Consider the following 57,671-nt stretch of genomic DNA (forward strand, 5'->3'; position numbering starts at 1 on the left):
CCTTCAGTGAAGAAGAGGATGTTGTACTGGTGCCGATCGGTATTTCCGATGAGGGCACCGAAGGCATCGAGCCATCGAAGTCGGCGAGCGCCTTCATCGGCGAGACGCCCAGCACCTCTGAGTAACACGGCGGCCCGCGCCCATGCATCGGCTAGATCGTCGTGAATAGCCGCCAGACTCAAAACGGCAATACGCCCGCGGACCCCTACGCGATCAAATCGCTCGCTCTCTAGGCACCAGTGGGAAGGGGTCTCGACGATGTTCGTACGCGCGGCAGATATCCCGCGTGAACACACGACGAGGAGTGCGAGTGCTTCGAGGATGAGCAGATCACACCAGCGCCTCGCGACTCTATCGGCCGCCCCTCCTCGCGCAGCAAACTTGACGAGCATGTGCCGTCCGTCAACGAGCACGCCGAATTTTGGCCGCTCGCCACCGGCTGATGACCCGGGAGGGTGACCCGCGATCGTCGCTTCAGCGAGCGCTGGGTAATCATTGCGGGTTCTGGGAACACTCTCGAGTGCTTGCCATCGGGCAAACGATTCATCGCCAACGATAAGGTTGCCAGGCCAATCCTCTCCGCGCCGGGACATCGCGCTCAGAATGTGGTGATCAGACCAATCGGCCAATCGCGGCGGTAGCCGGAGGTCGGCGTGAATGGCAGCAAAGTGTCGGCCTAAGAATCCCGACGGGCGCTGGTCAACGAGCTCTATCGGAAGCCCGTTCGAAACCGTGCCGGCGGGCATCCAGACCGACTGACGTGCCACCAATGTAGTGACTTCGCCTGCTGAGACAGCAGTCCCGTTTTCGGTGACTCGAACAAGCGGAAAACGCGAACCGTCGAGGTTTGGCCACGCTTGCCGCAACGCATACTGCGTCGCACGGCCGCGCCCGATTCGCATAACGTCGGGCCCAGCGTCCCGTACCATGCGCATGAGCGTTGCCGGCGAGACACCGAGCCGCTCTCGGAGGTCGGATGCGTGGAGAACGCCGCGGCTCAGCTCGCGTGACACGTTGCTGGTCATGAAACGATTGTACAGCGGCCGTGTGGCGGTTTCGTGCGCCACATAGCGACATATCGCGTCCTGAGTGAAACGATACTTGAAACGATTTATGCAGCTAGTCAGCTGCCCTTGCTGGGAAACTGGGCGTGAAGCAGCTCGAACCCCTGAGCTGGCGAGCCGGACTTGAATCGGCCCGTCCGCTCCTTCGCTTACGAAAGGAGGCGGCGGCCGAGCACCGTCCAGACCGCGTACGCCAGCCGGCGACGCTCGTGGCGGGCAATGCCCCTCGTCCAGAAGGCGCCTTCCACCACTTCGCAGCCCGCAGGGACATCCCCAAGGAGCAGTGGTTCTTTGTGCTCGGCCGCATAGCGTGCGAGCACGTCTGGTGACGGACGAGCCGAGTTGAAGATGACCGCGTCGATTGGGCGACCCAAGACGTCGGCAAGACGCGCGACGGCCTCACCCGCGCTAAAGCCGCGCATCCCGCTGCCCTCGGTGAGCAGGTTCGCCACCAGGATGAGCGGCGTCCGACGCGCTGCCAGCGCTTCGCGCACGCCGCGCACGAGGAGTGTCGGCATCAGGCTCGTGTAGAAGCTCCCGGGCCCGATGATCGCGGCGTCGAGCTCGCCGATCGCCTTCTCCGTATCCCGATGAAGACGAACGGCCGGGTCGAGCCACACGCGCTTGACATAGCGACCGCGCGCCTGCCCCTCGTCTACCTCGACCTCCCCGGAGGTGATCGTTCCATCGGTGTATTCCGCACAAATGCTCGCGCGATCCGTGCTGACAGGCCACACCCGCCCCTTGCAGCCCAGCACCGTGCGTAGACCGTCGACTGCTGCGAGGAAGTCTCCACTGTACTGCTCCATCATCGACAGCAGCAGGTTGCCGCCGGTGTGCCCCCCGAGACGTTCGTGCTCGAGCGTCGGCAACCGAGACAGGAGGACGCGCCGTGCTTCCGGTTCGTTGCGTGCGAGCGCCAGGGCGCACCTCAGCACGTCGCCCGGCGGCAGCACGCCGAGCTCGTCTCTGAGGACACCCGAGCTGCCGCCGCTGTCGAACGTGGTGACGATAGCGCTGACGCGCAGCCAGGGATTGCGCTTGAGACCGCCAAGCAGGCTGGGCAGGCCAGTTCCGCCCCCGAAGCAGCCAACATGCAGCTCGCGCAGAAGCATGACCCGATTCTGGCCGAGTCGGGGCGAAAAAGGAACCACCACGAAGGTTTTCACCACGAAGGACACGAAGATCACGAAGGAAGGATTTCTTGTATTCTTCGTGTTCTTCGTGCTCTTCGTGGTGAAACGGGTGCCTATTCAGGCGGAAGGCGCCCGGTTCCTTTTTACTTCTCGGAAATGGCGAGGTAGACCGCGAGAGGAATTAGCAATGCGGCCGACACGCAGGCAATCAGCGCCAGCCGGATGCTCGCCGGGTCGAAGCGCGCAAACCAGCCGATGACAGCGGTGCGCACGTCCGCAAGCAGCGTCGCATGAGCGCCATCAGATCCTCGTGCGACGCGAAGCGATCGAGCAGCTTGTTGCGCAGCTCCGTCTGGCGGTCCACGACCTGGCGCCAGCGCCGGTGGTCGAGCGCCGTCTTGAGGATCCAGAGGATGCCACCGGCGACGACCAAGAAGATGCCGAACGGGATGAGAACCCCGAACATGCTCTCCCAGAATCGCTGCATCGCCGCCCGCGGATCCTGACTGCGCCAGATCGACTCGGCGTCCCCCACGAAGAAACGGAGGTCCCGCGACACTTCGGGATGCTGTTCCAGGAAGGAGCCGAGCTCGGGATACGGCGACAGGTACTCCGTATTGGCCAGCAGCGTGGGATCCGCATTGAGCACCTGCGAGACCGAGGGTGGCAATCGCCCCAGCAAGTCCTGGAGCTGCTCGCGGGTGCGTTGGGCATCCTGCGCCGCGCCCCGATCTCGCAGAATTTCAACCCGCTTGAGTGCTTGCGGCTTCCGCTCGGGGAGCTCCTGGCCAGACGCAACGCCCGGCGCGGCAAGGACGACGGCCAGGGCAGTAGCCGTGAGTCTGCTTACCGTCCCCCCGCCCCGCCTTTTACGGCCGTCTCGTTGCCGCCCAGCGCTCACTAGGCTCACAAAGTGGCCCATGCTCAGCTCTCCTCCTCCCTCCACACGCCCCACCTCGATGTCGGACTTCCATTCGAGAATACGGGCGGCGCCTGCCGTGGTTCACAGCGAGAAACGGCTGGGGTGAGCGGCGTCCAGTACAATGAGGTGATGTCTCTATCCTCGCTGCACCCAACGGTGCGCCGCGCTGTGGACGTCTTGGCCGCCGATCTCGCCAATATCTTTGGTCCGAGGCTCCAGGTCCTGCTCGTGCACGGTGCGCATGCTCACACCGGTGACCCTGCCTCCACGCCGCCGCCGCAGCCGGTCGAAACCCTCGCGCTCGTCGACAGCCTCGAGTACGGCGACCTTGCCGCGTGCGCCGACCGGGCACACACGTGGCGGGCACGGAACCTCGCCATGCCTTTCCTGCTGCCGGCGATCGAGTTCCACCGGGCGCTCGATGTCTTTCCCGTGGAGTACGGCGACATCATCGCCAATCACGTGGTGGTGTCCGGCCGCGATCCATTCGTCGGCCTCGCCGTCCTTCCAGACGACCTCCGGCGAGCGTCTGAAGTGGAGGTGAGGGGGCACGCAATCCACCTCCGCGAGGGCTTCCTCGAGACTGGCGGCGAGGCCGAACAGGTAGCCAGGCTGTTGGTGGCCTCTGCTTCGCCGTTTGCGAAGCTGTTGGGGACACTGGCACGGCTCGGCGGTCTGGAGACGTCGGAGCCGGAGGCGCTCGCCGGTCATCTCGAAGCGATGACCGGCCTGTCTGCATCGGTCGCGGGGCGTGTGCTCGCGCTCGAACGCGTTCCTCAGCTTGCGCCGGACGAGGCGGTTCGGTTGTTCCCGCCCTATCTCGATCTCATGCAAGCGCTGACCCGCTTTGTCGACTCATGGTCAATCGCACACAGTCGGTAACGCCCGGCGCGCCGGCGACCGCTTCCTCGACCCCGTCCTCGACCCGGTCCTCGACCCCGTCACGGGGGCGGAGCCGCGGGCTGTTGTTGGCGCTGGCCGTTCTGCTGCAGCTGACCAGCATGCTCGCGGCCAGGGGCGTGTCCGGCGCGCAGGCCGATGACACCGCTTCTCCCCTACCGCTGCTCACGGAGCCGGTCAACGACTTCGCGCATGTCATCGACGCCGCGAGCGCCGGCGAGCTCGACCGGCTCAGCCGCTCGGTACAGGAAGCCACCGGTGACGTCATCATCGTAGCCACCGTTCGCACGGCCACGCCGAGATTCGCCGATATCCGTGAGCTTGCGGTCGAGCTGTTCGAGAACCATGGCCGCGGCATTGGCGACAAAGAGCAAGACAACGGGCTGCTGCTGGTCCTCGCCGTAGAAGACAGGGAGGTCTGGACCGAGGTGGGCTACGGGCTCGAGGGCGCAATTACCGACGGCTTTGCCGGCGAGACCGCCCGCCAGTACATGCTGCCGCACTTCAAACACGGTGCGTACGGCGCCGGCCTCGTGGCTGGCGTGGAACGCTACATCGATCGCATCTCCGAAGAGCGCAAGGTCGACGTTGACCGCAAGCCGCGCGCGAAGCCACTGCCTACCGCTGGGGGAACGCGAATCCCATGGTTCCCTCTCGTCTTTTTCCTGCTGTTCTTGCTGAACGGCCTCACGCGAGGGCTCTCAGGGCGACGCCGCTATTACGGTGGCCACCGCTCTGGACCATGGAGCGGATGGCCCGGCGGCTTCGGCGGCGGGAGCTGGGGAGGAATGGGCGGCGGCTTTGGCGGCGGAGGCTTTGGCGGTGGCGGCGGCTTTGGGGGCTTTGGCGGCGGCGGCAGCGGCGGCGGCGGTGGTGGCGCCCGCTGGTGATCGTCCGTTCTTGTCTGGACGAGGGAGAATGATATGCACACGTTGAAACAGACGATGGCGGTCGTGCTCGTCAGCGTCGTGATGATGGGCCTCGCGGGCTGCTCGTACAACCGGTTCGTGTCGGAACAGGAAGCCATCAAGGGCGCCTGGGGGGAGGTGCAGAACCAACTTCAGCGCCGGAACGATCTCATCCCGAATCTCGTGGAGACGGTGAAGGGCTTCGCCGCACAGGAGAAGTCGGTGCTGCAAGCCATTGCCGACTCACGCGCGAAGCTGGCGGGTGCGCAGACGCCGAGCGAGACGATTGCCGCCGCCAACGAGCAGAGCTCCGCCTTGTCCCGCCTGCTCGTCATCGTCGAGAACTATCCGCAGCTCAAGTCCGATCAAACGTTCATGCGGCTGATGGACGAGCTCTCCGGCACAGAGAACCGCATTGCGGTGGCGCGGGGGCGTTACAACGAGCAGGTCACCGCCTACAACCAGCTGCGCCGCAGGTTCCCGGCGAATATGACCGCCCGCGTCTTTGGGTTCGAAGAGTATCCGTACTTCGAGGCTCCAAAAGAGGCACAGCAGGCGCCGAAGGTAACCTTTTGAGGTGAGGGGTGACAGGGTGAAAGGGTGACGGGGTGAAAGAGTGACGGGGGTGACTCGGTCATCGGGGTAAGCAGCCAAGGACCTTGCCAGCTCGTGCAACGCAAGGCTAAAACGCCGCCATCTGCGTTCGAACAACCCAGTCACCTTGTCACCCGGTCACCTTGTCACCTTGTCACCCGGTCGCCTTGTCACCTTGTCACACCCCCCACCCCTTTCTATGCGTCTCGTTGGTGTCTGGATCGCGGCGCTCCTTGGCTTCATCGTGCTCGCGACTGCCAACTCAGCCGGGTACCGCTACGGTTTGTCCGATCAGTTGTTCTACCTGCCTTCGGTGCTGCGCGCTCTGGATCCAACGCTCTTCCCACGCGACTCGATACTGCTCGACGCGCAGAGCACGCTGATCCTCTCCGATCAACTGCTCGCGTCCGTCGTGCGGATCACGCACGCATCCCTGCCCATCGTGATGCTGATTGGTTACGTGCTGACGCTAGCGCTGTTGCTCGCGGCAGCGATGGCTTTTGCCCGTCCGTTTCTGGTGTCTGGATGGAGCATCGCAGTCTTTGGCGCGGCGCTGACGCTGCGGCACCGTATCGCGGAGACGGGCGTCAATACGCTGGAAGGCTACTGGCACCCTCGGATTCTGGCGTTTGCCGTCGGGATTGCCGCCCTTGCCGTCGCGGCAAGGAAAAAGCGGACAGGCCCCTTTTCGGTTGGATCAAGTCCCGAAAAGGGGCCTGTCCCCTTTTTCCTTCTTTTTCCCCTCGTGCTGGTCGTGGCGGCGGGCCTGATCCATCCCACCACCGGCCTCTGGTTCGCAGTCTGGCTATTCGTGATGCTGTGGATCAACGAGCCACAGCTGCGGCGGCCACTTGCCGTGGTTGGCATCGTGTGCATCGCCGGTGCGATGTGGGCCCTGGCTGCTGGGCCGCTCGCTCGCAGGCTGACGCCGTTCGATGCAGCATGGGAAGCGGCTGTTGCCGGCAAGGACTACATCTTCCCCACCCGCTGGCCGCCCGAAGTCTGGGCCCTACACGCGGGTTGCGTCCTGTTGGTCGTGCTCATCTGGCGGATCCGTCTGCGGCGTGGGCTCACCCACGCCGCAGAGTCAGGCCTCGTGATGGGCTGCCTTGCGCTCGTCGTCATCTTTCTCTTGTCGCTGCCCTTCATTGCAGCGCGTCTCGCGTTCGCCGTGCAGCTCCAGGTGTCGCGCGTGCTCTGGATGGTGGATTTCCTCGCCACGCTTTACCTCGTGTGGTGGCTGGCGGAGGGTATGCGGCGTAGCCGTCCGCGGCTCCTGTTCACAGCCGTGCTCCTCGCCTCGATGGCACGCGGCCTGTACATCTTGAACATCGAGTTTCCGGATCGACGCTTCGCCCAGGTGGACCTGGAGCCTGGTCCGTGGCTCGACGCGGGTCTCTGGCTCCGCACACACACGGCGGGCAACGCGCATCTGCTGGCCGATCCCGACCATGCGTGGAAGTACGGCGCGAGCGTGCGGCTCACGGCAGAGCGTGATGTGCTACTGGAGGTGGTCAAGGACACCGCAGTGGCGCTGTACGCTCGCAACGTCGCGGTGCGTGTCGATGAGCGCATGATCGCGACCCGACGCTTTGCCTCGTTCGATGAGACGGCATTCTTGCGCCTTGCGCGCCGCTACGATCTCGACTACCTCATCGTCGATCGGAAGCTGGAGCTCCCTGCGGTGTACCGCAACGAGCGCTTTCACGTCTATGACCTCCGCCAGGTGCGGAATCTGACCCTGATACGATGATCGGTCGCCTATGAACGCGTCGCCCGATCGTCTGCCGCCGCGTCCCTCGTGCCAGCTTCCCGTCTACGTCCCCTCCGTGCGCTGGAGGGGCGGGCACTGGATGACGGTCTACGTCTGGGCGCGCCGGCGACGTCTCCCAAGCTTGCCACCAGCGGAGGTGCGGTACTTCGATGTTGCACCGGACGCTCGGGTCCTGGCGCACTGTCACTGGCAGATCGACCGTGCGGTACACCCCACCCTGGTTGCCCTGCACGGTCTCGAAGGCTCGAGCTCTGCACACTACATGTGCGGCATGGCTGACAAGGCATTCGCGCGCGGCTTCAACGTCGTGCGCTTGAACCAGCGCAACTGCGGTGGCACCGAGGCGCTCTCGCGCGGGCTCTATCACTCCGGTCTGACCGCTGATGCCAGCTTTGTCATCGACGAGTTGATGGCGCGTGACGGGATCTCGGCGTTCGTCGTTGCCGGCTACTCACTCGGCGGAAACCTCGCCCTCAAGCTGGCCGGCGACTACGGCGCTCGGCCGCCGACAGCGTTGCGCGCCGTCTGCGCCGTGTCACCGACGATGGATCTCGCGACATGCGTGGAGGCGCTCGAGCGCCGCGAGAACGCAGTGTACGAGTGGAATTTCATGCGGAAGTTGAAGACGCGGCTGCGTCGAAAGGCGCGGCTCTTTCCGGATCTGTACGACGCGCGCCCGCTCCAGCACATTCGGACGATTCGCGGGTTCGACGACCAGTACACCGCGCCACACCACGGCTTTCGAAACGCCGCGGACTACTATCATCGTGCGAGTGCTCTACGCGTCATCGCACGCGCTCGGGTGCCGACCTTGATCATCTCCGCTGCCGATGATCCGTTCGTGCCCGTCGATCAGTTTCGCGATCCGGCGATCTCGGGCAATCCGTGGATCACGTGCCTCCTCACGCCACACGGCGGGCACTGCGCGTTCCTCAGCGAGACCACGACGGATCACGACGGCTATTGGGCGGAACAAGCGATCGTCGAGTGGGCCGATTTCCACACGCGAAGCGCGCGTCCGTAGCGCAGGCCTTGAGGCCTACCCACCTCCGCGAGGAGAAAGCCCGCCGACCACACACATGTTGGCAGGCCTCAAGGCCTGCGCTACGCGCGCGCGCTGAGCTCGCTCAGGATGCGCATCAGCTCGCCGGCGAACTCCGGCCCCTTGCCGGCCTCTTCGTGCTTGAAGTAGACGTACGTTTCGCGCCACGTCGCCGCGGAACCCTCGACGACAGACGCCCAGCGCGCGAGGTCGGCCGGCGCGTAGCCTTCATCGCGGAGCCGGAGGTATCCATAGTCCGCCGTGGAGACGATGGGCGTGTGTCGTGTCTCGCTGTCCGCGATGCACAGCGCGAGGTTGCGTCCCCGCAATCGCGCGTACACGTTCTCATCGAGCCACGACTCGTGCCGAAACTCGAACGCCGCCCGCACACCCGGCGGCAGCGTGTCCAGGAACGCGTCGAAGAGATCCAGGTCACACCTGAGGCTTGGCGGCAGCTGGAACAGCAGAATCCCCAGCCTCGGGCCGAGGGTCGCGGCGGCTCCACAAAACGCCTCCACCAAGCTGGCGCAGTCCTTGAGCCGCTGGTCATGGGTGATGCGCCGCGGTGCCTTCAGCGTGAACCGGAAGCGCTCGGGCACCCGCTCTGCCCAGCCGGCGAGGATGCGGGCACTGGGCAAGCGATAGAAGCTGTAATTGATCTCGACGGTCGGGAGGCGCGCCGCGTAGTAGGCGAGCATCTTCGATGCCGGCAAGTCGCCAGGATAGAACGTTCCCTTCCACTCCGGGTAGTTGTAGCCGGACGTGCCAATCCAGCAGGAACCTGGTACCATGCGTCATTGTGGCACGGTTGCCACGACGCCGCGGGCCGCCCCACCCGCGGGTGAGCCGCCTTGCCACGCGGATGAATCGCGAGAGAGAGGATACATCTATGTTTGGCCGTTCACGCCCTGCTCCGGTCGACACCCTGTCGTCGGAGCAAACGCCGGGCGCGCTCATTACGCTCCAGCACATCGAGAAATACTTCCAGCATGGCCCTGGTCGTACCTACGTCCTGCGACGCATCACGGTCGATATCCGCGAGGGCGAGTTCGTCTCCGTCATGGGACCGTCGGGCGCAGGCAAGTCGACCCTGTTGCACATCCTCGGCATGCACGACAGCGATTGGAGCGGCGACTACTGGTTCGTTGGCCACCCGGTCCACGCCCTGAGCAAGAAGGAGCGCGCCGAGCTGCACAAGGCGTACATCGGCTTCGTGTTCCAGAGCTACCATCTGCTGGATCACCTGACGGTGTACGAGAACCTCGAGCTGCCGCTCTCCTATCGGAACGTCAAGAAAGGCGAGCGCGACTCCATCGTCTGCGATACGCTGGACCGGTTCCAGATTGTCGGGAAGAAGGACCTCTTTCCAAACCAACTGTCCGGTGGCCAGCAGCAGCTCGTCGCCGTGGCACGTGCGGTGATCGCGAATCCAAAGCTGATCCTCGCCGACGAGCCGACCGGGAATCTCCACTCCGATCAGGGCCGGGAGATCATGGAGCTCTTCAAGCGCCTCAACTCGGCGGGCACAACCATCGTGCAGGTCACGCACTCGGAGACGAACGCCTCGTACGGCGATCGCGTCGTCAATCTGAGGGACGGCTGGATCGTCTGATCGCTCCAGCGTCGACTCCGCCCGTGGCGTGCTCAAAGTGAGCAACCGCGGTGTCGTCGCCAGCCCGGCTGCAACGCCGTGTAGCGGCTCGCGTGTCCGAGGTCTACCAGCGAGGCTCCCGGCGGCCACCGCGCGACATCTCGCCGTCCCCCCAACCACCTCGCGGGCCGTTGTGCGCCGGCTTTGGCCGAGCTTCGTTGACGACCAGCGCACGCCCGTCGAGCTGATATTCGTGGAACTCGGAGATAGCGCGTTGCGCATCTTCGGCAGAGGCCATCTGCACGAACGCAAAGCCTCGCGCACGCCCTGTGGCAAGGTCGCGCATCACCTGGACGTTTTCGACCATGCCTGCACGACTGAACAGGGCGCTCAGCTCTTCGTCGGTTGTGCCGTACGGTAGGTTCCCCACATACAGTCTTTGAGCCATCGGATCCGATCCTGCTTCACGTGCGCGAGTTATCGTCTCGTGGCCACGGCCGCGCGCCCGACCGGGACCACATGCTGGGGATTGCAACCTGATGCGCAGTGCGGGCGAGAATAATGACAACTCCCACTGGGGCCAAGTCGAAGGTTCTTGGGGGGAGTATACCAGTATCGTGAGGAAACGTCGATCCTCCAGGGAGATTCCGCTCGCGCCGCCACCGCTGGCGCGATTCACGCGCGCCGAGCGCCATCTCATCCGGCTCCTGGGCACGCCCCGCCGCGTGCAGCAGTTCCTCAACGGCCTCAGCTATAACACAGAGCTCAACGGCGAGACACAGCAGAGCTTCCGAGGTGTTGTGCGCGCCAGGCGCGTCCATTGTCTCGAGGCTGCATTGTTTGCCGCCGTCGTTCTCGAACAGCGCGGCGTTCCACCGCTGCTGATGAGCCTCGAGTCAATTGACAAGCTCGACCATGTGTTGTTTGTTTATCGGGCGCGAACCGGCTGGGGCTCCATCGCCCGCTCGCGAGATCCTGGTCTGCACGGCCGGCGACCCGTCTTCCGCACGGCACGCCAGCTGGCCTTGAGCTACGTGGATCCGTACGTCGACAAGACAGGCCGGATCACCGGGTATGGCCTCCTCGATCTCCGCTCCTTGGGCCAATACGACTGGCGGTTTGCCACGACCAACGTCTGGAAGGTAGAGCGGGCGCTCATCAATCTCCCACACCGGGCGATTCGCTCGTCTGATAGGCGGATTGATCGCCTCCGGCGCGCCTACTTGGCCTTCATCGAGGCTTGTCCGGGCCAGAAGCCGGTGGACTACGCCGGTCGCGACGCCTGGACGCCCATTCCTCGGATCTTCACGTAACCTGTATGATCGAGGGAGGTACGGATGGGCCGTACCTGATGGGTAGAACGCGTATGGCTCCACTCGCGTCGGAATTCACCTCCGAGTGTCCGTGTTGCGGGGCGACGCTCACGATCGACGCCAATCTCAAGCGCGTCGTTGGTCACGTCGTGCCGGAGCGCGGCGACAGACCCGAGCTCGATCACGCTCAGCGGATCCTCAAGGAAGAGGCTGCGCGTCGCGAAGCAGCGTTTCAACGGTCGCTCGAAACAGAGCGGACGAAGGGGGATGCCCTCTCACGCCGGTTCGAAGAAGCCCTTCGCCAGGCGCAGAAGGAACCTGTGACGCGCCCCGAGCGGGACTTCGATTTCGAATAGGAACGGACGAAGGTGGCAAGGTGCGGAGGGGTGACAAGGTGACACGGTGAGGGGGTGACCAGGTGAAGGGGCCGTTCGCGGTGCGTAGAAAGGGCCTTCGGCTACGGTCGGATGCATGGGCGCCCCTAACGCACACCCCCGACAACCCAGTCACCGTGTCACCCCATCACCTTGTCACCCTGTCACGCCCCGCCGCTGGCGCCTCGCCCCTGATCACGCTGTGGCTCGCCTGCGCATCGCGACGTACAACATCCACCGCTGCTGCGGCCTCGATCGGCGCACGAGCCCTGAGCGCATTGCGGAGGTGCTCCAGAGCACGCGCGCCGACGTGATGGCCCTGCAAGAGGTCATCGGCGCGAGCGCGTCGCACGAGGGACACGCAGCCTGGCTCGGCGCGGCACTGGGCATGGGCTGGGTCATGGCCTCGACGCGAAGACGCCGGGGGCATCTCTTTGGGAATGCCGTCCTGAGCCGGTTCCCGATTCAGCATCACACACAGTACGACCTCTCCTGGCATCAACACCGCGAGCCTCGCTGCTGCCAGCGGGCAGACATTTCAGTCGATGGCCCGCTGCTCCACTTCTACAACGTTCACCTTGGCACGTCGGTCCTGGAGCGCCGATATCAAGCCAGACGACTCGCCACGTTCGTGAACGATCAGCGCGTCTCGGGCCCCAAGCTCGTGCTGGGTGATTTCAACGAGTGGCTTCGCGGCCTTGCCACGGCAACACTGTCTCGCTTGTTTCAGGGAGTCGACATCTACGCCTTTCTGCGCCGGAGGCGCACCTACCCCGGCCTGTTTCCGCTCGTACACCTGGATCACATCTACTACGATGGCGCCATCGAAGTGCTCGATGTGGAGCTGATACGCACACGGCTGGCGCTGGTGGCGTCGGATCACCTGCCGCTCGTCGCCGAGATCCGTGTGCGCAGCGATGCAACGGAACGACCCAGGTCAGGCGTATCTGGGTGACAAGATGCCATCTCGTCACCATGTCATGCAGTCCCTCCTCGTAGTGGTCGCGGCCGCGCTGCTCCTCGGTACAGGGCAGTCCCGGGCACGCCCGTCAACGACGTATCCCGGGCTCGAGCAAATCACTGCCGCGGATCTGCGCAGCTACCTGGCATTCATCGCGGCTGACGAGCTCCAAGGACGAAACACGCCCTCGCGCGGCCTCGATACGGCCGCCCTTTACATCGCCTCGCACCTCTCGCGTTGGGGTGCCAGGCCCGCTGGTGACGAAGGCAGTTACTTTCAGCGTATCGCCCTCGTCGAGCACCGTGTTGATCGCGATAGATCGCGTGTGGCGCTTGGAGACCGCGCCTTCACCTACGATGACGATTTCCTCGCGGGCGGCACGTCGGGCCAGGCGTCCGGCCCCCTCGTTTACGTCGGCCACGGCTACATGATCAAGGAGCGGGGGCTCGACCCGTACGCCGGCCGCGACATCAAGGGAAAGATCATCGTCGCACACGAGTCGATGCCGAGCGGCGTCAGGCGTGCCGACCTCAAAGGCAAGCAAGGCGTCGACTGGGACGATCCCATGAGCGCCGCCGAGCGCCTTGGCGGCGTTGGCGTGGTCTATCTCCCATCCTATCGGACGCTGACCTCCTGGCGCCGGAAGGCCGATGAATCGACGTATGTCGTCGAGAAGCTCCCGAGCGAACAACCGGACGATATCCCGTCGATTACGGCGTCGCCGGGCTTGTTGGGCGCGTTGTTCGATGGTGAAGAAGCGACAGCCGAAGAGGTGCTCGCTGGCGCCATCTCCCGAAAGCCCGAGAAGCCGTTCGCGCTCGACGCGCACAAGATCTTGAGCATCACCGTCGCGCTGACGAGCCGCCCCGCACGAACGCAGAACGTGGTGGCCGTGGTGGAAGGAAGCGACCCAGCGCTGAGACAGGAGTACGTCGCGCTCGGCGCCCACTACGATCACGTGGGCGTCGGCACCGGCTCGGGCGACATCATTTACAACGGTGCTGACGATGACGGCTCCGGCACGGTGGCGTTGCTATCGATGGCAGAGGTATTCGCGACTGCTCCGCGACCGAAGCGATCCATGCTCTTCACGTGGCATACGGGTGAAGAGCGCGGTCTCTGGGGCTCCGACTACTTCACCCGTTTCCCGACGGTGCCGCTCGAGCAGATCGTTGCGCAGCTGAACGTCGACATGATTGGCCGCAGTCGCAAGCCGGGCGACACGCACCCCGCCAACAAACACCTGACGGGGCCCGACTCCACCTACGTGATCGGCTCGACGCTGATGAGCAGTGAGCTCGAGCGGCTCAGCCGGCGCGTCAACGCAGGGCTCTTCAACCTGTCGTTCGACTACAAGTACGATGCACGTGGCGATCGCGAGCGTTTCTTCTACCGGAGCGATCACTACAACTACGCCAAGCACGACATCCCCGTGATCTTCTACTTCAGCGGTCTCCACGAGGACTATCACGACGTCGGCGACTCGGCCGACAAGATTGACTATACGAAGATGGAAAAGATCGTGCGAACGATCTACGCAACCGCGCGCGCCATCGCAGACCTGCCGCACCGGCCGGCCGTCGACAAGGCGCTCCCGGAGCACACAACCGACGAGCGGTAGGAAAAGGGGACAGGCCCTAACCCTCTTCTTCGTATTCTTCTTCGCCTGTGGGATTGATGCGCGTGGAGGGACGAAGCGACTCGCGAAAATCGTACAGCGGCAGGCCGGTGACGTGGAGCGTGGACGGACACTGCGGGGAACGTTCATCGACGACGACAACGACGGGACTGCCCTCGACGCCCTCGCGAAACGTAATACGGCACCCGCAGGCCAGACGCGCGTGAGTAAACCCCTTCAGCATCGCCTGTTCATCATAGCACCAACCAAGCCCAGGGGCTCTGCCCTCGGCTGGTTCCATCACAAGAGTGCCTCGATCACCTGCTGGAACGGCTTCTCACCCGGAAAGCCCATGAATCGCTTGCAGACCGTGCCATCCCGCGCGAGCAGCACCGTGACTGGAATACCGTAGAGCGGGCCATACGCGCGCTCCAACTCAGCATCGCCGGTGCCCTGGAGCACGGGGTAGTTCATCTCGTATTCCTTCGCGAAGGCCTTGATCGGCTCCATGCTATCGTCCTGAACCGAGATGCCGACAAAGGTGAAATCTTTGTCACGATAGCGTTCCTGGAGCTCGACGAAGATGGGGATCTCGTGTCGGCAGGGCCCGCACCACGTCGCCCAGAAGTTGATGGCCAGGACCTGACCGCGGTAGTCGGCCAACGTGACACGCTTGCCATCGATGTCCGGGAGCGTGAAGTCCAGCTGGGCCGGCTTTGGCTCCGCGTTGCACACCGCCGGCAACGCCGCGGTCGATCTGGCCGTCGTGTCACTGCTGCCGCCAAGCGGCAAGAAGGGTACCGCCGCCAACCCCAGTCCCAGGGCGCCGAGCGCCGCAATCATCCAACGCTTCTTCATGGTCAACCTCAGATGTGACAGACGCCTGGGCGAGGCGTCCCTCCATTCCACCATCGTAGGGCACGTTCGCCGAACGCGCCGTGTTCGTTCCCAGACCGACGCCTTCTCGACTCAGAAACGGACCGCTGCTTCATGGCGCGCCCGCACCAGCCTCGCCTCGAAGTATCGTTTGAGTCGAGCCACCGTATCCGGCGGCAGATCGGCAACGAGCGCGTACGTGCGGTGTCCGTCCGACCAGGTGCGCGCACGCTGTCCCAGGATGGAGAGATTCGCGGACGGCGAGTCGGCACCCGGCAGCACGAAGAGTGACACATCGCGATCGTCGATGTTGTATATCGCGTGCGCCAGCTGCCCGCGCATATACAGGCAGCGCCGTAAGCAAATAAATCGCGACTCTCCGCCCGGCGGCGCCGCCGGCACGGCAACATGCCAACCGTAGGTGCGCGCAAAGCGTGCGGACGCATCGGCGGGCGCCTCCGCATCTTCCGATGATTCGCCTGAGAACGTGCGGCACTTGACATGGTCGAGTGCGAGCTGCGCGGCGAGAACCCGGCCCGAGACACCGGTCAGTCCGTAGAGCGCCACGCCGCCCAGCGCGAACAGCAAGCTCGCGGCCAAGGTCGTCGGAATCCACAGCCGTCGACGCACGGCCGCCGATCCACACGTCAACGCCGAACAGCGGGTCACGAGCTCGTCGGGCGCCGCCGACCGGAGGCGCGCGGCGCGGGAGCGCAGCAACGCCCGGCAGCCGGCCTGCGCACGCGCGGCGTCTCGGCAAGGCGGGCACTCCTCCAGGTGGCCTTCGATCTCGGCCTGAGCGTCCGACGGCAACTCCCCATCGACAAACGGGGCCAGGCGCTCCTCAATCTCGCGACATTTCGACATCATTCCTTTCCAACTCGTTAAGACGCGCCCCGAGCCCTACAGGTCCCCTCACCCTGTCACCCCGTCACCCCCTCACCCTGTCACCGTTCACCCCCTGCCGTGCCTCCCGCTGGCGCATCAGGGTTTCGTACAGCAGCCGCCGCCCCCGGGCGATTCGGGACATCACGGTGCCCACAGGCACCGCCATCACGCCGGCAATCTCAGCGTAGGTCAGCTCCTCGACGTCGCGGAGCCAGACCGCCTGCCGAAAGACGTCCGGGAGCCGATCGAGTGCCTCCTGCAGGTCCGCGTCGAGCGTCTCCCGGAGCAGCCGGTGTTCCGGATCGTTGTCGGCCATACGGGTGGCTTCTGCATGCTCGACGACATCGCTCGCAGTCTCGACGGGGTTGCGGGCGGCGCTCCGGCGGAGGTTGCGATGTGCGTTGTGCAGGATCGTGAAGAGCCACGCCTTGAGGTTCGTGCCGGGCTCGAAGCGCGACACAGCCTGGAATGCTCTCAGATAGGTCTCTTGCACGAGGTCTTGGGCGGTCTCGCGATCGCCTGCGAGCCGCAACGCGGTGCCGTAGAGGCTGTCGAGGTGTGCGAGTGCATCGGCGCGAAACTGCTCGTCCCGTGAGACCTGCCGATCCTCGCGTCTTCCCAGCCGCAGCACCATAAGTCGGGTCGGACCGTGCGCGGCGGCGCCGGCACGCATGATCCCGGGCGAGCCCTCAGTATATTCGGAGTAACGCCACCAGGGGGCGTCGCAAGAGGCCTTTGAGCCCCTCATCGTGCGGCCGACTGTGTCCGCAGACGCCCGGAGGGCGGAGGGCGGAGCGCCGCGCGGAATGTGGGCGACCTGGCGCCTGCAAGGGACATTTCTGTGGCCCCCCAACCACACCACCCAGCCCGCCGGGCGCTCACATCGACGGCCGCCCCTGTCGGCACATCGGCACGGCTGTTGCAGCCATCCGGCCATCACAACCGTTGCTTCCGGGCCATCCAACCAAGTACGATGACCGTATCGTCATGCGGCACCTGCTGCGCAGGCGCCAGAGTGTTACGCGAGGTTGATGGCTCCGCGTTAGGATGCCTCCGAGGTGTCGCCATGCGGCAAGATCCACGGCGTCGATTGACATGGTTGGTCTCCTGTGCGGTGACCGGATGGCTCGCGGCCACCGGCGTGGCGCAGGCGCAGACGGTTTTCGCCCCCTATCAAGGCACCGGCGATCGCGTGTCCTGCGCACTGTCCGGTCCCGTGAGCGTCGGCCACGCCACGGTCCGCGGCCAAACGCCACTCGTCCCGTACTACGGAAAGAATGAGATCAAGTACGACAAGTTCAGGTGGCACACCTACACGACGGACCACTTCGAGATCTTCTACTATCCGGAGATCGAGCCTCACCTCGAGCGTGTTGCGAGCTACGCGGAAAGCGCGTACCAGCACATCAGCTCGGAGCTGAAACATGATCTCGCGATCAGGGCGCCGCTCGTCCTGTTCAAGACACACGCCGAGTTTCAACAGCAGAACATCATGCCCGGCGGCGTTCCAGAGGGTGTGGCCGCGTTTGCCGAGTCCCAGCGCAACCGCATGGTGCTGCCGCTCGACTATCCGCCCGATCAGCTCTACGGCCTCATCGTGCACGAGCTCACGCATCTCTTCGAGTACGACATCATCCCTCGCTCGCTCGTGCGTCGCGGCCACCCGCTGTGGGTAGACGAGGGGCTGTCCGATTACATGCGCGGCACCTGGGATGCGCTCGACATGATGACGGTTCGCGATGTCGCCGTGGCGGACATCGTCCCGAAGATGACCAAGATGGAGTCCTATGGAATGTTCGGTGGGCGGACTCCTTACAATCTCGGGCACGCGGTGTTCGAGTTCATCGAATCGAAGTGGGGGAAAGAGGGCATCCGCCAGTTTCTCTTCTCGCTCCGAAAGAGCGTCATCGGCGGCGGCGAGAACGCCTTCGAAGAGGCGCTCAGTGTCTCCGACGATGAGTTCGACGATCAGTTTTCGAACTACCTGAAGGATCGCTTCAAGCCGTTTCGCGACAAGGAGCGGCCCGAAGACTACGGTCGCGACTTGTCGCCGGACCCGGAGGACACGAGGTACACCGGCGCGATTTCAATCGAGCCTGCGCCCTCGGGCGAGCTCGTGGCCGCGGCGGTCGGCAATCGGAAGGATCAAGAGCTCGACATCATCCTGCTGTCGACGAAGGATCGGCAGGTCGTGCGCAACATCACACAAGGATTCGACAAGGACAGCGGGTACGAGTACATCGCGCTCCCGAACGCACGCGGGAACACCGTGCCCTGGATGGCATGGAGCCCGAAAGGGGATCTCATCGCCTACTTCGCCCGCACGGAAAAGCAGCGGTCGCTCATCCTGCGCAATGTCGTGACGGGAAAGGCAGAGAAGCGCTATTACATCGACTCCGTCGACGCGCCGGAGTCCCCGGCCTTCTCACCGGACGGGAAGACGCTTGCGTTTGCGGGCCTGCGCAATGCCGTGGGAGATCTGTTTCAAATCGACCTCGCGAGCGGTAAAGTCAGCCCTCTCACGACTGACGCCTTTGCCGACTTCGCGCCGGTCTTCGCACCCGACGGCAAATCCATCGTGTATCTCTCGCGCATCAGCGGAAACGACAAGCTCTTCAGGCTGGATCTGGCATCCAAGAAGCGTACGCAGCTCACCTTCGGCACGCACGACGAGGGCGGTGCGCGCTTCATCGACGATCGCACGCTCGTCTTTCCGTCGACGGCACTGGATCCACGCAAGCCCATCGATCCAGAGCTGGCGAAGGACGGCAACATCTACAACATCTGGACGCTGGATCTCTCGACGGACACCTTGCGGCAGTACACCGACGCGCTCACGGGTAATCTCTCGCCCATCGTGTTGCCCGCGACGAAGGAGGATGAGCCGCAGCGTATTTCGTTCATCACGTACTTCAAGGGTGAGTACGGGCTTCACGAGATTCCACTGCGCGATCCAGAGCTCGAGGTGGCGTCGAGCGACTTCGGCGCGCCGGGCCCGGTGATTGATTTCCAAGCGCCGTTGCCGCACACGCTCGTGCCCGCGAACCAGAAGCGCAAGGGGACCTTCGACCGGCTGTTTCTCGAGGGTCGACCTCCGGTGTCCGTGGGCGTCACGAGCGGAGGGGATCTCTTCGGGGGAACGCAGGTCACGTTCGCGGACGTGCTCGGCGACCAGCAGTTCAACTTCTATGCGGCGTCGATCTCGCAGTATCGAACGCTCGCCTTGGGCTATCACAACCTTTCGCGGCGGATACAGTGGGGCGCTCAGGCGTACCAGCAAACGCTGTTCTACTATGGCCTGCAACCCGGCCTCCTGTACGACTCACGGTTCTTGCTGGATCGCGATGCTGCGATCGCCACGCGGACGATGACCGGGGCTTCGCTCTTTGCCTGGTATCCGCTCAATCGTTACCGGCGTCTGGAGCTCTCCGGCGGTGTGTTCCGGTACAACGAAGAGTTCGATGACCCTGGCCTGCAGGACGCCTCCGACGATTTTCAGAGACAAACCTATGGGCGGACGCTCTTCCAGAGCGGGACGCTCGTCCCGCTCGGCCTCACGTTCGTCCAGGAGACCACGATCTTTCGCGAGTTCGGTCCGCTTTCGGGCTCGACCGTGCGACTGGGCTACGAGGTGTCGCCCGGGATCGGGGACACGCTGTCTCGCCAGGCCGTGGATGGCGACCTCCGCTACTACAAGCGTCTCGCCACCACCGGCGTGCTGGCGCTCCGATTCCGCGGCTTCCGGAGCTGGGGCGACGCTCCGGACTTCTTCTTCTACGGCGGTAATTCGGAGCTGCGTGGGTACGACTACCTGGAGTTCGTCGGCGACCGCGGCTTCTTCGCGAACGCGGAGCTGCGCTTCCCGCTCATCGAAGCCATGCTCACGCCGCTCGGCGTCCTCGGCGGCGTGCGTGGAGCCTTCTTTGCGGGCCTCGGTGGTGCGAGCTTCGAGGGCCGGCCCACGACGACGGACTTCGGCCAGCCGTTGAATCTGACCAATCCCGGCTCGGGGTTCCGCTTGTGGGACAACAACACGGAGCAGGTGCGCTCGATCGAGAATTTCGTGGCGGATGAGTTCGGCTTTCCGATCCCCGTCTATGGCCAGCCGCGCACGATTTCCGGCTTCCGGCTCGTCGATGGGCGCGCCTCATACGGAGTGGGCCTCGAGACGTTTCTCCTCGGCTTCCCTGTGCACTTCGACTGGTCTTGGCGTACCCTGTTCAATCGCGATTGGGAGGATGCGCTGTTCCAGTTCCAAGGCGCCCTGGAGGGCAAGAGTGGCAGCGACTGGTTCCGCGAGCCTCGCTTCAGCTTCTGGATTGGCTACGACTTCTAACGGCCACCTCGGCGAGGCGGCCTACCCTCGTGCGCGGTAGGGCGTATTCCCTCGGCATGGTAGGGCGCGTTCTCTCGGGCCACGGTAGGGCGCGTTCGCCGAACGCGCCGTGCTCGCGAGCCCCGATCGCAAAGGTACCCGGTTCCTTTTCCATTATGACTACGCTCACGCCGAAGCGCGTCGACGAGTCCGCCACCGAGATGATTCAGGCGGTGCTCCCCAACGACGCCAACCCCTTGGGATTCATGCTCGGCGGCGCCGTCATGCACCTCATCGACATCGCTGGCGCGATCACCTGCCTCAAACACACGCGGCAGCGCGTCGTCACAGCCGCAGTGGATGGCCTGCAGTTTCTCCATCCCATTCGCATTGGGGATCTCGTCATCCTGAAGGCGCAGGTGACCTGCACGTTCACCACATCGCTCGAGGTGCAAGTGCAGGTCTTTTCCGAAGAGGCACTGACGGGCGTGCGCAAGCTCACGTGCCACGCGTATCTCACATTCGTGGCGGTCGACGAGCACGGGAATGCGGTCCCGGTACATCCGCTGCTCTTGGAAACCGACGAGGCCCACCGCTCGGCGGCAGAAGCCCGAGCACGGCGGGAACAGCGGCTTCGCGCGAAGCAGGCGCTGTTGGCACGTGAGACCGAGATGCTGCGCGCCGCAGACGGACGCGCCTGACCTCGGGCTATTTCTGGAAGTACTGGGCGTTGGTTTCGATGTACTCCTTCCACTTGTCGGGCACCTCGTCGAGCGCGAAGATCGCTTCGACGGGACACGCCGGAACACAGGCGCCACAATCGATGCACTCGTCCGGATGGATGTAGAGCATCGGCGCGCTCTCGAAGTCCGCTTCATCCTTGCGTGGGTGAATGCAGTCCACCGGGCATACGTCGACGCACGAATGGTCCTTCGTGCCGATGCACGGTTCCGTGATGATGTAAGCCACGCTTCCTCCTCTCAGGAACGACGGAGACGGGCTTCGTCTCTCGTCACTCGTCCGCAATGCGGCTTGCCAAATGTCCCAGCCGCCACGAGATTGCCCGCGCCAGCTCCCACGCCGCCGGGACATGGTGCTCGTGCAGCAGATGCTCATCTTCACGGTGGGCAAACAGGCCCACACGCGCGACCTCACGGCCGCTGTAGTCGTAGACCGGCGCGCAGGTGCAATTGAGCGAGTGCACCCGGGAGACCAGCTCCCCCGAGCCGAGCCGGCGCGCGATCTCTGCACTTCGGCGCGCATCCGCGCTCCGATCCAGCTTGACGCAGACGAGCCGGCGCGCGCTCTGTTGATCGGGCGTGAAGTATATCGAGCAGTGCCCAGGCATTGCCTTTCCGTACGCCGTGTACATCGAGACCTCGTCTGCGCCGCCGCTCCACACATACGTGACCTCACCGTCCGGCGGCACGGCAATGAACGTGCGTGCCTGTGTGCGCAGCACGTACTCACGCATCACGGGATATGCGTGGAGCCGAATCTCTGAACGGCCGAGTGCACGAAAGCTGAGGTCGAGCCAGCGCAACGTCAGAAGGTAGCGACCGGTCTCTTCGTCCTGGCGCACAAAGCCGCGGCGCCTCAGCACGCGCAACAGCCGATGCGTCGTCGCCGGCGGCAGTCGAACCTGGCGCGCCAGTTCGGACAAGGTGGCGCCCCTGGGTACGGCGCTCAACGCCTCGCACAGATCCAGCGCCTTGTCGAGCGAGGTCGGCTTCTGCCTCGGCGTCTCCAGCTCGCTCGGGGCCAACCTGGGAACACCATGCATTTCACTATGCGGAATCATTTTCCAAATCCGCTCTCTACTTTATATCGCTTGTGGGCAAGCGCAATCAAGGTTCTTGGTCCCTAGGTCTGGTTCCTGGTTCTTGGTCCTTGGGTCTGCCTCGCTGCCGCCTCGGGAGCGTCGACGCTAGCCCAGGGCACAGCTCGGCGCACCAAGAACCAAGGACCAAGAACCAAGGACTCTAGAGCTCGGTGCGAACGTACTCGAAGTCGACCGGCCGGCGATTGATGCCCTTCGAGGGTGGTGCGATGTAGTTGGCGAAGTTGGAGGGCTCGTAGACGGGCGCCGCCATCAAGCTCCTAATGTACGCTTTGTCTTCAGAAGACGGTAGCCACTCGGTCCGGCGAGCCTCCCACTCGTCGGATTCGATCATGCGACCTTCCGGATCGAAGTGGAAGCCGGCGTAGATGCCAATGTGGCGATTGAACTTTCGGTCAGGTACCCGCAAGCGCTCGCCGATGCCGTGCTTTTCGAGGATGCGATTCCAACGCTCGACACCGGCACGACAGTCGCCGGTGTACCAATCGCGTTGAATCTCGTTCATGGCGTTCCTGAGCGGCACATTGCGGGTCTCGATCGTGCCGTCGACGACCACATCGACCGCGTAGGTTCCCTCCAGGCACTTGTGGTCGGGGTATTTCTCCTCGTACTGCCGCCCCTTGAGACCATTGGCGAAATAGATGGCAGCATTGCTCGAGATCTCGCCGCCGTGGAGATCGAGGCTCATGCTGAACCAGAAGTTCAAGAACTTCTGTAAGGTCGGCAGGTCGATGCCGCCCACGCGGCGAACATCCTCGGAGAAGCCAGCCTGGCCGCTGGTGAGAAGCTGACATGTGCGCTCGATGATGCGCGCAACGCCGCTCTCTCCGACGAACATGTGGTGCGCCTCCTCGGTCAGCATGAACCGCGTCGTGCGCGACAGCGGATCGAAGGCGCTCTCGGAGAGCGACAGCAGCTGTGACTTGCCGTCACGGTCCGTGAACATCGCAAACATGAAGAAGTCCAGCCAGGTGTCAATCGGCTCGTTGAAGGCGTCGAGGATGCGCGGTTTGTCGGCATCGCCACTCTGGCGGTCCAACATCTCCTCCGCCTCGTCTCGGCCATCACGGCCGAAATAAGAGTGGAGGATGTACACCATGGCCCACAAGTGGCGCCCTTCTTCGACGTTCACCTGAAACAAGTTGCGCAGGTCGTACATGCTGGGACAACTGTGGCCGAGCAGGCGCTGCTGCTCGACGCTGGCCGGCTCCGTGTCGCCTTGCGTGACGACGAGCCTTCGCAGCGGGCTGCGAAAGTCACCCGGGACTTCCTGCCAAACGGGGCTGCCGAGAAAATCACCGAATCCAATCGTCCGATCGCGGAGGGGCTCCGCGAGGAAGATGCCCCAGCGGTACTCCGGCAGCTTGACGTAGTCGTAGTGCACCCAGCCTCCGGGATCGACGCTCACGGCGGTTCGAAGGTAGACATAGTGGTGGTCCTGGAAGCCTTCCGGCCCCATGTCGCGCCACCATTCGAGGTACTGCGGCTGCCAGTGCTGAAGCGCGCGTTGCAGCCGCCTGTTCTCGGAGAGGGAGACGTTGTTGGGAATGCGCTCTGCGGAGATCATGTGGCACCTCGATCGATGAAGCCACCACGGAGGCTATGTCCTGCGCCAATCGAACTCCGGTCGGCCTCGGCCGCCGCCGTACGCCGCCAGGGCGCCGCGCTCGCCGACCGCGTTCGGACGCTGAAAGATCCAGTTCTGCCACGCGGATAACCGTCCGAAGATCTTCGTTTCGATGGTCTCCGGGCCGGCAAACCGCAAGCTCGCCTCCAGGCCCGTCAGCGCATCTGGCGACATCGCCGCTCGGTGCTCGATCGCAAGTCGCACCTCGGCATCCCAATCGAGCTCGTCCGGTGCCGCCGTGACCAACCCGGCCTCGAGCGCGGCGGGCGCATCGAAAGGTCCTGCCTGCGCGAGCATCTCCTCGACCCGTTCCGGCGTCGCGAGGAACCGTGCTTGCAGCCGGGACAGCCCGTTGGCCATCGGCAGACGTCCCGCATTCATCGGCGAGAGCGCGACCAAGACCGGCCGCTCTTCATCATCGAGCATGTAGCAGCGGTCCGCCGCCAGAGCCAGCTCGAACAAGCTGCCGCCGAAACAGGAGCCAGCATCGGCCAGCGCGACGATGCTGCGCGCGGACTGCTCGAGCCGCTTCAGGACGCGCTTCATGAAGTGAATGATTTCACGGACCAGCCAGTGCCGATCGTGCGCGGCCAGTGTGGCGTCCACCGACAGCACGCGCGCGAGATCCCCTCGCGTCCGGACAACGATCGTGCCGATTTCCGGCTCGTTGAACCGCAATCGCAACAGCACGTCCTCCAGCTCGCGAAACGTGCGCAACGGCCAGTACCGGTCGCCGGCGTCCACGATGTCGTCGATGGTCTGCGGCTCGGTTTCCGCAGGCGCCATGATCGTCAGCTCCGCTGTCCGTGCGGCGCGGTGGATCGAGAGCTCGACCGACGAGTAGGACAGGACGTCACCGGTGACAATTGGCTCGAGCGGTCGCAACGCGATGCCACGTGCATCGACAGGACGAGCGGAGGTCATCGCAAGCTCGCGCGCGCGGCTGTCGACAGCGCTCCAGAACCGGCTGGTGGGATACACCGCATCGACAAGGCCCCACGCGACGGCACGACGTCCCTTCACACCCTCGGCAAGCGTGCAGAAGACGTCTGCCAGATCGCGCCGCACACGGCGCTTGTCGACGAGCCGCGTCACTCCGCCGGTGCCCGGCAAGACGCCGAGCAGCGGGACTTCCGGTAATGACACCGCCGCACGCCCATCGTCCACCAGGAAGATCTCGTCACACGCCAGCGCCAGCTCGTAACCGCCTCCCGCGCAGGTGCCACTCACCGCGGCGAGGAATGCCATCCCGGAGTGCGCGCTCGCATCTTCCAACGCTAGTCGCGTTTCGTTGGTGAACTTGCAGAAGTTCACTTTGAAGGCGTGGCTGCTCTGCGCGAGCATGTAGATATTGGCGCCGGCAGAGAAGACGCGATCGAGCGCACTGCGCAGGACCACGACGCGCACTTCGGGATGCTCGAAACGTAGTCGCTGCAGGGCATCGGCGAGCTCGAGATCGACACCGAGATCGTAGGAATTGAGCTTGAGGCGGTAATCACCAAGGCCGCCATCCTCTTGCACGTTCAACGCAAGCGTGGCGATGGCTCCATCGTACGAGAGCTGCCAGTGGCGGTATCGATCCGGCGCGGTCTCGAAAGTCAACGGCGCCCGGGGCGCACGCACGGCCGAGGCCGCGCTCGGTCCTCTCTCGGCTGAACTTGTCATTCACGTTGATTATACCCGCCTGACCAAGGTGCGAGGGAGAACGCACCCTACGATCGGCGCAACGTAGGGACGCCTCGCCGAGGCGTCCGTCACTCATCGGGCCGTCCGGCCCGGCTCGAGCTCCAAGACCTGGACGCCCTTGGGCTCGACCAGCTTACGCAGCGCCGCGGGAGTGCCTGTAAGCACGGGAAAGGTGCCGTAGTGCATCGGCACGACCTGCTTCACGCCGAGCAGCTCGCACGCCAGCGCCGCCTGTCGCGGTCCCATCGTGTAGTGATCACCGATCGGGAGAAACGCGAGCTGCGGCTCGTACAGTTGTGCAATGAGACGCATGTCCCCAAAGACATCCGTGTCGCCCGCGAAGTACGCCACGAGGCCGTCTTCGAAGCGCAGCACGAACCCAGCGGCCAGGCCCAGGTACACAATGCGGTTGTCCTCCACGAAGCCGCTGCCGTGTATGGCTTGAACCATCGTGATGCGGACACCGGCTACTGTCGTTGTGCCACCAATGTTCATGCCGACGAGATTCTTGAGGCCCTTCTGCTCGAGCCACGCACAGACCTCGTACGAGCCGACGACCGGCGCTTCGGTCTCTCGTCCGATGCGAAGCGCGTCGCTCACGTGATCGCCGTGGCCATGTGTGATGAGCATGGCATCGAGCGGACCAACCGATCGCCGGTATTGCTCCGGGCACGCCGGGTTGTCGGTCAGAAACGGGTCGAGCAGGATGCGCCGGCCGCCCGGTGATTCCAGCAGGAACGTGCCATGGCCAAGCCAGGTTATCGCGAGGGAGGAGGACTGGGTCGTCATGCGCCACATGTTACGATACTCAGGATGTCGAGTGTCTCGCCGCTGCACCTGATCCGACCTTCCGAGCGACAGCCCAAACCAGCATGGTTGAAGGTTCGCGCGCCCGGCTCGGCCAACTATGTGCGGCTCAAGCAGTTGATGCGCGGCTCCGGCCTGCACACCGTCTGCGAGGAAGCACGCTGCCCGAACATCGGTGAGTGCTGGCATCACGGAACCGCGACGTTCATGATTCTCGGCGACGTGTGCACGCGAAATTGCGGCTACTGCGCCGTGGCACACGGGCGTCCGGCACCGCTCGACCTCGAAGAGCCGGTGAGGCTCGCCGCAGCGGTCGAGCGGCTCGGTCTCAGCTACGTCGTGATCACGTCGGTGGATCGCGACGATCTGCCGGACGGCGGCGCCTCGATCTTCGCGGCGTCGGTCCGCACCATTCGAGCCGCAATGCCGCAGACACGAATCGAGGTACTGATCCCAGACTTCCAAGGCAAAGCGGATGCTCTGCGGGCGGTGCTCGACGCCAGCCCAGACGTCTTGAATCACAACACGGAAACGGTGCCGCGCCTCTATCGCGCGGCACGCTCCGGCGGACGCTACACCAGGACCCTCGAGCTGCTTCGCCGGTCCCGCGCCTTCGCGCCGCATATTCCCACCAAGACGGGGCTGATGGTCGGTCTCGGCGAGCAATGGGAGGAGCTCATCGCGGTGTGTCGCGACTTGCGCGACGCGGGAGTCCAGATTCTCACGATTGGACAATACCTCCGGCCAACGCCAGCACACCTGCCGATGGTTCGCTACTACGAGCCGGCCGAGTTCGCGCAATTGAAGGAGGCCGCGCTCGACATGGGATTCGGCCACGTGGAATCCGGTCCGCTCGTCAGGAGCTCGTATCACGCGCACGAGCAGGCAGATGCTCTTGTTCAGGGGGCTTGACCCGTTGTCCCTCCGATGCTCGAAGCTGCCCGCCGCGCGGTGATTCGCTGTGAGATCTGCCCTCGGTTGCGGGCGCACTGCCAGCAGGTCGCACGCGAGAAGAAAGCGGCCTACAGGAACGAGACGTACTGGGCTCGGCCGGTGCCCGGCTTCGGAGACCCGCGCGCGCGGCTGCTCGTGCTTGGCCTGGCCCCAGCGGCGCACGGCGCGAATCGGACGGGGCGCATGTTCACCGGTGACGGCGTCGGAGGATCAGGCGACTTTCTCATGCGCGCCATGCAGGTCACCGGCTTCTCCAACAAATCGACGTCCGAGCGGGCCGACGATAGCCTGGTGCTCAGCGACGCCTATGTGCTGGCAGCCGTTCGCTGCGCGCCGCCCGCGAACAAGCCGACACGCGACGAGATCCTGAGCTGCCATCGCCATCTCGAAGCGGAGGTCTCGGCCTTGCCAAACCTTCAAGTCGTCGTGGCACTGGGACGACTGGCGTCGGAAGCATATTGGCGTCTGCTCGCAGGGCGAGGCATTCACGTCCGCCCGCGGCCGGCGTTCTTCCACGGGCAGCTCTTCAGACCTCGGGAGCGAGGCCTACCGATCCTCGTCGAGTCCTACCACCCCAGTCGCCAGAACACGCAGACAGGCAAGCTCACGCCCAGCATGCTCGATGCCGTGTTTCGGACCGCTGCCAAGCTCCTCCGGTGATTGAAAAAGGAACCGGGTACCTTTTCGTCCGCTCAACATCAGAACGCCGCGCGGATCCGTGCTCGATAGCTTCGGCCCGACTTCAGTCGAACGCCGTTGCGAAGCATCAGCGTGACGTCGCCTTGGAACCGAGACGTGAGTGTGCGGACGCGATCCATCTGCACAATGGCGGAGCGGTGGATGCGAAGGAAGCGGGACGGGTCGAGCGTGGTCTCGAGATGATTGAGCGTGTCACGGATCAGATAAGAGCGCTCACCCACGTGGAGGCGCGCATAGTTCAACTCTGCGGTGATGTAGTCGATCTCGCCGATGTCGATGAGCCGAGTCTCGCCTCGATGTCTCACCGAGATCCGCTCCGTGAACCGCGCCTGTCCGTGAGCAACGCCCGTCAGCGCCCGCGCGTGCGTCTCGACTTCCGGTGTGCCGATGATGCGCCGGCTCCTTGCAACGGCGGCGTGAAAGCGCTCGCGCGAGACCGGCTTCAACAGATAGTCGAGCGCGTGCACTTCGAACGCGCGAAGCGCATGCTCGTCGTAGGCGGTCACGAAGATCACCGCCGGCATGTGCTCCGGTCCGATTCGGGCGACGACCTCGAAGCCATCCACCTCCGGCATCTGGATGTCGAGGAACACGAGATCAGGCCGTAGGCCCTCGATGCGCGCCACTGCCTCGAGACCGTGCCGGCATTCGCCCACCACCGAGATATCCGGCTCCGTTGCCAGCAGCCGCGCAAGGTGCCGGCGCGCCGGCGGCTCATCGTCCACGATCAGTGCCCGGATTGGGTTGGAATGACTCATAGCCTGGCGGCCGCGCGGCGCGCGGGAATGACGAGCGTGGCAATCGTACCGCCAGCGGGGGCGCCACGCACGGTAAATCGATGCCGCGGGCCGTACAGGTGGCTCAGGCGGGCGCGCGTCGTGGCAAGGCCCATGCCCGCACCCCGGCGGTGAGGGGGCGCCGCGTCGATGCCGACACCGTCGTCGTGAACGTCGACCTGGAGCCAATCGCCCGCGAGGCGCGCCGTCACGGTGACCGTACCAGATGTTGCGCGCGGGGCGATCCCGTGACGGAGGGCATTCTCGACGAGCGGTTGGAGAATGAGATGCGGCACCGCCACGTCGAGGGCAGACGGATCGAGGTGCCACTGGACGCTCAGGTGATCCTCGAACCGCGCCTGCTCGATTTCGAGATACAGGCGCAGGAACTCCAGCTCGCCCCGCAGCGACACCTCTGGTGTGTCACCTGCCGCGAGTGACCGGCGGAGCAGCTCACCCAATTGCGCCAGCACCCGCTCTGCCGCAACCACATTCTCGTGCATCAAGGAGGCAGCCGTGTTCAGCGTGTTGAACAAGAAATGCGGCCGCATCTGGGCCGTGAGCGCCTGGAGCTGCGCGCGGGCGAGCTGGGCATCACGCATCCGGACGGCCTGCGCGTAATGCAGGGCGTGGGCCACGCCGACCAGCATCAAGTACAGCACTAGGTTCTCCTGGAAGCGCGTAGCGAGAACGCGCTCTACGGTCGGCGTCTCGGCGTACCACCCTACCCAAGGGTCCAGCCATACGACAACGATGGCTCGAAGCAGTACCACGACACATGCCGTTACCAGATGCACGCCGACAGCAACATGCCAGCGTCCCCGCTCCACGGGAAAACGCTCCACGAGCCAGAAGGCGGCAACCGTGAAGGGCACCCAGAGCAGCGCATTCGTCAGGCTGATGCTGAGCGCGTATCCCCAGGTGACGGGCTCCCCCGCCGACTCGTGAAGAAAGTGAAACTGAAGCGTATATGTGAGGCCCTCGACGGTCCAGCACGCCAGGGCAATTGCGCTCCATCGCCACAGTCGCCTTGCCAAGAGAGGGACCCCTGCCACGCCCGTCAGGGTAACACTCGCGAGGCGGGCACACCGCGACGTCTGGGATGAGTTGCTATCTAGGAGGGATGAAGAGAGACGGGAAACAGCCCTTCGACTCGCTTCGCTCGCTCAGGGCATTCGCCTCGGCTGCGGCTTGCTATGAGCGAGGCTGACGGCGCACCGAAGGCGGGCCGTCAGCCGAGTCGAATGGGGACGGCTCCGGCTTTCTTCTTCGGGCGATAGACGTGCGTGCTCTCGCCGAGGGCCACCTCGGCAGACTCCATGACGGTCTCGGACAGGGTGGGATGCGGGTGAATGCTCAGGGCGACGTCGCGCACCAGCGCTGCCATCTCGACCGCGAGCACGCCTTCCGAGATGAGCTCGCCGGCTCCGACGCCCACGATTCCCACACCCAACACGCGCTCCGTTTTTGGCTCGATCACCAGCTTCGTGAGCCCGTCGTTTCGATCGAGCGTCGTGGCGCGCCCCGACGCACCCCAGCGAAACTTTGCCACGTCGATGGGGGTTCCTCCCCGTCCCGCCTCGGTCTCGGTGAGGCCACACCACGCAATCTCGGGATCCGTGAAGACGACGGCAGGAATGGCCCGGGGCTCGTAGGCGACCTTGTGTCCCGCGATGGCCTCGACGGCGACCCTCGCCTCATGACTCGCTTTGTGCGCGAGCATCGGCTCGCCCGCCACATCGCCGATTGCGTAGATCGACGGCTCGTCGGTGCGCCGCTGCGCATCGACACCAATGAATCCGCGGCGATCCACTTGCACCCGAGTTCGTTCGAGGCCGGCAATCTCGGAGTTCGGCCTGCGCCCGATGGCAACGAGCACCTGATCGAAAACCTGCTCGGATGGGTTGGCGCTACCGTCGAACGTCACCTTGACCCCGCCCACCACCTCCTCCATCTGGACCACTTTCGTCTCGAGCATGATGCTCTTGCAGACACGCTCCATGCGCTGGTGGAGCACCTGGACGAGATCTCGGTCCACGCCCGGGAGCAAGCCGGCCATCATCTCCACCACTGAGACCTCGCAGCCGAGGGCGGCATACACGGACCCGAGCTCCAGACCGATGTATCCGCCACCCACGACCAGCAGATTCTTCGGAACACGTGTGATCTCGAGCGCCGACGTCGAGTCGAGCAGCCGCTCCGGACCGAGGGCGGTGTTCGGCAGCGTCATCGGGCGCGAGCCTGTCGCGATGATGGCCGTCTCGAAAGGCACCGTCTCCTCGCCGCCTCCCCGCTGGATGATGGTCAGCGTCTGCGCGTCGGCAAAGCTCGCGTGTCCCTGCATGTAGCGAACCTTGCGCAGCTTCGCGAGCTGTCCGAGACCACCGGTCTGCTTCGCGACCACCTGCTCCTTCCATGCCCGGAGCTTGTCGACGTCGACTCGCGGCTCGGGGAACTCGATTCCCCAGGCAGACGCGTGCCGCGCCTCGGAGAGCAGCTTGGCCACGTGCAACAGCGCCTTCGATGGGATGCAGCCTCGGTATGTGCAGACGCCGCCAGGATTGGCTTCCTCGTCGACCAGCACGACGTCCAAGCCGAGGTCCGCCGCCCGGAATGCGGCAGCGTACCCGCCCGGCCCTGCACCAATCACGACGAGCTGTGTCCTGTTTGACATGGATTTCAGGAGTTATGAGCTGTGAGTCGTAGCGAGGGCCTGAAGGCCGCGCGCTACGTACGGAGAAGACTATCCTTGAAGAGCGAGCAGGAACGGTTGCTCGAGCGCGTCGGCCACCCACCGCAGGAAGCGCATGGCATCGGCGCCGTCGATCACGCGATGGTCGTAGGAAAGCGACAGCGGCAACATCAACCGCGGCTGAAAGGCGGCGTCGATCCAGACCGGCTCCATGCGCGCGCGCGACACACCGAGAATCGCCACCTCTGGCCAGTTCACGATCGGCGAGAAATGGGTACCGCCGAGACCACCCAGGTTCGTGATGGTGATGCTGCCCCCTTCCATCTCGGCCATCGTCAGCTTGCGGTCCCGTGCTCGCTGCGCCGCTTGTGCGATCTCGACTGCAATCTGCGTAATGTTCTTGGCATCCACGTCACGGATGACCGGCACGAGGAGGCCGCGCTCGGTATCGACAGCGATGCCCACGTGCACGTACTTCTTGTAGATCAGCTCTTCCTGCGCGGAATCGAGCGAAGTGTTGAATTGTGGAAACGCCTTGACGGCGGCCGCAAGGATCTTCGCGAGAATCGCGGTGACTGTGAGCTTGCCACTCGCCTGCTCCACCTGCGGCGCGAACCGCTTGCGCAGGTCTTCGAGCGCCGTGATGTCCGCCCTCTCCGACTGTGTGACGCTCGGGATGAGCGACCATGCCTGGGAAAGGTGCTCTGCCGTCTTTCGCCGCACGCCGCTCATTGTCTTGCGATCGATTTCACCCCACTTCGCGAAGTCTGGCAGCGCCGGCGCGGCGACCGCACCCGGCTGCATCGCGGGCAGCGGCGCAGACGTGATGATCTCTTTCGCGTGGGCGAGAACGTCTGCCCGCGAGATGCGCCCCGCCGGACCGGAGCCAGGCACGTCGCGAACATCGACGCCCAGCTCGCGTGCGAGCCGCCGTATGGACGGCGCCGCCGGCACGTTGGGTCGCGGGGGAATCGCTTCGGCTCGCCCCGGCGGCGACGGCTCGGCGCGGCTCGGGGCCTGCCTGACCACGCGACTGATGTCGTACACCTCGGCGCGCGGCCGCTCCGCCTCAGGCGCCCACTCCGGCGATTCGGCGCCTGGCGCGGCTTCGCTGGCGGCGTCCGGCGGCTGAGCCTTCCCTGCCGACGGCGCCGCTGCGGCTCCGGGTCCCGACACGTCGAGCGTGAAGATCACCTGGCCAACCTTCACGGTCTCGCCCTCTTTCACCGGGATCTCGCGCACGCGACCCGCTGCGCTCGAGGGGACCTCGACGGTGGCCTTCTCGGTCTCGAGCTCGATCACCGGTTGCTCTCGCTCGACGACATCGCCAGGCTTGACGAGGAGACGTAGGACGTCGCCCGACGTCACGTTCTCGCCGAGCTCTGGGATCTTGACCTCCACAACGCCACCCGCTGCGGCAGCCTCGGCTCCCGGTGCGGCGGCGGCCGGCGCGGGCCCGCCTTCGCTCGCCTCCGGCGAGCTACGGCGAGGCAAGCCCGTCTCCTGATTCCCGTCTCCCGTTTCTTGCTTCCCGGTTCCCGGTTCCTGGTTCCCGTTTCCCGTTTGCTGACTGTCTTCTACGGTCAGCACTGCCTGTCCGACCTGTACCTGATCGCCCTCGTTGACATTGACTGTCTGCACGCGGCCAGCTACCGCGGAGGGCACCTCGAGGGTCGCCTTGTCCGTCTCGAGCTCGAGGACCGGTTGATCCCGTTCAATGACGTCCCCGGGCTTCACCAGCACTCGCAGGACGTCGCCGCTCGTGATGTTCTCGCCCAGCTCGGGCAGTGCGAATTCAGTGGCCATGTTAGGAAGTTGCTGGGTTCGGTTTCTCCGCGTCGATCCCGAGCTCCGTGATGGCGCGGGCGACGACCTTGCCGTCAATCTTCCTCTCCCGCGCGAGGGCTGCGAGCGTGGCGACCACGACGTGGCGGTGGTCGACCTCGAAGAAGTCCCGGAGCGATCCGCGGCTCTCGCTGCGTCCAAAGCCGTCGGTGCCAAGCGATGTCAGTGGCCGCGGGAGCCACCGGTCGATGGCGTTCGGCAGCATCTTGACGTAATCGCTGGCCGCGACGAAGACGCCGGGCGCCTTCTCGAGACACGTGGTCAAGTAAGGGACCTTGGGAGGTTCCGCCGGGTGCAAGCGATTCCATCGCTCGCACGCCTCGCCGTCACGATAGAGCTGCACATAGCTCGTCACACTCCAGACGTCGGCGGCAACGTCGTACTTCTCTTCCAGAACATGGGCAGCCTTGACCACTTCGGGCAGAATAGCGCCGCTGCCGAGGAGCTGCGCTTGACGGCTCGGCTTCTTCTTCGTCGATGCGCGGAGGCGGTACAACCCCTTGAGGATACCGTCGCGGCAGCCCTCGGGCATCGCTGGCTGCGGATACGGCTCGTTCATGACGGTCAGGTAATAGAAGACGTTCTCCTGTTCACCGTACATGCGCCGGATACCGTCTTCGACGATGGTGGCAATCTCATACGCGTACGCCGGGTCGTAGGCCTGGCACGTGGGCACAGCGGAGGCGAGGAGATGGCTGTGGCCATCCTGATGCTGCAGGCCTTCACCGGCGAGCGTCGTCCTGCCGGAGGTGCCACCGAGCAGGAAGCCTCTCGCGCGCATGTCGGCCGCGGCCCAGATGAGATCGCCGATGCGCTGGAAGCCGAACATCGAGTAATAGATGAAGAATGGAATCGTGTTGATGCCGTGCGTCGCGTAGGCCGTGCCGGCGGCAATGAACGAGGACATCGATCCGGCTTCGGTAATGCCCTCCTCGAGGATCTGCCCGTTGGTGGCTTCCTTGTAGTAGAGGAGCGTGTCGCTATCGACCGGCTCGTAGAGCTGGCCGACGTGTGAGTAGATGCCGACCTGCCGGAAGAGCGCCTCCATGCCGAAGGTGCGCGCCTCGTCTGGGACAATCGGCACGACGAGCTTGCCGATTTCCGGGTGGCGCAGCAGCTTCGCCAGCAGCCGCACGAACACCATCGTCGTCGAGGCGCCGCGGTCGCCGGTGCCGGCGTTGAACTCTTGGAACAGATCGGCGAAGTCGCAGGCGAGCGGCGTGGCGCGCAACTTCCGGGCGGGCATATAGCCGCCCAGTGACTTGCGGCGCTCGTGCAGGTACTCCATGTCCGGGCTGTCGTCCGGCGGCCGATAGAACGGCATCTTCGCGATCTCGGCGTCGGAAATGGGAATGCCGAACCGGGATCGGAACTCGCGCACTTCGGCTTCGTTCAGTTTCTTCTGCTGGTGCGTGATGTTCTTCCCCTCGCCGCTCTCACCCAGGCCGTATCCCTTGATCGTGCGGGCGAGAACGACCGTCGGCGCCCCCTTGTGCTCTACCGCAGCCCCGAACGCCGCATAGACCTTCTCCGGATCGTGACCGCCGAGCCGAAGCTTGCTCAGCTCCTCGTCCGAGAGGTGCTTCACCATCTCGAGCAGCCGGGGATCCTTGCCGAAGAAGTGCTGTCGGATATAGCTGCCGGGTGAGACCGAGTACTTCTGGTACTCGCCGTCGACGACCTCGCCCATCCGCTTGACGAGCGCGCCCTCGTTGTCCTTGACGAGCAGCGAGTCCCAGTCCCGCCCCCAGAGCACCTTGATCACGTTCCATCCGGCGCCGCGAAAGACTCGCTCCAGCTCCTGGATGATCTGACCGTTGCCGCGGACCGGCCCGTCGAGCCGCTGCAAATTACAGTTGATGACGAAGATGAGGTTGTCGAGCTTCTCGCGTGCGGCAAGCGAGATGGCACCGAGCGTCTCCGGCTCGTCACACTCACCGTCGCCAAGAAACGCCCAGACCTTCCCATTCGCCTTCGGCTTCAACCCGCGATCCTCGAGATAGCGATTGAAGCGCGCTTGATAGATGGCCATGATGGGCGACAGGCCCATGGAGACCGTGGGCGCCTCCCAGAAGTCCGGCATGAGCCACGGGTGCGGATATGAGGAGAGCCCGCCACCTGGCTTCAGCTCACGCCTGAAGTTCTCGAGCTGCTGGTCGCTCAATCGTCCCTCGAGGAAGGCGCGTGCGTAAATTCCGGGTGACGCGTGCCCCTGGAAGTACACGAAGTCGCCGCCGCCGTTGTCGCGGCCGCGGAAGAAATGGTTGAAGCCAACCTCGTAGAGCGTGGCAGCGGACGCGTAGGTCGAGATGTGGCCGCCGATACCATCCTCGAGCTTGTTGGCGCGCACAACCATGACGAGCGCATTCCAACGGACGAGACTTTTGATGCGGCGCTCGACGGTCCGGCTCCCGGGCATCTGGGGCTGGTGTTCGGTCGAAATGGTATTGATGTATGGCGTGTCGGCGGTGAACGGCAGCTTCACCCCGCGCGCCCGGGCGTGGCCGCGGAGCGTTTCGATGAGGTCGGCCGCGCGGGCCGGACCGCTGTTCTCGATGACGTAGTCCAACGAATCGACCCACTCGCGGGTTTCGATCGTGGTGTAGTCGGCGGTGTCCTGGGCGACGTTTCTCACTGCTCTCCTCTGGTTGGCCGAACTCCAAACGATTAGCTTATCATCCAGCGTATGACGCGCAAAGCACTACTCCCGCTCGTGGCGACCGCAACGCTCGCCGGATCCGGAGGGCCGTTCTTGCTCGGGGATGCGCTCGCCGACATGCAGGGAGACGCCGCCGGGACGGACGAGACCACGCCCGACCTGACGCGCCTGACCAGCATGACCGCACGCTTCGCCCCGGTCGATCTCGAGGTCGATATTGCCGTCCTCCCGGCCAGCGAGCGCACGGCTCTCGTCCACCTCGTGGAAGCCGCCGGCATCATGGACGGCATCTTCCTCCATCAAGTCTCCGCCGCCAACGCGACACGGCTCCTGCAGCGGGCCAGCGACCAATCGCCGCTCGGACGCGCACGTCTGCACTACTTCCTCATCAACAAAGGTCCCTGGTCGCGGCTCGATCACGATCGGCCGTTCCTGCCGGGCGTCGGCCCGAAGCCGGAAGGCGCCAACTTCTACCCCGCCGATGCCACGCGCGACGAGATCGAGCGTTGGATCACATCGCTCCCAGCACCCGAGCGCCAGGCGGCAACCGGGTTCTTCACGATCATACGGCGTGCACCCGACGGCGCGTTTCAAATCGTGCCGTACAGCGTCGCGTATCAAGGCGAGCTCCATGCCGCGGCCGAGCATCTGCGCGAGGCCGCCATGGCCACCCGACAGCCCTCGCTCCGCCGCTACCTCGAGACGCGCGCGAAGGCTTTCAGCGCGAATGAGTATTACCAGAGCGACGTCGCCTGGATGGAGATCGATGCCTCCATCGAGCCGGTGATTGGCCCATACGAGGTGTACGAGGACGGGTGGTTCAACTACAAGGCCGCGTTCGAGGCATTCGTGACGGTGCGTGACGAGGCGGAGAGCAAGAAGCTCGCCGTCCTCGGGAGTCGCTTGCAGTCGCTCGAAGACCGATTACCCATCGAGCCGCGGTATCGCAATCCAACGCTCGGCGCCCTCTCGCCCATTCGGGTCGTCGACGTGATCTTCACCGCTGGTGATGCCAACCGCGGCGTACAGACCGCCGCCTTCAACCTGCCGAACGACGAGCGCGTGATTCGCGAAAAGGGCAGCAAGCGCGTCATGCTGAAGAACGTGCAGCACGCGAAGTTCACCGTGGTGCTCCAGCCGATTGCCAAGGTCGTGCTGTCGGCGGCGGACCAGCCGCGCGTCGCCTTCGATGCCTTCTTCACGCATATCGTCATGCACGAGTTGATGCACGGCCTCGGGCCCCACGACATCACCGTGGACGGCAGCACCACCACGGTGCGTCAAGCGCTCAAAGAGCTGTACAGCACAATCGAGGAAGCCAAGGCGGATGTCTCCGGCCTCTGGGCGCTGGAGACGCTGATCGCAGACGACGTGCTTTCCCGCAACCTGGCGCACACCATGTACACGACGTATCTCGCGTCGATGTTTCGATCCATTCGCTTTGGCATCAGCGAAGCACACGGCCGTGGCGTCGCGATTCAACTCAACCGCTTCCTCGACGCCGGCGCCGTGACGCTGGACGCCGGCGGGACATTTGCCGTTGACGACACCAAGATCAAGGAGGCCGTACGCTCGCTCACCGGCGACATCATGACGCTGCAAGCCGAGGGAAGCTACGAGAAGGCGAAGGCGCTCGCGGATCAGTACGGTGTCGTTCGTCCAGAGATAGAGCAAGCGCTCGAGAAGCTTGGTGATGTCCCGGTGGACATCGAGCCGCGGTTCGTCACCGTGCAGGAGCTCCGCCGCTGAGCCCTTGCGCCATGAGTGAACGAACGCCGCTGGTGGTGTAACGCCTTGCGAGAAGGGAGATGCGTGTGAAGCTCACGGGCACCTTACGGGAAGCGTCGGCTGAGTTCCTCGGCACGTTCATACTGATGATCTTTGGACTAGGTGTCGTCGCCCAAACAGTGCTGAGTCGCGAAACGGCCGGCAGCCCTCTCGCCATTCACCTTGCCTGGGGCCTCGCGGTGATGCTGGGCGTGTACACCGCCGCCGGCGTGTCCGGCGCGCACATCAATCCTGCCGTCACACTGGCGCTCGCCGTGCGGCGCGGCTTCCCATGGCGCAAGGTCGTTCCCTATTGGCTGGCGCAGATGCTCGGCGCATTCGTCGCGTCGAGTGTCGTCTACATGACGTACGGGGAGGCGCTCGATCATTTCGATGGCGGGATCCGTCAGGTGATCGGCCCTGTAGGCACGGCCGGGATCTGGGCGACGTATCCCCAAGACTTCGTGAGCGCGTTCCCCGGCGGCTTCATCGATCAAGTGGTGGGCACGGCGCTGTTGATGATTGGTGTGCTCGCGGCAACCGACGAACGCAACCGCGCGCCACACCCAGGGTTGGTGCCAATCATCATCGGCCTGCTCGTCGCGGCCATCGGTATGTGCTACGGCTTCAACACCGGCTACGCCATCAACCCGGCGCGTGACTTCGGTCCACGTCTCTTCACGGCAATCGCCGGCTGGGGCAGCGACGTCTTCACGGCAGGCAATTCCTGGTGGTGGGTTCCGATCGTCGGACCTATCATCGGTGGCGTGATCGGCGCGTACGTCTATGACCTGTTCGTCGCCAACCATCACCCAGAAACGAAAGGGGACCCCGCGCTCGGGTAGAAGCGACGGACGCATCGCTAGCGTCCCGCCTTGCGTTGCGGTTTTGACGATGTATCATCGTCTTCAGGAGGCAGTTTCTGCGACGCGACCGAGGGAGAAGACGAGAAGCGGGCCTCTTCTCTCCGGTTTGGCGTTGGCACCCGTCTCGCACATACTGCGGGCGTGGAGAACTGGACATGCTCATGCAGGGTACTGGAATGGAGCGCCCGACCTCGCGGTAGAGGTACTTTCGCCTGAGGACGGGCCAGGCAAGGTACAACGCAAAATCGCTGCTTGGCTGGCGCATGGCACTCGCGTCGTCTGCGTCGTGGATCCGAACGTACGCACGCTGACGGTCCATCGTCCGAATTGGACGCCGAATGTGCTGACGAGGAGGACACGCTCCGCGACGAGGACGTGCTGCCTGGATTTCAGATGCGTACGCGAGATATTCGCCGAGATGTGACTCTCGGATGGAGGATGGTTGATCGCGTATGTCCGACACTCCTGCCCGACCGCTCGCTGGTCGACGTATCGCCGTGCTTGAGGCTCGGCTGACCGACGCGCTTGCGTCGTTGATGGAACGTGCGGGTGCAGAAGTCGTGCGCGCGCCGGCTCTCCGCGAGCGTCCGCTCGAGGCCACGACGGAAGTGGTGGCGTTTTGCGACGCGCTCGAAACGGGCGGCTTTGCAGCCGTGGTCTTTTTGACGGGCGTCGGAGCTAACGCGCTGCTGACCGAGGCAGAACGGCTTGGTCGTCTCGACGCGACGCTCGAAGCGCTCCGCGGGGCGATGACGGTGTGCCGTGGACCGAAGCCGGTCGCGAGACTGGCGCGCCAGCGCGTGCCCACGAAAATCGCCGTGCCGGAGCCGCACACGACAACGGAGCTGCTCCACGTGCTGCGAGGCCTCGATCTCAGAGGACAGCGGGTTGGTATCGTGCACTACGGCGAGCGAAACGACGCGCTGTCGGACGCGCTTCTCGCAGACGGCGTGCAGTTGATCGAGCTTTGCCTCTACGAGTGGGTGCTGCCGGAGGATATTGCACCGCTGGAGCACGTCGTGCGGGCAATCATCGATGGCGAGGTCGACGCGGTTGCGTTCACGAGCCAGGTGCAAGTGCGTCATTTGCTCCACATTGCGGAACGTCTCGGTGCCCTCGAGGCGCTTCACCGCCAGCTCACGACCCATACCGTGGTTGTCGCGGTCGGCCCGACGACGGCGAGGATGCTCGCGGCGAGCGGCATTACGCCGACCGTCGTGCCCACCAAGCCCAAGATGGGACCGATGGTGGCGGCGCTCGGCGACCACTTTGCCAATCGTCGATCATGACTCCGGTGGTATAGCGCGGCGGGCTCGCCATGCTCGAGGTTGGAAGAAGTCGTTACAACCGTGGATTTTCTCGCGTGTCGCTGCATGCTCATCCGCGGTATCTGGTCAGAAGCAGATCGATCTCAGCCTCTCTGATGACTTATCGTTGCTCGTGGCTTCGCGGATAGCACCTGTGCTGCTCGAGCGAGATCACTTACTTCTCAGGCGACTTAGCCTCACTTTTCTGCGCTCACTTAGTTACTTGACAGGCTCAACTGCTTGTGTATAGTGAGCGACGCTGCAACGATGGCGGCGTTCACCTCCCCCGATAACCGGTGTGACCGCGTGGCGGCAATGCAGTGGGCATTCTGCAGGTGCTCTTGCGTGTACCGTCGTCGTAACGTCCGGCTATCGACAGCACGCCCTTACGTAGCCCAGGCCTTTAGGTTGCTAACCAACAGCCGATCGGCCTACCAGCGATAGCGTAGTTCCACACGTTAGTTGACGTAGGAGGGAAGGACAATGATGCAAGCTGGAATGAAGAAGCTGGTGTTCAAGTTGGGTACATTGGCAGTGCTCGTCGGCATGGTGTTCGTAACACCCATGATGGCCGATGGATACGGCAAGCCTAAGCCGCCTCCAACCTGTCTAGAGCTGTGCTACGATCAGTATGCGTTGTGTCTCAGGCACGCCGGCGGCTTTTTGGACAAACTCCAATGCACAGTACTCAAGGTAGTGTGTGAGACGGAGTGCCACATCTTCTAGGCGATCCAGGGCAAGTCTCAGGCTGAAAGACTGGGTATCCCTCAGATCTGGAAGTGAGCGTTTCTCAGTTCCTTGAGGGATACCCCATTTTGCACGGGATCGTGAGCGTCATCGTTCCCGTAGGGCATGCGTTCCAAGACGCGACCCTTGAAGCACTGTCCCCCGCTTTCCTCGTGACCTCATCCGCGAACGCGTCGTCCAACCCGCCAATTGTCGCAACTTCAGACACAAGCTGTGTATAATTCAACGGCGCACCGCTGACGATGCTTGGTGCAAGTGTGTCATTGTCACAGCGCCCGTGCTGATTCGCCTGTCCTCTCTGACCACACCTCACTTGGAGATGGCGTCATGCAGCCTGCTGAGACGTGTTGGCTGTCTCCTCGTCTGCATGCTGGTGGCAGCCTGCGACGGGGCACCGCTACCGCCGTCCACAGGCGCGCCGCCAGGCGGCGAATCGACTGCCGTCCGCGGCACGGAGCGGATCGCATGGGAGCAGCCGGCGGCGAGCGCGCGTGAGGTTGCGAGCTTCCGCTTCGCGGTGTACGTGGACGGTGTGCGAGGTGAGCTCTCCGGTGCTCGCTGCGAAAGCTCGTCAGGCCCCAACGGCTACGCCTGCGGTGCACCGCTACCTCAGCTCACGCCTGGCACGCACGTCATCCAGCTGTCAGCGATCATGCCCAGACGCGGGGGCTCCGTCGAAAGTCCCCGCTCGCCAGCCCTGAACGTTACGCTCATCGCCGCGAAGGGAGCTGCGTCACTCGGCGCTGAGGGAGCTGCGCCAGGCAATGTCGAAGCGCCTTCGCCAGGCGACGCGGATCCGGCGGCGCGGAGCGCGGCCGAGACCAGTGCCGCGATCACGTTGCCCGACGGTACACGCTTGCGCGCACAGACTGTCGTCGCGAATCTGGACCGACCGTCTGCCGTCGCCTTTGGCCCCGATGGCCGGCTGTTCATCGCAGAGCGCGCGGGGCGAGTGCTCGCGTTCGACGAAACGCAACTGCTGGATGCGACCGTTCTGGAAGGTGTCGCGGCCACGGGCGACGCAGGCGTGCTGGGGCTCACGCTGCATCCGGACTTTGCGGGCAACCGCCTCGTTTACATCGTTGACACCACCCTGAGCGCCGACCGCACGCTCAGTTATCGCCTCAGCCGCTTCCGCGAGGTGAACGGCCTCCTCGGCGAGCGACTGATTCTCCTCGACGGTATACCGGCCACGGCCGCAGACGCCGGAGCCGTGATTCGGTTCGGGCCCGATCGCAGACTCTACGTGTCGTTTGGGCGCGCCGGTCCCGAAGTGAGCGCATCGCGGTCCTCGTACAACGGCAGCCTGTTGCGCCTCGATGACGATGGCTCGACGCCTGATGACAATCCGTGGTCGTCGCCGGTGTACTCCGTCGGTCACCACACGCCGCGCGGGTTCGACTGGGATCCATTGACGGGCGAGCTTTGGGAGGTCGAGCGCGTCGGCACGGCGCGAGACGAGTTGAACCGCATCCAACCTGGCGGCGATTACGGCGACGAGCAAGCAGCGGAAACGAACGGTCGCCAGCGCGCAGGTACGGTGGCGCCGGTCGTCGCGTGGCCCGCCGCGCTCGGTCCCTCTGGCGCAGCGATCTATGACGGAACCCTCATCGAGTCGCTCCGTGGCGATCTCCTCATTGCCGCGCTCGAAGGTGAAGACATCGTGCGCGTGCGCTTCGATCCTCGGGATCGGGCGCGTGCTACGGCCACAGAACGTTTGCTCCAGGGACGCTTCGGCCCGATTGCCGGCATCGAGGTGGCACCAAACGGCGCGATTTACTTCGTGACGGCCACTCGCCGCGACGATGTTGCCTCCGCGCATGACGATCGACTCATCCGGTTGGTGCCAGCATCCACTGAGGCACTTGACGCCACGGGGGCAGCCCGTTAATATCCTAACGAATTAAGATAACGGGGCCAATCTCTCGTGTCTCGAAAGCGGTCCGAAACCATTACCGACGGTGAGCTACGCTTGATGCGGGTGTTGTGGGCTGAGCAACGCGCCACGGTCGGAGAAATATGGGCAGGGCTGCCTGACGTCGACCGGCCGTCGTACAAGTCGGTGCAAACGCTGCTCCGGATTCTCGAGCAGAAAGGCTGCGTCCGGCACGAGAAAGATGGGCGTGCGTTCGTCTATATGCCACTGGTCGATCGCGAGCGCGCCAGGAGCGGCGCCGTGGCGCGGCTGCTCCGCCAATTCTTCGACGGAAGGCCGGGGCTGCTGGCGCTCAACATCCTCGAGCGGGAGCAGTTGGATGAGCGCGAGCTCGCAGAAGTCAAGCGACTCATCAAGCAGGTCAAACGCTAGATTCTCGAGATGTCCTTGTTGGCAACCTGGATCTGGCAAGGCGTCGCTCTGACCTTGGCGATTGCCGCGCTGCTGCGCCTCTGGCGCCCCGGTGCTGCGGCATGCACTTTCGTGTGGTGGGCAACGCTGCTCGCGGTCCTCTTGCTACCACTACCATGGCTCGTCCCGCAATCGCCCGATCCACGCGTCTCCAACCTGCAGGCTGGCGCTCCCACAATCGGTGTCGCGATACCCGTTCCCCCTGACGCGTTCATCAGCGTCGCGATCGGCATGTGGCTGGGCGGCGTGCTCCTCGGCTTACTGACGCTCGTGCACGGCTTCGTCAAGCTTCGTCGTGTCAAAGCGCGCTGTTCGCCGCTGAGCCTGGCCCGCGAACGATGCCTTCGCGGTTGGATGGCCGCAAGACATGGCCGATCTGCCCGCCTCTGCGTCTCCGACGATGTGGCGCTTGCGACGGCGTTGGGCCTGGGATCACCGGTGATCGCTGTAAACACATCGCTCGCGAGCGCGCTCGACGACCGTGAGCTCGATCAGCTCGTTCTCCACGAGTATGCCCATCTCGAGCGGTTCGACGACTGGAGCCAGCTCCTCCAAGCCGGCGTCGAGACATTTTGTGGTCTTCATCCCGCAATCTGGTGGATCGGCCGGATGCTTCGCTTCGAGCGCGAGTCGGCCGCGGACGAATGGGTCCTTCGCCGGACTGGAGCGCCGCATGAGTACGCGTCGTGCCTCGCCACGGTTGCCGACGCGGCGCTCGTCGATCATCCCGGCAGGTTGCTACGCGGCGCGGGAGGACTCGGCGTTGGCGCCGGTTTGCGACGCGGTGACCTGTTGCGCCGTGTTGAGCGCATTCTCGGCTCCGTGGATCGACCTCCTCAACGGATGCCTCGCATGGCCTGCGCGACGATGGCCACGGCACTGGTTGCAGGCGTGATTGCCTTGCGCCAGCTCCCAGTGTTGGTTCACGTTGTCGACGCGCCCGCGCCGCGGGAAACCGTGGCGCGCGATGTCCCCCTCGAGGCGCACCTTCGCACGTGGCCAGGAATGGCGCGCGTGCAGATCGGAGGCGCCACCGGGCTCGCATCTCTCCCCTCCTCTGCCCCACGAGGGCCGGAAAGAGAACGCACTGCCCCGTATCCGCCGCGACTGGCTCCGAGCGTGCGCACCCTCCCGACGGACACGGCCATTCTCACGGCAACGCTACAATCGCTGGACACCTCTATGATGCCCCGAAGCCGGCGCCGAGCGAAGTCCAGGGCTCGCCCCGAGCGGAGTCGAGGGGAACTGCTCCTTCTCCGTTCGTCTCCCTTGGAAACCGCGGCGCTCGCGCCCAAGCTCTCTCCCGCGACGATGGTCCCGCTGCGGGGGCTCGACGCCGCAAACGAGCAAGGCGAGCGTTCGGACGGTCGTCACTGGCTTCGTCTTCCGTCGCTCGCGAAACAGACGAGCAGCACGGCCACGAAGACAGCGACGTCCATCGCCAAGGCCACGGCGGAAAGCGCCGTGGATGTAAGCGGTGTGGTCGCCGACTTCGGCAGGACCCGCGCGGTGCGCAGCGTCGGGTGGTTCCGCCGTCGCCTTGGACTATGATCCGCGTATGCGCTATCGACGGTTTGGACGGCTTGGCTGGCAAGTGGCGGAGATTGGCTACGGCATGTGGGGCATGGGCGGTTGGAGCGGCTCGGATGACGAGGCGTCGCTCCAAGCGCTCGACCGTGCCGTGGCTCTCGGCTGCAACCTCTTCGACACCGCATATGCGTACGGCGAGGGACGCAGCGAGCGACTCCTTCGTGAAACGCTGAAGCGGCACCCGGACCGCCGGTTATACGTTGCGACAAAGGTGCCACCGATGGATCGCGTCTGGCCGGGCAAGGCCGAGACGTCCATCAGCAGCGTCTTTCCCTACACCTATATTCGCGAGATGACCGAAAAGAGCCTCGCGAACCTGGGCGTCGACTGCATCGACCTTCAGCAGCTCCACGTGTGGAGCGACGCCTGGGCGGAGGAGGACAGCTGGCAACGCGCGGCGTCGGAGCTCAAACGCGATGGTCTCATTCGAGGATTTGGCATCTCGGTCAACCGGTGGGAACCTCGGAATGTCGTGAAGGCGCTTCAGACCGGATTGGTCGACGCCGTGCAGGTGGTCTACAACGTGTTCGATCAGGCGCCGGGGGAGGAGCTGTTCCCCGTGTGCGAGCGGCTCGACGTTGCGGTGATCGCCCGGGTTCCATTCGACGAAGGCAGCCTGACCGGCACCATGCACGAAGGTGTGAGCTGGCCGGCGGGCGACTGGCGGAACCTCTATTTCACCCCCGAGCATCTCCGTGAGATCCTGCCCCGCGTCGAGCGGCTGAAGGCGGTGCTTCCAGACGGCGTGCCGTTGCCGGAGCTCGCATTGCGCTTCATCCTGCACCATCCCGCTGTGTCGACGATCATCCCCGGCATGCGAAAGGTCGGTCACGTCGAGGCGAACCTCGCCGCCAGCGATCGCGGTCCCCTCGATCCGTCACTCGTCGCGGCGCTCGGTCCATACCGCTGGGATCGCACGTACGACATCCCATAGGAGGTCCTCAACAGTTGTGAGGCGCTCCTGAAGCTCACGTATCACGACTCATACCTATCCACTTAGCCTGCGGTGCGCAAGTAGATGTTGCGGTTGAAGGTCTTGAAGGACATCCCCGACCAGGCGCGCAGGTGCACATCGAAGATTTCGCGCAAGTGTTCGGCCTCTACCCCGCACAGAAGTACGGGAAGGCGAGCCATGCTCCAGCTCTGGCGCGGCGCCCGCAGCGGCCATGGCTGGCTCACCCTCTGCGCCTTGTCGCGCACCTTCCCGCTTGAGGAATCCGAGAAGGCCCGCTGCTCGTCCGCCTCGCCCTCGGCCCCGACCCACAGGGCTGGATCCCCATCGTGGTCGATCAGACCACCATCCGCGGGACGCCGGTCCTCATGGCCGGCGTGCGCGTCGCGCGCCGGGTCCTCCCCGTCGCGTTCGTCTGCTACGAGTACGCCACCCTTCGCAAGAGTCAAAATGTGATCGAGGAGTCGCTGTTCCTTCTGATCGCCGCGTGCTTGCCGCCGGGGTGTAAGCCGATCTTCATTCTCGATCGGGGCTCCGCGCGCGCCTCGCTGCTCCGGCAGCTGCGTCGGCTGAAGATCCCCTTTATCCTGCGCGGCCGGGCCACCACCATGGTGCGCGTCGGCGGCCAGCGCCTCAGCCTCGGCCGCGTGCGCCGACGCGCGGGTCGGGCCCGCCGCGACACACACGCCGCGTATCAGGACACCGCGCAGGAACCCGTCGATCTCATCGTCTACCACGACCGGGCCTTCCAGGAGCCCTGGTTCCTCCTGGTCCCGGCGGGCTCCGAGACGCCGCTCCCCACCGACGATGTGGGGGCGCTCTACCGCGAGCGCATGTACATCGAGCTGACCTTTCGCGACTGGAAGACGCATCTGGGGGTGCGCGGCCTGCGGCTCGAGCTCGACCTGGCCCCACGCCTCGGGCGCTTACTGCTCGCCCTGACGCTCGCCTCCATGCTGGCCGTGCTGCTGGGAGCCGGCCCGCTCGCGCGCCGGGTGCGTGCCCACACCGAGGTGCTCCGTGCCACGCCGCGCCATGGCACCCGGCGGCGCCTCAGCGCGCGCTCGATCGCGATCCTCGCCCTCTCCCTGGGGCGCTCTTCGCCCGGCTCGCCCGCGATGCATTGCACCGCCTCCTGGCCGCCTTGGCGCGCGGCGAACCCGCGACGGCGCTTCCGCGATGACGCGCCTGCGAACGGACCGAACGCCGCTCGTGTCGTCGCGGCTCGCGTCCCTGCAGTACGCGAGCGACAGCACCCTCGAACTCACGTTCCACAGTGGCGTCAGATACCGCTACTTCGGGGTCCCACGCCAATCGTCGACGCTTGGTCGCCGCCGAGTCGAAAGGCGGCTACTTCAACCGGCACATCCGGAACGGCTTTCGTGACGAGCGCGTGGCCTGACCGGTTGCCCTCCTGCTCTGCGCCACCTCACGTCACGCGTCAGCTGTGGTACGCGCGCCTCCTGCGCGTCTTCGGCGACGTCACAGAGCGTCGGCGCTCAGCGTGTCGGGGAGGGCTGAAAACACTGGGGGGCGGCAAGCTCCTGCGAGCCCTTGACATTCTCCGTGTCAACCACTATATGTAGAAGCATAAGGTATACGCGGAGGTGCGACCATGCGATGGCTCGATGCCCTGGTGCGACGTAGATCGCTCGAACGTCAATTGGATGCCGAGTTGCGCTTCCACCTGGAGCAGCAGGTGAAGGACAAGATCGCTGCCGGGGTGTCACCAGACGAAGCGCGGCGTCAGGCGCGATTCGAATTTGGCGGTGTCGACCAGATGAAGGAAGCCTGCCGCGACGTGCGGCCGCTCCGAATCGTCGAGGGGCTCGTGCAGGACCTCCGTTACGGGTGCCGGACGATGTTCGAGAAGCGTGGCTTTACAGCGGTTGTCGTGCTCACCATCGCTCTCGGCATCGGCTCCAGCACGCTCGTCTTCAGTGTGGTCAATGCGGTGCTCCTGCGGCCTCTTCCCTATGAGGATCCTGAACAGCTCGTCTGGATGTGGGCCAGATCGGGATTCAGCGAGACGGCCGCGGTGTCTGCCGGCGACTTCCGGGACTATCGGAGGGAGAATCGCAGCTTTGCCGCGTTGGGCGCGACCTTCTATGCCACCCTGGGCATGAACCTGACGTGTGGTCCACAGCCTGAGCGGGTTCAGGCAGCCATGGTCTCCGCCGACTTCTTTGACGTGCTGAGCGTGGCGCCGTTGCTAGGCCGAGGCTTTCAGCCGCGAGACGAGCAAGTCGACGTTCCGGCGAGCGCGGTCCTCAGCTACGGTCTCTGGCACCGTCTGTACGGTGCCAAGAGGGATGTCCTCGGTGACACGCTGCGACTGGACGGCGAGGTTGTCACCATTGTCGGTGTGATGCCCTCCGGGCTTCGATTCCAACATGACGCAGATCTTTGGGTTCCCATGCCTCTGGCACTCCCAGAGACGCAAGCGCGAAGCTGGAGAGGTCTCCGTCTGGTCGGTCGGCTGCACAAAGATGTCACGCTGGCACAGGCCCAGCGGGAAATGGACCTCATTGCGGCACGTCTCGAGCAACAGTACCCCGTGGCCAACGCCGGCTACAGCCTTCGGCTCGAGCCTCTCCGGGACGTCGTCCTGGGAGATGTCCATCGTCCCTTGATGCTCCTCATGGCCGCAGTCGGCCTTCTGCTCGTCATCGCCTGCGCCAACGTCGCGACCCTGGTCCTGTCCCGCGGTACGGCGCGACGACGCGAGCTAGCGACACGCGCTGCCCTTGGCGCGGGCCGTCTTCATCTCGCACGTCTCTTGATCGCGGAGGCGGTCGTCTTTGCACTGGCCGGGGGCGCGTGTGGCATGTTGCTGGCTCTCTGGGGTGTCCGCGTATTGAGGAACCTGCACCTGGACGCTATTCCGCGGCTGGCCGAGCTCAGCGTGGATCCGCACGTGCTCCTCTTCGCCTTGGCGCTGACGCTCTCAACTGTGCTGGTCTTTGGGCTCCTGCCGGCTATTCAAACGTCGGGGCTCAGCGCGATGGAGGCGCTTCGCGCCAGCACAGGCACTGTCGGACTGCGGCAGAGCCAGCGGATGTCCAGAGCTCTGGTGATCTCCGAGCTGGCCATCGGCCTGATGCTGTTGGTTGCGGGCGGGCTCGCAGCGCGAAGCTTGGCCAATCTCCTCGCGGTCGACCCGGGATTCAACCCATCGCATGCGCTCACGCTGCCGATCACGGTGTCTCGCGGGTTGGAGGCGCCAGCGCGCAAAGCGTTCTTCGTCGACCTTCTGGACCGCGTTGAACAGATCCCTGGTGTGAGAACGGCCGGCATGATCTCTGAGCTGCCACTGACCGCACAGAGGAACGATGTCTATTTTCACGTTGAAGGCTCGGCTCCCGCGTCGCCAGACGAACGAGTCACCGTGGACTATCGGCGTATCAGTCCAGGGTACTTCCGGGCGATGGAGATTCCGCTTCTCCGGGGACGGCTCTTCACATCGACAGAGCTATCCACGTCAGCGCCGGTTGCGATAGTGGACAAACACCTTGTCGAGATGTTCTTTCAGGGGAAAGACCCGCTCGGCCAGCGACTGGTCGTGGGCGAAGGCGACACGACCACGTTCGAGATCGTCGGCGTTGTCGGCAGCGTGCTTCACAGATCCTTACACGGGCGGCCCTACCAGACGATGTACGTGCCAGACGTGGAGAGCTTTCCATCGATGACGTTGGTCCTACGAACCACCGTTCGTCCCGAAGACGTCGTCGGCACGCTACGGGCTAGCATCGCGGCCATTGACAACGACGTGCCGACCTCGAACATCGCGACGCTCGATGAGATCGTCTTTCGCGACGTATCTGGATCTCGATTCGGCGTGCTCTTCCTGAACGCCTTTTCTGCCCTTGGCCTGGTGCTTGCCGTCGTCGGCCTCTACGGCGTGCTCGCGTTCTCCACGACTCGCCGAACACAGGAAATCGCCGTGCGCATGGCACTTGGGTCACACCGACGCAGTGTTCTGAGGCTGGTGGTCGCCGAGGGCATGAAGCTGTGGCTCGTGGGGATGACGTTGGGCCTCGCCGGAGCCTACGCGCTTGGCCGCTTCATGCAAAGCCTCCTTTTTGGTATTGGCTCCACCGACAGTATGACGTTCGCCCTGGCGATCATCGTGCTGGCGGCGACCTCGTTGCTGGCAAGCTACGTGCCCGCTCGACGCGCGGCTGCGATCGACCCGGCGAGAGCCCTCCGGCAAGAATGAAGAACCAAGGTTCACGGCATCTTACGCTGCTTGGCGGGCGTCGGCCAGCTCGCCAGCTGCGTGGTCGAACCGACGACTCACTCGATCTTCTCGAGATTGTTCGCGTGATCGTCAGCGAGCAGACGTGACGCTGGAGACCTTCGCAGCCTCGGCCTGAACTGCCTGCAACTCCTTCATCACATCGTCAAAGCGCTGATAGGCGTCCTGGCCGACCTTCTGATCCGCCTGAGAGAGCATGCGCCGAATGTTGGCGAGCTGGTTGACGAGCATCGGCTGCGGATAAGGACCTTCCGCTGATGCGACGCGCGCCCAGAGCGACTGCAGCGGGCTCTCGTAGGTCACCGTGCCCGGCGTCTCGCCTGGTGCGGGCGCAAGAGGTGGCTCGAAGCCCGCCTCGTCCATCGCCTGCTCGAGAGTCTGTTGGAGCTTGCGCGCATCACTGATGGCGTCGCGCACGCGCAGCAGAAACGTCGTCTGCTCGACGAGATCAGCCTGGGTCACACCGGACGCCTCGACGCGCGGATCGATCTCGATGTCGAGCGGCTGCGTGTCGGTCCAGCCCCCGCTGGTGAGCCGTACTTGATAGCGGCCCGGCGGAACCAGTGGGCCGTCGCCGTCGTCGTCTGGCGCATCGGGCGACCAGGCACCAGGATAACGGAGGTCCCACAAGAAGCGATTGTGACCAGCTTGCACAGAAAGCGCTGTTTGGCCGCGCGGGGACCGGCGGAAGCCACGCATGGGCTGGGCGTCATTCGAGTCTTCGGGCTTGCCTGGCCTGAACGTCCGGACCACCTCGCCCTTCGCATCGAGAATCTCCAACGTCACATCGGTCGCCCCTCCCTGCGCGAGCGAATAGTCGACGTACGCGCCGGCGGGCGGGTATTCAGGGACGTCCTGCGAGCCGACGGAAGCTGCATAGTGCATCCGCCAGGCCGTTGCGGGACGGAAGAGACGATTCGCTTCGTCACTCCTCGCCTCGCGCGAAGCCGTGGGGCGATCGACCGCGACACGGACGCCCGATCCGTTGCTACCGCCGGCAGTCGACTCGCCGGCGACCACTCCTGCAAGCTGCTGCAATACTGTGACGTCATCCATGATCCAGAACGATCGACCCATCGTGGCGATCACCAGATCCTGCCGGTGCACACGGATGTCCGTCACAGGCGTGGCCGGAAGATTCTGCTGCAGCGACTGCCAATGACCGCCCTGGTCGAATGACACGAAGCAGCCGAACTCGGTGCCGGCATAGAGCAGCCCTTCCCGATCGGGATCCTCGCGCACGACGCGCGTAGGGTGATCGATCGGGATCCCGTTCTCCCCATTGGTGAGCTTGGTCCATGTCGTGCCGTAGTCGTTCGTCACATAGATGTATGGCTGTAGGTCGTGCTCGCGGAGGAAGCGATACACGGCGATGTAAGCCGAGCCCTTGCGGTGCGGCGAGTCTTCGATGTTCTGGACGCGCCCACCAGGCGGCAGATCCTTGGGCGTCACGTTCGTCCAGGTCTTGCCGTTGTCACGGGAGACATGCACGGGCCCGTCGTTGGCGCCCACCCAGAGCACGCCTCGCTCTAGTCGCGACTCGACCATCGAATAGATGGAGCTGTAGACCTCCTCGCCCGTGATATCACGCGTGATCGGGTTGCCTGGCACGATCTGCTTGTCTGGCTCACGGGCCGTCAGGTCCGAGCTAATCACCTCCCAGGTCACGCCTTCGTCCGTCGATCGATGCATGACGTGCGACCCCTGGTAGACGACCTTTGGGTCGTGCGGCGAGACGACGACGACGGTTTGGCGAGGGAAGCGGTACTTGATCTCGTCCGGATCGTGGCCGTAGCGATTCTGTGGATAGACCCAGTAGAGCTGTTCCTGGCCGGTCTCGATGCTGTAGCGGCCCACCTCACCTTTGCAGGCGCCCCAGATCACCGTACCATCCGGGCGGGGCTGGATCTGACCCGTCTCACAACCGGGCCCCTGGGCCCACGACTGCCCTTGGTGGTCATAACCCCATGACACAGGTGGAAGACTGGGAACGATGATCGTCGAGTTGTCCTGCTGCGGACCATAGAGACGATAGGGGAACTGCTCGTCGACGGAGACCATGTACAGCTCCGCGGTCGGCTGGTTCAGGATGCTCGACCAGGTCTCGCCGCCGTCGGTTGTCACATTTGCGCCGCCATCGTTGGCCTGAATGGCGATGTCGGGATTCTCCGGGTTGAACCAGATGCCGTGATTGTCGCCGTGCGGCGTGGGTACCTGCGTCCAGGTCTTGCCGCCATCGGTCGACTTGTGGAGGCGTAGCTCGTTCACCCACACCTCGTTCTCATCCTTGGGGCTCACGTCGACGTAGTGAAAATAAAACGGCCGCGCACGCAACGTCGGGCTGTTGTTCACCAGGCGCCACGTCGCACCTGCGTCATCGGAGCGATAGAGACCTCCCTCTTCTCCCGGCGCTTCGATCATCGCGTACACGACCACGGGATTGCTGCGCGAGACATCGAGATCAATCTTGCCAATCAGGTCCTGGGGCAAACCGGCCGATAGCTTCGACCATGTCTCCCCGCCGTCGCTCGACTTGTAAACGCCGCCTTCGCTGGCCGGTCCGCCGCTGATAATGTCCCAGCCCTTGCGGAAGCCGCGGTACATGCCGGCGTACAGCTCATTCGGGTTGGACCAATTGATCGCCACGACTCGGCCACCGGTCTCGTTGTTGACGAACAGCGTCTTCTTCCAGGTCTTGCCACCGTCGGTCGTCTTGAAGATGCCGCGCTCCTCGTTTGGCCCGAAGGGCGATCCGAGCGCAGCAATCCAGACGATGTCCGGGTTCGTGGGGTGCACGATGACCGATCCAATCTGACCGGCCTCGCGAAGGCCAACGAAGGTCCACGTCTTACCAGCGTCCGTGGACTTGTACATACCGCGGCCGATGATCACGTTGCTTCGAATCGCCGCGCTACCGGTGCCGACGTAGACGATGTTTGGATCCGAATCGGACACGTCGATGGCGCCAATCGAGCCGGTCGCGATCTGACCGTCGCTGACGGGTCTCCAGTCATTGCCACAGCTCTCCGTCTTCCACACCCCGCCACCGGTGGCCCCCATGTAGAAGGTGCAGGGCGTCGTACGGACGCCGGCAATCGCCGTGACGCGGCCGCCACGCTGCGGCCCGACATTGCGCCACTTCATGTCTTGGTAGAGCTTCAGATCTACGACTGGCGTGGGAGCAGAGGCCGAATCAGTCTGCGCACGCAGTCCAACCGCTTCTCCCGGAAGCACCCGCGTCGGCAGATCCAGCGCGGCAAACAGCAGGGCGGCGAGCAGCATCGCACGAGCACGAGAGATTTGACACCAGGGCATGAAGACCTCTTTCCAGCGTGGGCAGGGCGCTGATTCTAACGAATGCCAAAGACGAATGCCAGAAACGAATACCAGAAACGAATGCCAGACAGCTGTCAGCCAAAAGGTCTCGCGAGCCGCATTGCACTGCCTGTGGTATACTTACTGATTGCGCTGGTCGCGCTGGCGCTGGAAGGAGCGTCCTGTGAAGGAAAGCATTCATCCCACATACCATGAGGTCGAGGCTCGTTGCGCCTGCGGCGCGACATGGAAGACGCGCTCGACCAAGAAAGAGTTGCACCTCGAGATCTGCAACAACTGCCATCCATTCTTTACTGGGCGGCAGAAGCTCATTGATACCGAGGGGCGTGTCGAGCGGTTCACGCGGAAGTACGGCGCGCAAACCGTCGCCGCACGCAAGGCCCGCGAGAAGGAAATCAAGGGATCAAAGGACCAAGGAGCCGAGGCGTCACGGGGTTGAGCACGCTACGCGTCACGTAGACGGCGCGTTCTTGCGGGGCACGGCCTTCGGCTGCGCCCCGCGACGCTCACTTGCGAGCCCCGAAACTTGACGTTCGGGTTCGCAAGGGTCCGGCGAACGCGCCCTACCACTACCAAAGTCGCCCGGCAGGCCACTGCGCTTGCCGGGCGATTTTCTTTTCGAGTCGTGCCAGGCGATACTCGACTCCCGCCCGCTGCGTCTCGCTTGCCGTTATCGTGAGCGCCTGCTGCGCGTGGGCGCGTGCCTGCTCGAGATCGCGCGCCCGATGCTCGTGGTGAATCGCCAGCGCCTCGCGCGCCTCGCGTGCTGACACCGTCTCCCGCGGCTCGCACGCCACGACCTGCTCCCATGCCGCTGCCGCCTCTGCATACCGCCGGCTGCTCCGGCAGAGCATGGCCACACCGCGCCACGCGGCAGCACGCAGCACTCGCTCTGCAGCGGGATCGTCGGCCGCCGCGCGATAGCTCGCCTCTGCTGCTGCCAACCGTCCCGCTCGCTGATAGAGCCGCCCCAGGCCAAGACGCTCGCCGGCGCTCGCCGGCACCTCGATACCGTTTTGCACCAAGTGCCGCGCCCGCGCCGTCAGCGCGGCGAGGGTCAACAAGTCGAATCGATTATGGTGAAAGACCGCCGCGAGCCCGCTCGTGTCGCCACGGCGGATGAACGCGAAGTAGCGGCTCGGAATCTCCCAGCTCGGCACATCCCCCTCGCGTGCGAGCCCCACGAGGGCCTGCTCCAGGGCAATGAGCCGGCAGCTCCCATCGCCGGCGAGCGATGCCGTACGCCAGAGCCGGCGCGCCGCTGGCAGCAGGTCGAGGTGCGGCAGGCTGCACAGCGGGACGGCCACCCGGTGGAACGCCCCGCGTACCTCGATAACCGGCATGTCGAACGTGCGGCCGTTGAACGTGACAAGGCAATCGGTCTCGTCGACCAGGTCGGCCACGGCAGAGAGCAACGCTCGCTCTGCCGAAAAGCTGGGTAGAAAGAACTGCCTGAGATGCACACCCTCGCCATCCGCCCATGCGCAGCCAACGAGGAATGGCACAGTTCCCGCACCACCACTCAAGCTCGTTGTTTCCAGATCGACATACAGCACACGCTGCGGCTGCACCTGGCTGATCGCCTGCCCGGCCAGCACGTCGAACGCCTCGTCTGGCTCGACATGGAGATCCGCACACGACCATCGTCCGTGGCGCTCCCCGATCGGATAGTCACGCTCCACGACGAGGCACGAACCGTCGCTCGTCGACACCTCTCGCGCCGTCTCGAGCGGCGAGCCCACGAGCCCGCCAATCCTTGATTCGGCTTGCCAACTCCTTGTCGGGTCGAGCGGATAGCCGTCTGCATCGACCGGCTCGTAGACCAGCTCTCGAGCGGATGAATCCCCGTGCGGCGGCACAAGCCCGCGTCGGCTCTGACGTGCGGCGTCACGAAAGCGCGATAGATCCATGCTCCGGTGAATAACAGCGCCCAGGCGCTACATACGGAGAAATATAGGACCTCCCCGTTCAGAACGGTATCGCATCTCGAGCGTCCTGATTCATGTCCATCAGACGATCGAGCAGCTCGAGGGCCACCTGCTTCGCCCGGGGGCCGAGCTCGCCGACAGGACCAACACACGACGGACAGCCGGTCTCGCACGGACAGGACCGGACGAGATCCCGGGCGTCGGTCAGCACACGCTCGCGCATCTGAAAGAGCGGCGTGCTCAAGCCGATGCCACCCGGATAGTTGTCGTACAGAAACACGTACGCCTCAGCCCCACCCGTACCTGGACCGCCGCTGTCGATCGACAGGCCGAGGTCTTGTCGATCGCACATCAGGAGCAGTTGCGCAATCGCGCGCATCGCCGTGGCCAAGCCGCCAACGCCGTCCCGCCGGTCATCAGCAGAGTACGGCAGCGAGCCAAGTACCTCTCCGGGGATCCGGAGCCAGTACGACGTCGTGTGCATCGGCTGTTCCGGCAGATCCAGCTCGCCAGAGCCCACATTCTCGCTCGTGTAAAAGCGAATCTTCTTGAAGCCGACCACGCGTGAGACGACGTGCACGTCACCGTGCGCATGGCTCGCGGCCGTGACCGTGCTCTCCTCGGCCTCATCGAGAATCGTCACCTTCGTGTACGTAATGGCATCCGTGTAGTAGTCGCAGTCCACGTCGCGGACATACGCTTTTCGCCCTTCGATGTCGAGACGCTCCACCTGATAGAGCTGACCTTCCACGATGTAGATGGCCTTTTCGTGCAACGTTGAAAACGCGCTCGTATAGTCTGTCTCGCCGATCACCTGGGGCGCGGCGCCGGTCGTGTCGACCACGACGAAGTTGTCCGACGAGACCGAGCGTAAGCTGACGGCGTCGGCTGGGTACGACTCGTCGGTCCAATGCCACCGTCCGTCGGCCTCGTGCACGAAGCCCTCCTCGGCGAGCACGCCGAGGACATCCTGCGTTGGAGCCGTCGTCCCGCCAAACTGTTCGTCGGTTGAAAATGGAAGCTCGAATGCCGCGCATTTGAGATGATCGACGAAGATGTGCGGATTGTCTGGATTGACGAGGGCATGTTCCGGCGACGACTCGAAGAAATAGTCCGGGTGCCGGACGATGAACTGATCGAGCGGCGCGCTCGACGCGACGAGCACCGCAGCGGAACGCCCGGAACGACGGCCCGCACGTCCAGCGCGCTGCCACGTGGAGGCAATCGTCCCCGGGTAGCCCGCCATGACGCAGACATCGAGCGCCCCGATGTCGATGCCGAGCTCGAGCGCGTTGGTGGACACCACCGCACGCACGACGCCGTCGCGTAGCCCCCGCTCGATTTCCCGCCGCCGCTGCGGAAGGTAGCCGCCACGATATCCGCGCACCGGATCAACCGTGCCAGGCAGCCCAGGCACGGCGTCCTTCAGATAGGTTGTCAGGATCTCGGTCGCCAGGCGACTCTGGGCAAAGACGATGATCTGGAGATGACGCTTGAGGAATTCGAGCGCCGCGCGCCGCGTCTCGGCGAGATAGGAGCGGCGAATACCCAGCTGCGCGTTGACGACCGGAGGGTTGACGAAGACGAACAGCTTCTCACCATGCGGCGCGCCGTTCTGGTCCACGAGCACGAACTCGCGGTCGGTCAGCCGCGACGCGAGCTCGCGGGGGTTGGCGATGGTTGCCGATGCGCAAATGAACACCGGGCTCGAGCCGTAGTGACGACAGATGCGCTGCAAGCGCCGCATGATGTTGGCGAGGTGGCTGCCAAACACGCCACGGTACGCGTGCAGCTCGTCGATGACCACGTAGCGCAGGTTCTCGAACAGCTTCGCCCAGCGCGGATGATGCGGCAGGATGCCCGAATGCAGCATGTCGGGGTTGCTGAGCACCACGTGCGCCTTCGTGCGAATCGATCGGCGCGCGTCCTGCGGCGTGTCACCGTCGTAGGTGTGCACGCCAATCTCCATATCCGCCCCGTCGCCGACGAGCGAGGCGAGGCCATGCAGCTCCGCGAGCTGGTCCTGCGCCAGTGCCTTCGTCGGGAAGAGGTACAGCGCTCGTGCCGAGGCGTCGCGCAGGATAGCGTTCAAAACCGGTCCGTTGTAGCAGAGCGTCTTGCCCGAGGCCGTGGGGGTAACGATGACGACATGGCGGTCGGCGAGGATGTGCTCGATCGCCTCAGCCTGGTGCGAATAGGCCTGTGTGATTCCCCGGCGCGCCAAACCCTGCTGCAGACGCTCGTCCAGCGCGCCAGGGAACGGGACGAGCCGCGCCTCGGCAGCCGGGTCGCGACGGATGGCGGTTACGGCGGCGTTCCCGCCCCGAACGACCAGCGCCTGGCCCAGGTCCGGGACATGGGGCCCCAGACGATCCACCGCCTCCGCCAGCGCGCGATCTTTGTCGCCGTGTTGCCGCGCGAGGCCTAGCGAGGACATGGTGCGTCGATGCTAGCAGGCACCGGTGGGACGATCAAGAGGCGAAAGCTTGAAGGTCGAGGTTCACCCGATGCTTTTCGGATGCGCCCGCCGCACAATCGTCGCGACCAGCGCGCTCAGGCCAACGACGCCGACGAGGTTTGGGAAGATCTGCAGCGCGTTCATCAGATCCCCCCACGCCCAGACGAGCTCGACCCTGGCCATGGCGCCAAAGGGGATGAGCAGGCAGTAGATCCAACGGTAGGGGATTGTCACCCGCTCACCGAGAACATACG

Annotated in this window: 49 protein-coding genes (1 of these 49 running past the window's edge); 25 read left to right on the top strand and 24 right to left on the bottom strand. The window is 64.5% G+C overall.

The genetic code is table 11. The features are described from left to right. The 3 genes from GEV06_12890 to GEV06_12900 all read right to left on the bottom strand — a co-directional run. Nucleotides 1-1,025, bottom strand: a 1,025-nt coding sequence (locus GEV06_12890) for a transcriptional regulator (protein ID MPZ18792.1), incomplete at its 3' end; no start/stop codon positions are given. Between the two features lie 188 nt (nucleotides 1,026-1,213). After that, nucleotides 1,214-2,179 carry a uridine diphosphate-N-acetylglucosamine-binding protein YvcK gene (yvcK, locus tag GEV06_12895; GenBank protein MPZ18793.1) on the bottom strand — a complete coding sequence of 322 codons (966 nt, stop codon included), beginning with the start codon at nucleotides 2,177-2,179 and terminating at the stop codon, nucleotides 1,214-1,216. A gap of 229 nt (nucleotides 2,180-2,408) precedes the next feature. Then, nucleotides 2,409-3,122: a hypothetical protein gene (locus tag GEV06_12900; protein MPZ18794.1), complete on the bottom strand. Its 714-nt coding sequence runs from the start codon at nucleotides 3,120-3,122 to the stop codon at nucleotides 2,409-2,411. Nucleotides 3,123-3,251: 129 nt separating this feature from the next. On the opposite strand from GEV06_12900, the gene GEV06_12905 reads away from it, so the two are divergent. The 5 genes from GEV06_12905 (at nucleotide 3,252) to GEV06_12925 (ending at nucleotide 8,322) form a co-directional block, all read left to right on the top strand. Then, complete coding sequence (locus tag GEV06_12905; GenBank protein ID MPZ18795.1) at nucleotides 3,252-4,004, top strand: hypothetical protein; 753 nt, start codon at nucleotides 3,252-3,254, stop codon at nucleotides 4,002-4,004. Next, nucleotides 3,980-4,912: a TPM domain-containing protein gene (locus tag GEV06_12910; protein MPZ18796.1), complete on the top strand. Its 933-nt coding sequence runs from the start codon at nucleotides 3,980-3,982 to the stop codon at nucleotides 4,910-4,912. The genes GEV06_12905 and GEV06_12910 overlap by 25 nt, the downstream gene beginning before the upstream one ends. Before the next feature lie 33 nt (nucleotides 4,913-4,945). After that, on the top strand, nucleotides 4,946-5,506 hold the full coding sequence (locus GEV06_12915) for a LemA family protein (protein MPZ18797.1): 561 nt from the start codon (nucleotides 4,946-4,948) through the stop codon (nucleotides 5,504-5,506). 217 nt (nucleotides 5,507-5,723) lie between these two features. Next, complete coding sequence (locus GEV06_12920) at nucleotides 5,724-7,277, top strand: hypothetical protein (GenBank protein ID MPZ18798.1); 1,554 nt, start codon at nucleotides 5,724-5,726, stop codon at nucleotides 7,275-7,277. Between the two features lie 10 nt (nucleotides 7,278-7,287). Beyond that, complete coding sequence (locus GEV06_12925) at nucleotides 7,288-8,322, top strand: alpha/beta fold hydrolase (GenBank protein MPZ18799.1); 1,035 nt, start codon at nucleotides 7,288-7,290, stop codon at nucleotides 8,320-8,322. A gap of 80 nt (nucleotides 8,323-8,402) precedes the next feature. Here the strand turns inward: GEV06_12925 and GEV06_12930 are convergent, their stop codons facing one another. Next, nucleotides 8,403-9,131, bottom strand: a complete 729-nt coding sequence (locus GEV06_12930) for a DUF72 domain-containing protein (GenBank protein MPZ18800.1) — start codon at nucleotides 9,129-9,131, stop codon at nucleotides 8,403-8,405. Nucleotides 9,132-9,229: 98 nt separating this feature from the next. Here GEV06_12930 and GEV06_12935 point away from each other — a divergent pair, with 98 nt between their 5' ends. Next, the gene (locus tag GEV06_12935; GenBank protein MPZ18801.1) at nucleotides 9,230-9,952 is read left to right on the top strand and encodes an ATP-binding cassette domain-containing protein; all 723 of its coding nucleotides are present in this window, start codon (nucleotides 9,230-9,232) and stop codon (nucleotides 9,950-9,952) included. 103 nt (nucleotides 9,953-10,055) lie between these two features. Here the strand turns inward: GEV06_12935 and GEV06_12940 are convergent, their stop codons facing one another. Beyond that, on the bottom strand, nucleotides 10,056-10,379 hold the full coding sequence (locus tag GEV06_12940; GenBank protein MPZ18802.1) for an RNA-binding protein: 324 nt from the start codon (nucleotides 10,377-10,379) through the stop codon (nucleotides 10,056-10,058). Between the two features lie 169 nt (nucleotides 10,380-10,548). On the opposite strand from GEV06_12940, the gene GEV06_12945 reads away from it, so the two are divergent. The 4 genes from GEV06_12945 (at nucleotide 10,549) to GEV06_12960 (ending at nucleotide 14,200) form a co-directional block, all read left to right on the top strand. Then, nucleotides 10,549-11,244, top strand: a complete 696-nt coding sequence (locus GEV06_12945) for a hypothetical protein (protein MPZ18803.1) — start codon at nucleotides 10,549-10,551, stop codon at nucleotides 11,242-11,244. A gap of 53 nt (nucleotides 11,245-11,297) precedes the next feature. Next, nucleotides 11,298-11,600: a hypothetical protein gene (locus tag GEV06_12950; protein ID MPZ18804.1), complete on the top strand. Its 303-nt coding sequence runs from the start codon at nucleotides 11,298-11,300 to the stop codon at nucleotides 11,598-11,600. A 115-nt stretch (nucleotides 11,601-11,715) separates the two neighbouring features. Further along, on the top strand, nucleotides 11,716-12,573 hold the full coding sequence (locus GEV06_12955; protein ID MPZ18805.1) for a hypothetical protein: 858 nt from the start codon (nucleotides 11,716-11,718) through the stop codon (nucleotides 12,571-12,573). Then, nucleotides 12,536-14,200: a M28 family peptidase gene (locus GEV06_12960; protein ID MPZ18806.1), complete on the top strand. Its 1,665-nt coding sequence runs from the start codon at nucleotides 12,536-12,538 to the stop codon at nucleotides 14,198-14,200. Before GEV06_12955 ends, GEV06_12960 begins: the two co-directional genes overlap by 38 nt. 16 nt (nucleotides 14,201-14,216) lie before the next feature. On the opposite strand, the gene GEV06_12965 is transcribed toward GEV06_12960, so the two are convergent. The 4 genes from GEV06_12965 to GEV06_12980 all read right to left on the bottom strand — a co-directional run bounded on the left by GEV06_12965 (nucleotide 14,217) and on the right by GEV06_12980 (nucleotide 16,898). Next, a complete protein-coding gene (locus GEV06_12965) occupies nucleotides 14,217-14,498 on the bottom strand; it encodes a hypothetical protein (GenBank protein ID MPZ18807.1) in 282 nt (93 codons plus the stop codon). Then, complete coding sequence (locus GEV06_12970; GenBank protein MPZ18808.1) at nucleotides 14,498-15,109, bottom strand: redoxin domain-containing protein; 612 nt, start codon at nucleotides 15,107-15,109, stop codon at nucleotides 14,498-14,500. Before GEV06_12970 ends, GEV06_12965 begins: the two co-directional genes overlap by 1 nt. A 57-nt stretch (nucleotides 15,110-15,166) precedes the next feature. After that, entirely contained in the window at nucleotides 15,167-15,943 is a 777-nt protein-coding gene (locus tag GEV06_12975; GenBank protein ID MPZ18809.1) for a hypothetical protein, read from the bottom strand. A gap of 61 nt (nucleotides 15,944-16,004) precedes the next feature. Further along, nucleotides 16,005-16,898, bottom strand: coding sequence for a sigma-70 family RNA polymerase sigma factor (locus tag GEV06_12980; protein ID MPZ18810.1), 894 nt, complete (start codon nucleotides 16,896-16,898; stop codon nucleotides 16,005-16,007). 36 nt (nucleotides 16,899-16,934) lie between these two features. On the opposite strand from GEV06_12980, the gene GEV06_12985 reads away from it, so the two are divergent. Beyond that, nucleotides 16,935-20,297 (top strand): hypothetical protein, encoded by a 3,363-nt coding sequence (locus tag GEV06_12985; protein MPZ18811.1) that lies wholly within the window; start codon nucleotides 16,935-16,937, stop codon nucleotides 20,295-20,297. A 155-nt stretch (nucleotides 20,298-20,452) separates the two neighbouring features. Beyond that, nucleotides 20,453-20,977: an acyl-CoA thioesterase gene (locus tag GEV06_12990; GenBank protein MPZ18812.1), complete on the top strand. Its 525-nt coding sequence runs from the start codon at nucleotides 20,453-20,455 to the stop codon at nucleotides 20,975-20,977. 7 nt (nucleotides 20,978-20,984) lie between these two features. On the opposite strand, the gene GEV06_12995 is transcribed toward GEV06_12990, so the two are convergent. From GEV06_12995 to GEV06_13015, 5 genes are all read right to left on the bottom strand, one after another. Then, nucleotides 20,985-21,245 (bottom strand): 4Fe-4S dicluster domain-containing protein, encoded by a 261-nt coding sequence (locus tag GEV06_12995; GenBank protein ID MPZ18813.1) that lies wholly within the window; start codon nucleotides 21,243-21,245, stop codon nucleotides 20,985-20,987. 43 nt (nucleotides 21,246-21,288) lie between these two features. Continuing rightward, nucleotides 21,289-22,077, bottom strand: a complete 789-nt coding sequence (locus tag GEV06_13000; GenBank protein MPZ18814.1) for a helix-turn-helix domain-containing protein — start codon at nucleotides 22,075-22,077, stop codon at nucleotides 21,289-21,291. Nucleotides 22,078-22,258: 181 nt separating this feature from the next. Next, a complete protein-coding gene (boxB, locus tag GEV06_13005; protein ID MPZ18815.1) occupies nucleotides 22,259-23,683 on the bottom strand; it encodes a benzoyl-CoA 2,3-epoxidase subunit BoxB in 1,425 nt (474 codons plus the stop codon). A gap of 33 nt (nucleotides 23,684-23,716) precedes the next feature. Further along, the gene (locus GEV06_13010) at nucleotides 23,717-25,408 is read right to left on the bottom strand and encodes a benzoyl-CoA-dihydrodiol lyase (GenBank protein ID MPZ18816.1); all 1,692 of its coding nucleotides are present in this window, start codon (nucleotides 25,406-25,408) and stop codon (nucleotides 23,717-23,719) included. A gap of 93 nt (nucleotides 25,409-25,501) precedes the next feature. Beyond that, a complete protein-coding gene (locus GEV06_13015) occupies nucleotides 25,502-26,218 on the bottom strand; it encodes a metal-dependent hydrolase (protein ID MPZ18817.1) in 717 nt (238 codons plus the stop codon). Nucleotides 26,219-26,242: 24 nt separating this feature from the next. On the opposite strand from GEV06_13015, the gene lipA reads away from it, so the two are divergent. Then, on the top strand, nucleotides 26,243-27,148 hold the full coding sequence (lipA, locus tag GEV06_13020; protein MPZ18818.1) for a lipoyl synthase: 906 nt from the start codon (nucleotides 26,243-26,245) through the stop codon (nucleotides 27,146-27,148). Between the two features lie 15 nt (nucleotides 27,149-27,163). After that, on the top strand, nucleotides 27,164-27,850 hold the full coding sequence (locus GEV06_13025; protein MPZ18819.1) for a uracil-DNA glycosylase: 687 nt from the start codon (nucleotides 27,164-27,166) through the stop codon (nucleotides 27,848-27,850). 38 nt (nucleotides 27,851-27,888) lie between these two features. On the opposite strand, the gene GEV06_13030 is transcribed toward GEV06_13025, so the two are convergent. From GEV06_13030 to aceE, 5 genes are all read right to left on the bottom strand, one after another. Beyond that, nucleotides 27,889-28,647 carry a response regulator gene (locus tag GEV06_13030; GenBank protein ID MPZ18820.1) on the bottom strand — a complete coding sequence of 253 codons (759 nt, stop codon included), beginning with the start codon at nucleotides 28,645-28,647 and terminating at the stop codon, nucleotides 27,889-27,891. Beyond that, complete coding sequence (locus tag GEV06_13035; protein ID MPZ18821.1) at nucleotides 28,644-29,702, bottom strand: sensor protein lytS; 1,059 nt, start codon at nucleotides 29,700-29,702, stop codon at nucleotides 28,644-28,646. Before GEV06_13035 ends, GEV06_13030 begins: the two co-directional genes overlap by 4 nt. A gap of 194 nt (nucleotides 29,703-29,896) precedes the next feature. Beyond that, nucleotides 29,897-31,339, bottom strand: coding sequence for a dihydrolipoyl dehydrogenase (gene lpdA, locus GEV06_13040; GenBank protein MPZ18822.1), 1,443 nt, complete (start codon nucleotides 31,337-31,339; stop codon nucleotides 29,897-29,899). A gap of 69 nt (nucleotides 31,340-31,408) precedes the next feature. Continuing rightward, nucleotides 31,409-33,163, bottom strand: coding sequence for a dihydrolipoyllysine-residue acetyltransferase (aceF, locus tag GEV06_13045; GenBank protein ID MPZ18823.1), 1,755 nt, complete (start codon nucleotides 33,161-33,163; stop codon nucleotides 31,409-31,411). A gap of 1 nt (nucleotide 33,164) precedes the next feature. Then, nucleotides 33,165-35,837: a pyruvate dehydrogenase (acetyl-transferring), homodimeric type gene (gene aceE / locus GEV06_13050; GenBank protein ID MPZ18824.1), complete on the bottom strand. Its 2,673-nt coding sequence runs from the start codon at nucleotides 35,835-35,837 to the stop codon at nucleotides 33,165-33,167. Nucleotides 35,838-35,978: 141 nt separating this feature from the next. On the opposite strand from aceE, the gene GEV06_13055 reads away from it, so the two are divergent. The 8 genes from GEV06_13055 to GEV06_13090 all read left to right on the top strand — a co-directional run bounded on the left by GEV06_13055 (nucleotide 35,979) and on the right by GEV06_13090 (nucleotide 45,419). Next, nucleotides 35,979-37,610, top strand: coding sequence for a hypothetical protein (locus GEV06_13055; GenBank protein MPZ18825.1), 1,632 nt, complete (start codon nucleotides 35,979-35,981; stop codon nucleotides 37,608-37,610). A gap of 59 nt (nucleotides 37,611-37,669) precedes the next feature. Continuing rightward, on the top strand, nucleotides 37,670-38,473 hold the full coding sequence (locus GEV06_13060; protein ID MPZ18826.1) for an MIP family channel protein: 804 nt from the start codon (nucleotides 37,670-37,672) through the stop codon (nucleotides 38,471-38,473). Then, a complete protein-coding gene (locus GEV06_13065; GenBank protein MPZ18827.1) occupies nucleotides 38,415-38,918 on the top strand; it encodes a hypothetical protein in 504 nt (167 codons plus the stop codon). The genes GEV06_13060 and GEV06_13065 overlap by 59 nt, the downstream gene beginning before the upstream one ends. A 28-nt stretch (nucleotides 38,919-38,946) precedes the next feature. Continuing rightward, on the top strand, nucleotides 38,947-39,783 hold the full coding sequence (locus GEV06_13070; protein MPZ18828.1) for a hypothetical protein: 837 nt from the start codon (nucleotides 38,947-38,949) through the stop codon (nucleotides 39,781-39,783). Nucleotides 39,784-40,867: 1,084 nt separating this feature from the next. After that, a complete protein-coding gene (locus GEV06_13075) occupies nucleotides 40,868-42,439 on the top strand; it encodes a hypothetical protein (GenBank protein ID MPZ18829.1) in 1,572 nt (523 codons plus the stop codon). 84 nt (nucleotides 42,440-42,523) lie between these two features. Beyond that, entirely contained in the window at nucleotides 42,524-42,856 is a 333-nt protein-coding gene (locus tag GEV06_13080; protein ID MPZ18830.1) for a BlaI/MecI/CopY family transcriptional regulator, read from the top strand. A 9-nt stretch (nucleotides 42,857-42,865) separates the two neighbouring features. Next, nucleotides 42,866-44,446 carry a hypothetical protein gene (locus GEV06_13085; protein ID MPZ18831.1) on the top strand — a complete coding sequence of 527 codons (1,581 nt, stop codon included), beginning with the start codon at nucleotides 42,866-42,868 and terminating at the stop codon, nucleotides 44,444-44,446. A 7-nt stretch (nucleotides 44,447-44,453) separates the two neighbouring features. Continuing rightward, nucleotides 44,454-45,419, top strand: a complete 966-nt coding sequence (locus GEV06_13090; protein MPZ18832.1) for an aldo/keto reductase — start codon at nucleotides 44,454-44,456, stop codon at nucleotides 45,417-45,419. A 62-nt stretch (nucleotides 45,420-45,481) separates the two neighbouring features. Here the strand turns inward: GEV06_13090 and GEV06_13095 are convergent, their stop codons facing one another. After that, nucleotides 45,482-45,664, bottom strand: a complete 183-nt coding sequence (locus GEV06_13095; GenBank protein ID MPZ18833.1) for a hypothetical protein — start codon at nucleotides 45,662-45,664, stop codon at nucleotides 45,482-45,484. A 102-nt stretch (nucleotides 45,665-45,766) separates the two neighbouring features. On the opposite strand from GEV06_13095, the gene GEV06_13100 reads away from it, so the two are divergent. Further along, nucleotides 45,767-47,023 carry a transposase gene (locus GEV06_13100; protein MPZ18834.1) on the top strand — a complete coding sequence of 419 codons (1,257 nt, stop codon included), beginning with the start codon at nucleotides 45,767-45,769 and terminating at the stop codon, nucleotides 47,021-47,023. 29 nt (nucleotides 47,024-47,052) lie between these two features. After that, nucleotides 47,053-49,656, top strand: coding sequence for an FtsX-like permease family protein (locus tag GEV06_13105; protein ID MPZ18835.1), 2,604 nt, complete (start codon nucleotides 47,053-47,055; stop codon nucleotides 49,654-49,656). Between the two features lie 111 nt (nucleotides 49,657-49,767). Here the strand turns inward: GEV06_13105 and GEV06_13110 are convergent, their stop codons facing one another. Then, on the bottom strand, nucleotides 49,768-52,839 hold the full coding sequence (locus GEV06_13110; GenBank protein ID MPZ18836.1) for a hypothetical protein: 3,072 nt from the start codon (nucleotides 52,837-52,839) through the stop codon (nucleotides 49,768-49,770). Between the two features lie 355 nt (nucleotides 52,840-53,194). Here GEV06_13110 and rpmE point away from each other — a divergent pair, with 355 nt between their 5' ends. Continuing rightward, nucleotides 53,195-53,470 (top strand): 50S ribosomal protein L31, encoded by a 276-nt coding sequence (gene rpmE / locus GEV06_13115; GenBank protein ID MPZ18837.1) that lies wholly within the window; start codon nucleotides 53,195-53,197, stop codon nucleotides 53,468-53,470. A gap of 130 nt (nucleotides 53,471-53,600) precedes the next feature. On the opposite strand, the gene GEV06_13120 is transcribed toward rpmE, so the two are convergent. From GEV06_13120 to GEV06_13130, 3 genes are all read right to left on the bottom strand, one after another. Continuing rightward, nucleotides 53,601-54,941, bottom strand: a complete 1,341-nt coding sequence (locus GEV06_13120) for a hypothetical protein (GenBank protein MPZ18838.1) — start codon at nucleotides 54,939-54,941, stop codon at nucleotides 53,601-53,603. Between the two features lie 58 nt (nucleotides 54,942-54,999). Beyond that, entirely contained in the window at nucleotides 55,000-57,396 is a 2,397-nt protein-coding gene (locus GEV06_13125; GenBank protein ID MPZ18839.1) for a DEAD/DEAH box helicase, read from the bottom strand. A 63-nt stretch (nucleotides 57,397-57,459) separates the two neighbouring features. Continuing rightward, nucleotides 57,460-57,671, bottom strand: the final stretch of a protein-coding gene (locus GEV06_13130; protein MPZ18840.1) for an amino acid carrier protein. It continues 1,108 nt past the right edge of the window; 212 of the gene's 1,320 nt are visible here — the last part of the coding sequence; its start codon lies off the right edge, out of view — the gene reads right to left on this strand; the stop codon is at nucleotides 57,460-57,462.

The organism is Luteitalea sp. (genome assembly GCA_009377605.1).
Classification (GTDB): Bacteria; Acidobacteriota; Vicinamibacteria; order Vicinamibacterales; family Vicinamibacteraceae; genus WHTT01.

Coding starts and splice junctions, on each gene's coding strand:
- yvcK (MPZ18793.1), bottom strand. CDS start 2,179: ATGCTTCTGCGCGAGCTGCATGTTGGCTGCTTCGGGGGCGGAACTGGC.
- GEV06_12900 (MPZ18794.1), bottom strand. CDS start 3,122: ATGGGCCACTTTGTGAGCCTAGTGAGCGCTGGGCGGCAACGAGACGGC.
- GEV06_12905 (MPZ18795.1), top strand. CDS start 3,252: ATGTCTCTATCCTCGCTGCACCCAACGGTGCGCCGCGCTGTGGACGTC.
- GEV06_12910 (MPZ18796.1), top strand. CDS start 3,980: ATGGTCAATCGCACACAGTCGGTAACGCCCGGCGCGCCGGCGACCGCT.
- GEV06_12915 (MPZ18797.1), top strand. CDS start 4,946: ATGCACACGTTGAAACAGACGATGGCGGTCGTGCTCGTCAGCGTCGTG.
- GEV06_12920 (MPZ18798.1), top strand. CDS start 5,724: ATGCGTCTCGTTGGTGTCTGGATCGCGGCGCTCCTTGGCTTCATCGTG.
- GEV06_12925 (MPZ18799.1), top strand. CDS start 7,288: ATGAACGCGTCGCCCGATCGTCTGCCGCCGCGTCCCTCGTGCCAGCTT.
- GEV06_12930 (MPZ18800.1), bottom strand. CDS start 9,131: ATGGTACCAGGTTCCTGCTGGATTGGCACGTCCGGCTACAACTACCCG.
- GEV06_12935 (MPZ18801.1), top strand. CDS start 9,230: ATGTTTGGCCGTTCACGCCCTGCTCCGGTCGACACCCTGTCGTCGGAG.
- GEV06_12940 (MPZ18802.1), bottom strand. CDS start 10,379: ATGGCTCAAAGACTGTATGTGGGGAACCTACCGTACGGCACAACCGAC.
- GEV06_12950 (MPZ18804.1), top strand. CDS start 11,298: ATGGCTCCACTCGCGTCGGAATTCACCTCCGAGTGTCCGTGTTGCGGG.
- GEV06_12955 (MPZ18805.1), top strand. CDS start 11,716: ATGGGCGCCCCTAACGCACACCCCCGACAACCCAGTCACCGTGTCACC.
- GEV06_12960 (MPZ18806.1), top strand. CDS start 12,536: ATGCAACGGAACGACCCAGGTCAGGCGTATCTGGGTGACAAGATGCCA.
- GEV06_12965 (MPZ18807.1), bottom strand. CDS start 14,498: ATGGAACCAGCCGAGGGCAGAGCCCCTGGGCTTGGTTGGTGCTATGAT.
- GEV06_12970 (MPZ18808.1), bottom strand. CDS start 15,109: ATGGTGGAATGGAGGGACGCCTCGCCCAGGCGTCTGTCACATCTGAGG.
- GEV06_12975 (MPZ18809.1), bottom strand. CDS start 15,943: ATGATGTCGAAATGTCGCGAGATTGAGGAGCGCCTGGCCCCGTTTGTC.
- GEV06_12980 (MPZ18810.1), bottom strand. CDS start 16,898: ATGGCCGGATGGCTGCAACAGCCGTGCCGATGTGCCGACAGGGGCGGC.
- GEV06_12985 (MPZ18811.1), top strand. CDS start 16,935: ATGACCGTATCGTCATGCGGCACCTGCTGCGCAGGCGCCAGAGTGTTA.
- GEV06_12990 (MPZ18812.1), top strand. CDS start 20,453: ATGACTACGCTCACGCCGAAGCGCGTCGACGAGTCCGCCACCGAGATG.
- GEV06_13000 (MPZ18814.1), bottom strand. CDS start 22,077: ATGATTCCGCATAGTGAAATGCATGGTGTTCCCAGGTTGGCCCCGAGC.
- boxB (MPZ18815.1), bottom strand. CDS start 23,683: ATGATCTCCGCAGAGCGCATTCCCAACAACGTCTCCCTCTCCGAGAAC.
- GEV06_13010 (MPZ18816.1), bottom strand. CDS start 25,408: ATGACAAGTTCAGCCGAGAGAGGACCGAGCGCGGCCTCGGCCGTGCGT.
- GEV06_13015 (MPZ18817.1), bottom strand. CDS start 26,218: ATGACGACCCAGTCCTCCTCCCTCGCGATAACCTGGCTTGGCCATGGC.
- lipA (MPZ18818.1), top strand. CDS start 26,243: ATGTCGAGTGTCTCGCCGCTGCACCTGATCCGACCTTCCGAGCGACAG.
- GEV06_13025 (MPZ18819.1), top strand. CDS start 27,164: ATGCTCGAAGCTGCCCGCCGCGCGGTGATTCGCTGTGAGATCTGCCCT.
- GEV06_13030 (MPZ18820.1), bottom strand. CDS start 28,647: ATGAGTCATTCCAACCCAATCCGGGCACTGATCGTGGACGATGAGCCG.
- lpdA (MPZ18822.1), bottom strand. CDS start 31,339: ATGTCAAACAGGACACAGCTCGTCGTGATTGGTGCAGGGCCGGGCGGG.
- aceF (MPZ18823.1), bottom strand. CDS start 33,163: ATGGCCACTGAATTCGCACTGCCCGAGCTGGGCGAGAACATCACGAGC.
- GEV06_13055 (MPZ18825.1), top strand. CDS start 35,979: ATGCAGGGAGACGCCGCCGGGACGGACGAGACCACGCCCGACCTGACG.
- GEV06_13060 (MPZ18826.1), top strand. CDS start 37,670: ATGCGTGTGAAGCTCACGGGCACCTTACGGGAAGCGTCGGCTGAGTTC.
- GEV06_13065 (MPZ18827.1), top strand. CDS start 38,415: ATGACCTGTTCGTCGCCAACCATCACCCAGAAACGAAAGGGGACCCCG.
- GEV06_13070 (MPZ18828.1), top strand. CDS start 38,947: ATGTCCGACACTCCTGCCCGACCGCTCGCTGGTCGACGTATCGCCGTG.
- GEV06_13075 (MPZ18829.1), top strand. CDS start 40,868: ATGGCGTCATGCAGCCTGCTGAGACGTGTTGGCTGTCTCCTCGTCTGC.
- GEV06_13080 (MPZ18830.1), top strand. CDS start 42,524: ATGCGGGTGTTGTGGGCTGAGCAACGCGCCACGGTCGGAGAAATATGG.
- GEV06_13085 (MPZ18831.1), top strand. CDS start 42,866: ATGTCCTTGTTGGCAACCTGGATCTGGCAAGGCGTCGCTCTGACCTTG.
- GEV06_13090 (MPZ18832.1), top strand. CDS start 44,454: ATGCGCTATCGACGGTTTGGACGGCTTGGCTGGCAAGTGGCGGAGATT.
- GEV06_13105 (MPZ18835.1), top strand. CDS start 47,053: ATGCGATGGCTCGATGCCCTGGTGCGACGTAGATCGCTCGAACGTCAA.
- GEV06_13110 (MPZ18836.1), bottom strand. CDS start 52,839: ATGAAGTGGCGCAATGTCGGGCCGCAGCGTGGCGGCCGCGTCACGGCG.
- GEV06_13120 (MPZ18838.1), bottom strand. CDS start 54,941: ATGGATCTATCGCGCTTTCGTGACGCCGCACGTCAGAGCCGACGCGGG.
- GEV06_13125 (MPZ18839.1), bottom strand. CDS start 57,396: ATGTCCTCGCTAGGCCTCGCGCGGCAACACGGCGACAAAGATCGCGCG.